This window comes from Azospirillum brasilense (genome assembly GCF_005222205.1).
Taxonomy (GTDB): domain Bacteria; phylum Pseudomonadota; class Alphaproteobacteria; order Azospirillales; family Azospirillaceae; genus Azospirillum; species Azospirillum brasilense_G.
Window position 1 is genome coordinate 340,406 of sequence record NZ_CP032345.1, and the last position, 55,830, is coordinate 396,235.

Here is a 55,830-nt window from a genome sequence, read left to right on the forward strand (position 1 = left end):
CGCCCTCGTCGCGGGCAACCAGCAGTTCGCCGTCCAGCACGGCATCGAAGGTCATGTGGTCCGCGATGTCCGGAAAGGCGCCGGACACGTCGTCACCGGTGCGGCTGTAGATTCGCCGCTCGCCACCGCGGGCCGCCAACTGCACGCGGATGCCGTCCCATTTCCACTCCGCGGCGTAGTCGGCCGGATCGAGCCCGGCCATGTCCTCCTCCTCCAGCGGATGGGAGAGCATCAGCGGGCGGAAGCCGGCGCCCTTCCCCGCCGCCGGCCGGTCGGACTTCCCCTCCAGCCAGGCGAAGAGATCGGCGTAGGGCGGGGTCAGCCCGTGCCAGCACTCCTCCAGGTCGCCGAGATCGACCTTGCCCCACTCCGCCAGCGCCGTCTTGGCCAGCCGCGCCGACACGCCCACCCGCAGGCTGCCGGTGATGAGCTTGAGCAGGGCGAAGCGGCCCGATGAATCCAGCGTGTCGAGCCAACCCTCCACCAGCCCCATCACCTGCCCGCGCTTGGCCGCGCGCAGAGTCTCCACCACCTCGGTCATGGAAGCCGGCAAGCTGTTCGCCCGCTCCGGACGCTCCGGCCAGATCAGCGCCACCGTCTCGGCGAGATCACCCACATAGTCGTAGGACAGGGCGAACAGCTCCGGATCGACGCGGGTGGCGACAAGCTGCCGGATGGCCGCCGGCTTGGCCTCGTGGAAGACCAGCGATTCCGTCAGGGCCGCCAGCGCCCAGCCGCGGTCGGGGTCGGGCGTGGTGGCGAAGAAGTCGGCCAGCAGGCGGATCTTGCCGTTGCGCGCCGGCATGAAGACCAGCCCGTCGATCAGCGCGGAGAAATTCTTCACGCCCCCTCCTCCTCGAAGCCGACCAGGGCCAGGGCGCGGGCGCGGATGCCGCGCTGGGTGGCGTGGTGGACCAGCGCCTCCTCCCGGCCGTGGGTCACCCAGACCTCGGGGGCGGCGACCTCGTCGAGCGTTTGGACCAGCTCGTCCCAATCGGCGTGGTCGGAGATGACCAGGGGCAGTTCCACGCCGCGCTGGCGCGCCCGCTGGCGCACCCGCATCCAGCCGGAGGCCATGGCCACCACCGGGTCGGTCAACCGCCGCGCCCAACGGTCGGCCACCGCGCCGGGCGGGGCCAGCACCAGGGCGCCCTTCAGCTCCTCCTTGGCCGCGACGGTGGCCGGGCGAAGCTCGCCCAGCGGCACGCCGAAGCCCTCGTAGAGTTTGCAGATCGGCTCCAGCGCGCCGTGCAGGTAGATCGGCCGGTCGTAGCCGGCGGCGCGCAGCAGGGAGATCACCCGCTGGCATTTGCCCAGCGCGTAGGCCCCGACGACATGGCTGCGCTCCGGAAAGATCGACAGCGAGTGCAGCAGCTTGTCGATCTCCCCCAGGTCGGGCGGGTGGCGGAAGACCGGCAGGCCGAAGGTCGCCTCGGTGATGAAGACGTCGCAGGGCACCGGCTCGAACGGAGCGCAGGTGCGGTCGAAGCGCCGTTTGTAGTCGCCGGACACCACCACCCGCGTTCCGGCATGCTCCAGCACCACCTGCGCGCTGCCCAGCACATGGCCGGCGGGGACCAGACGCACCGTCACGTCGCCGATGCGGATCGCCTCGCCATAGTCGAGCGTCTGCGTCGCCGCCCCCGCCCCCTCGCCCAGCCGTTGCCGCATGATGGCGAGGGTCCCGGCGGTGGCGAGCACATGGGCGTGGCCGGGTCGGGCGTGGTCGGAATGGCCGTGGGTCACCACGGCGCGGTCCACCGGACGCAGCGGGTCCACATAGAAGCCGCCGGGCTCGACGTAGAGTCCTTCGGGGCAGACCTTCATCCAACGTTCGGCGGGGGGACGGGAGGGGCTTTGCGCAGGCATGTCCTGCAATATAGGCCGTCCTCGCGAAAGGACAAAATTCCGATTCCTGCGGTTGCGCCGGCGCGGAGCACAGCGCAGGATGCGGGAGAACGAGGGAGACTCCGACCATGCACGACCGCCTGTCCCCGACGCCCGAGGTCGCCGCCGCCCTGGCCGAGGGCCGGCCCGTCGTGGCGCTGGAATCCACCGTCATCTCGCACGGCATGCCCTACCCGAAGAATCTGGAGACGGCGACGGCGCTGGAGGACGCAGTGCGGGCCGAGGGGGCGGTGCCCGCCACCGTCGCCGTTCTCGACGGGCGCATCCGCGTCGGGCTGGACAGCGAGGCTCTGGAGCGGCTCGCCAAGGGCGGCACCGGCGTCATGAAGCTGAGCCGCCGCGACCTGCCCGTCGCTCTGGCGACCGGAGCGCTGGGCGCCACCACCGTGGCCGCGACCATGATCGCCGCGAGGCTGGCCGGGATCGCCGTCTTCGCCACCGGCGGCTTGGGTGGTGTGCACCGCGGCGCCGAAACCAGTTTCGACGTGTCGGCGGACCTCGACGAGCTGGCCCGCACCAGCGTCTGCGTCGTCTGCGCGGGCGCGAAATCGATTCTCGACCTGCCGAAGACGCTGGAGGTGCTGGAGACCCGCGGCGTCCCCGTCCTGGGGCTGGGCACGGACGAGTTTCCGGCCTTCTACAGCCGCAACTCTGGTCTGCCCGTCTCTCATCGCTGTGACAACGTGCACGAGGTCGCGGCGATCCTGCGGGCCAAATGGGAGCTTGGGCTGGAGGGTGGCGTGGTCCTCGCCAACCCCATCCCGGAGGCCGACGCGCTCGACGGCGCCGCCATGGAGCGGGCCATCGCGCAGGCGCTCAAGGATGCGGAACATCATGGAATCACGGGAAAATCCGTCACGCCCTTTCTTCTTGCCGCGCTGGAGCGGATCACCGGCGGGCGCAGCCTGACCGCGAACATGGCGCTGATCCGCCACAACGCCGTCACCGCGGCGCGGCTGGCGGCGGCTTACGCGGCGCTGACGGAATGACTGGTCATAGATCATTACGCATAAGAGGTAAGCCATCCGTGACGTCCGGATTTAAGTCCCCGTTAACCGAAGCCGGGTGAATCTGCGCTCGTTCTTCACGGAGGTCTCTATGCGTGCGCCCAGCCCGTCGAACCTGGTTTCCCGGATGATCGCCATGGCCGCCCAGCCCGACGAGGGCATCGGCGAAACCGACAACCGCCCGGCTGCGCGGGTCAAGAAGATCGTCTGGGCCTCCCAGGCGGCGAAACTGCGGGGCTCCCTCTCGTCCCGCCTCGTCCACGAGATCGAGTGCGCGGTGTCCGCCGACCTCGATAGCATGGAACTGCCGGAAGTGTTCTTCACCTCCGTCGAGTTCGCCGGCCGCGTCATCACCTGCGACCTGGACGCCTCGGGCACCGCCTCGATCTTCGGCCTGATCGACATCAGCGATTATGACGAGCTGGTGGAAGAAGCCGGCGACGACGCGCTGTTCGGCGTCGATTGGGACGGCGTCTACGTCACCCCGGCGCGCACCCGCCACTGAGGCTATCCGCCCGATCCCTTTCCAAGCGATCCAAGGAAAAAGCCGCGGGACCCGGACGCACGCCGGGTCCCGCGGCTTTTTGCGTTGGCGTCCTCAGCCCAGCGCGCGGGCGAGGATGATGTCGAGATTCTTCAGCATCTCCGGGTCGCGCTTGTCCGGCGCGGTCATGATCGCGTGGTCGAGCGCGGTGTGGCAGCCCTGGGCGCACAACCCGTCACGCACCTGGAGCTTCGGCGCGAGAGTCTTGACCAGCGACCGCGCCTTGCCGGCGTTGGCGACCACCACGCGGATGACGGCGTCGACGGTGACGTGGTCATGGTCCGGATGCCAGCAGTCGAAGTCGGTGACCATGGCGACGGTCGCGTAGCACATCTCCGCCTCGCGGGCGAGCTTGGCCTCCGGCATGTTGGTCATGCCAATCACGTCGCAGCCCCAGCTCCGGTACAGCTCGGACTCGGCCTTGGTCGAGAATTGCGGGCCTTCCATGACCATGTAGGTGCCGCGGCGCTGGTGCGGCACCTTCAGTTCCACCAGCGCCTCCTCGATCAGGTCGCCCAGCCGCCCGCAGACCGGATGGCCCAGCGCCACATGCGCCACCAGACCGGTGCCGAAGAAGCTCTTGTTGCGGGCGAAGGTGCGGTCGATGAACTGGTCGATCACCACGAAGGTGCCGGGCGGCAGATGCTCCTTCAGGGAGCCGACGGCGGAGACCGACAGGATCTCGGTCACGCCCAGCGCCTTCAGCGCGTAGATGTTGGCGCGGAAGTTCAGCTCGGACGGCGGGATGCGGTGACCACGACCATGGCGCGGCAGGAAAACCAGCTTCTGGCCGTTCAGCTCGCCCGTCAGCAGCTCGTCCGACGGGTCTCCGAACGGTGTTTCCACCTTCACCCAGCGTTGGTTCTCCAAGCCGTCGATGTCGTAGACGCCGCTGCCGCCGATCACGCCGAGCACCGGCGCCGACCCGGTTTCCGCCATAGTCACATGCCTCCGTCAATGGGAGGGCGCAGTATTCCGCCCCGGCCCGGCAAAGGCAACGGTCACGGCAGGGATGGTCACAGGGTGCGCAGCAGAACCACGACCAGCGTCAGATAGACGGCAGCCTTCGCCGCGGTGCTGAGGCGGGCGACGCTCCACAGCGCCACGCCGGGACGGCGGAACAGGGCAACCAGCGCCATCCCCGCGCCGAACCCGCCGAGATGGGCCGCCCAGGCCACGTCGCCCAGGCTGGACTCCGGAGCCGGCGGCATCAGCGTCATCGCCACGTTGATCGCCAGGAAACTGCCCACCACGAAGGAGGCCGGAACGCGCGGCCCAGGCGTCACGCCGAGCGTCGCCTGCGGGTGCAGCAGCAGGAAGGCGCCCATCACCCCGCAGATCGCCCCGCTCGCCCCGACCAGCGGTGCCATCGGGTCCACGGCCAACGCCCCCTCCACCCCAGCCCCCGCCGCGGCGCAGAGCAGGAAAAACAGCAGATAGCGCAGGCTGCCCATCGCCAGCTCGACAGCACCACCAAAAGCCCAGAGCGCCAGCATGTTGCTGACCAGATGCACGATGTCGCTGTGGATCAGGACATGGCCGAACAGCCCGCGCCACACCGCCCAGGTCGGCAGCGGACCGGCCGTCTCCACCGTTCCAAAGACGTAGGCGGGAACGAAGGCGAGGGATTCCGGCGGCACGCCCAGCACGAAGGCCAGCGTGCAGGCCATGACGATGCCCTGGTTGACGTAGGGAATCCTTCTGGCAGCGCGCACCGCTCCCCCTTCGCCGATGACCGGAGCCTTGGCGGCGCGGCCTTCATCCTTGCTCGATATGGGGGCTCTTGCGCCGATGACCAGCGCCCGAAAGCAGCCTCCGGCCCGGAGCAAGGCTGGGACGGGTCAGTAGTTCCACTCCCACTTGACGCCGACACGGGTGTCGGAATCGGCGCCGACGTCCGCCTGCGCCTTGATGTTCTTGGTGATGTCGACCTCGACCGTGGCGCGGCTCTGGTTCGCGCCGATGCCCTGCTCCACCCCGACATAGACGCGGTCGCTGACGTAGCGCCCGGCCTCCACCGCCCCGCCCTTGCCATCGGCCCCGCCGGTGAATTCCAGCCGGTCAATGCCGAGGCCGCGGCGCAGGTTGCCGATCAGGCCGGGGCCGCCACCGCCGAAGCCGGCCAGGGTCGCCGCGGACTGGGCGAGCTGGACCGCCTCCACCGCGTTCAGGCTGCCGACCGACTTCCCGAACAGCACCGCGGACAGCACCTCGTCCTGCGGCAAACCCTGCGGGGAGGTCAGCTCCAGCTTCGGCTGTCCGGCGGTGCCGGTGACCAGAACCTGGGCGGTCACGTCGTTGGCGGTGGCCTCCGCCAGGAAATCCAGCCGCGGGTCGATGGTGGGACCGCCGTCGAACTCGATGATGCCGCGCTTGAAGACGAAGGTCTTGGCGAGAAGGTCCAGTTCGCCCTTCAGCATGTTCAGCCGCCCGCTGACCAGCGGCTGGCTGGAGGTGCCGGTGACGGCAAGCTGGCCGGCGAACTCCGCCTCCAGACCGCGGCCCCGGACGAAGATCTGGTTCTGCGCGCTGATCGTCAGATCGAGGATCATCGCAAAGGCCGGCTCCGGCGCCGCCGGCCCGTTTCCAGCCTGCCCGTTCTTCAGGCTGACCGGCTGCGCCTTGCGGCCCTTCCCGACCTCGACGACCTTCAGGTCCACCACGTTGGGCGGGGTCTGGTTGGGGATCTGGATCTCCGCACGCTCGATCCGCACGGGACCGGCCAGCCGCGGATTCAGGAAGCTGCCGGTCAGCGTCAGGTTGGTGCCGATGGTGACCGCGGCCAGATCGTTCTGCACCAGCCGCGCCCGGTCGGCCTGGATGGCGAGGTCGAGCTGCTGCTGCGGGTCCGTGGCGGCGGGGCGGATCACACCGCGGGCGCTGATCTCGCCGCCGTTGGTGGTCCGCCCGCGGAAGCTCTGGATGGTGAAGACGTCGCCGTCGCCGACGATCCGGGCGTCGATGTTGCTGATGATGGCGCCGCTCGCCCGGTTCTCATAGCGCCCGTTGGCCAGAGTCACCGTGCCACCCAGCCGGGGCGCCGCCACCGTGCCGTCGACGCTGACGTCCAGCCGCAGCGTGCCACGCGCCCTGTCACCGGTCGCTGCCAGCAAATCGTTGGCGAGCGAGGCGTCGATGGCGCCGCGCAGCGCCGCCTCCAGCCGGCCGCGCTCCGGGACCGAAAAGGCCAGCGTGTCCGGGTTCATCGCCAGCGGTGCGGCGGCGGTCAGGGTCACCCGGCCCGCGTTGTTGCTGGTGGCGACGTCGCCGTCCACCGACAGGCGGGCCTCCCTCCAGCGGGCGTTGACGGTGGCGTTCAGGCCCGGCACGCCGGCCTGGGTGGTCTGCTGCGCCTTCAGGTTGGCGACGCGCAGCGTGGCGTCGGCCTGCGGGCGGCGGACGGTGCCGCCGAGCGTCGCCTGGGCGTTCAGCGTGCCGTCCAGCCGGAGAGTCGGGTTCGCCAGACGGGCCAGCGCCATCGGCACGCGGTCCAGCCGCAGCTCGCCCGACAGCCGTTCCCCATTCAGGCCGAGATCGGCGGCGAGCTGGGCGTTGCCGCTGACCAGCCGCAGGCCGGACACCTCGTAGCGCCGCTCGCCCAGGGCGATGGCGGCCGGCTGGGTCAGCCGGAAGGACTCGCCGCTGTAGCGGCCCTGGAGGCGATCCAGCCGGATGCGGTTCAGCGCACCGCTCTGCGTGAACTCCCCGGCCAGGTCCAGCCCCAGAGGATCGCGCCCGGCCCCCACCGCCTCCGCCCGGAAGGCCGCCTTGGCGAGCGAGCCGTCCACGCTGGCCGTCACGCGGGACAGGTCGTTGCCGGCGGCGGCCCCATCTTGAAGCTCCACGCGCGCCTTGCCGCTGGCGCTGCCCAGCGCGTCGGCGACGTCCGCGTTGGCGGTCAGGCGACGCGCGGCGAACAGTGGCCCGCCCTCGCCTTCCACACGGAGGTTGGTGGCGTTGGCGGTCAGGTTGGCCGCCTGCTTGCCGTTCGGCGCGTCGAGCGCGACGGTGAAGCCCGCCGCTCCGGTCAGTGGCACGCCGGCCAGCTCCGACAGCGCCTGAAGCTGCGGCAGGGTGCCGTCGAGCTTGCCGGTCGCCGTCATGACGTCGAGCGCCACGCGCACCGCCCCGGTGATCCGGTTCGGCCCGTTCGCCAGCGCGAGGTCGCTGATGCGCAGCGCCTGCCCCTCCAGTGCATAGGCGGCGTCCGCCGTCAGCCCGGCGCCGGCCAGTTCGGTGCGGGCCGACACACGCCCCTGAGGGGCGCCCGGCAGATTCTGCGCGGTGGCGTTCAGCCGCGTGTCGCCGAAGCGGCGCCCTTGCACGGCGAGGTTCCGGGCGTGCAACGCCGCCTCCGCCACCAGCTTGTCCAATGGCCCTTTTGCCGTCGCGTCGAGCGTCAGGCCGCCGGCCATCTCCGTGCCGGCGGCGGAGCCCACCGGGCCGAGGTCGGCGATTTCCAGCCGGGTCTTCGCGTCCACGGTCCCATCCACCAGGGCCGCATCACCCGTCAGCCGCCCGTTGCGGCCATCCACCGTCAGGTCGGTGAGGCGCATGGCACCGCCCGGATCCATCACCGCCTGAACGCCCAGGCTGACGTCGCGGCCGAGCACGCCGTCGGCGGGCGTTCCGGTCTCCAGTCCGCGCAGGGCGCCGCTGAGGCCGGCGGTCAGCGTGCCGTCCTCCTGTCGGCGCACCGGACCGGCCAGGGCCAGCGACCCGGCCAGCGGCTGTCCGGCGAGCGTGGAGAGACGCGACAGGTCATCGGCGTTCAGCGACACCGTCACGTCGGCGGTCTGGCCCCAGCCGGTCACATTGCCCTGCGCCCCGGCGCTGGCCGCCGCGGTGGTCAGGGTCACCCCGTCGATTCCCACCGCCCCGGTGTCGGCGTTGATCCGCGCCCGCCCGTCCAGCCGCACCTCCGGCCCGGCGACCGAGGCCAGGGCGGGATCGTCGGCCGCGAGGTCGCGGATCAGCCCCTCGACCACCACGGTCAACGCGTCCAGCGTGCCCTGGGCGGTGCCCGACACGGTGCCCTCCCTCCAGGCGATGCCGGGGGCGAAGCCGTGCAGGGTGGAATCCGGTCCGGCCTGCACCTCGTAGCGCAGGTCGAGACTGCGGCGGTCGGCGCCGACGCGGCCCGAGAGGTTGGCCATGGCGGCGGCGGTCTCGACGGCCACCGGCTGCAGAGTCAGGGCACCGTCCGGAGCGACCACCACGGTGCCCTTCAGCACCGGCTGCGGCCCGGCCAGCGGCGCGATGTCGGGGCCGAGCAGGGACGCCACGTCGCCGGTCGCCGCGAGGGTGACGGCGTGCCCTTCCGGCACCGCCTTGATCGTGGCGTCGGCGGCCAGCCGGGCGGCGTTCTCCGCCGCCGCGGTGAAGGTGCCCTTCCAGTCGTCCAGCGAGCCCTGCCCGTCCAGCGAGGCGCTGACCGGCGGCGCGCCGGGAATGTTCAGTGCGGTGGCGATCAGCCCGCCCGCCGGCTCCGACGCCTTGAGGTTCAGGTCGAGCCGCTTGTCGTCGGGGTTGAAGGCGACGTCGAGCGCCACCGTGCCCGGCTGCTCGCCGAGACGGTCCACGTTCAGATGCGCTTCCAGCGACGACCCGCCCGACGCGAGGTCGAGCGACCCGTCGATCTTCAGCCGCGCTTCCTGCCCGATCAGCGGTTCCGCCAGGACCAGCTCGGCGATGGCCAGCTTGTCCACGGCGACGCCCACCGGCAGGCTGGGCAGCAGCGAGGTCGGCCCCTGGTCGGGCGGCGGCTCCGGCCCCTCGGCGGGCAGCGGCGCGCGCTCCACGACGACGCGCTGCGCCTCGATGGCGTCCGCCTTGGCCCGTCCGGTCAGCAGCGCGGTCGGGGCGAGGTTGACGCGCAGATCCTCCAGCCGCAGCCACACGCCCTCGCGGTCGGCGACGGTGACGTCCGAGATCGTGAAGTTCACGGGAACCGCGCCGCCGATGGTGCCGATCCGGACCTGGAGGTCGGGGCCGTTCACCGCCTTCTCGATGGTCTGGGCGATCCAGCGCCGAACCGCGTTGGCCGGCCCCCAGCCGCCCCCTTCGCTGTCGGCCGCGCGCGCGGCCTCCGTCAGGACCGCCCCGGTCAGGACGGCGATGGCCAGAAGAAGGACGATCAGACGACGCAGACCCGACACCACGCACCCCGTTGCGGCATTCCCCGAATGGTATAACGGGAAAGAGCAAGGGCGATCCCGATCCAAGTGGCAAAAATGCGACCCGGTCCGGCATCACCGGTTGAAAGGACGAATCAGAAGGCCTGACCCAGACTGAGATAGAGCTGCCACTTCGCATCGCCGGAATCGGCGTTCAGCGGGAAGGCGACGTCCGCGCGCAGCGGTCCGAAGTCGGTGTAGTAGCGGGCGCCGATGCCGGCACCGACCTTCAGCGGCTCCTTGAAGTCCGGGAAGGCGCTGTCGAAGACGGTGCCGGCGTCGACGAAGGGCACGATGCCGATGGTCTCCGTCACCTTGACGCGCAGTTCCAGCCCGGCCTCGAACAGCGACCGCCCGCCGGTCGGATCGCCGTAGATATCGCGTGGTCCGGCCTTCTGGAAGCCGTAGCCGCGCACCGACCCGCCGCCGCCCGCATAGAAGCGGTGATCCGGCGGAACCTGGTCCAGCGACGCTCCCACCGTGCTGCCGACGCCGATGCGCGCCGCCGCGACGTAGCGCCCGTCGTCGGACAGATCGCGGTAGGCCGACGCGTTGATCTGGAAGCTGGTGAACATCGAATCGCTGTCCCCGGTGAAGGGGAACCAGGGGGTGGCGAGCAGCGAGGCGCGGTAGCCCTTGGACGGGTTCAGCAGATTGTCCGAGCCGTCCCAGGCGATGCCCAGCGGCACGCCGATGAAGCCGGTCTGATACTCCCGCAGATTGGAACGCACCCGCCCGCGCTCCCCCGACACGCCGTAGGAGACCTTGAGCTGGTCGGTCACCTGCCGCTCCAGCGAGGCGGAGCCGATGGTGGCGACCCGGTCGTAAGCCGGCGGCTGCTCCGACGCGACCTGGAAATCCAGGATCAGGGACTGCCGCGGCGCCAGGAAGTCGGGCTTGCGGAAGTTGGCGGACAGCCGGATGTCCGGCAGGTCCAGGCTGCCGCGCGGCCCCTGAGCGGCGCCGTTGTCGCCGCCGATTCGCCCGACTTCGACGCCCAGCCGCAGCCGCTCCGCCCCGCCGAACAGGTTGCGGTGGCCCCAGTAGGCCGAACCGCCCACCCCGTCCTCCGACGAATAGAAGGCGCTGGCCCCGATGAAGCGGTGCAGCTTCTCGGCCAGAGTCACGTCCACCGGCGTGACGCCGCCCGGTCCCGGCTCCTCGGCCAGCCGCACCCGCACCGTGTCGAACACGTCGAGCTGGGCGATCTGCTGGCGCGCCCGGTCGACCTTGGCCGGGCTGTAGATGTCGCCCTGCTTCCAGGGCAGGCGCCCGCGGATCAGCCCCTCGTCGACGCTGGCCAGCCCGTCGATCTTGGTGTCGCCGAACATCACCAGCGGGCCGGGGTCGACCGAAAAGGTGACGTCCATGCTGTGGTCGTCGTGGTCGACCACCACCCGCCGCTCGGCGACGGTGGCGAAGGGGTGGCCGCGGTCGGTCATCCGGCGCAGCAGCGCGGACTGGGCGTCCACCACCTGCGGCGCCCGCGCCCGCTCCCCCACCGGCAGTCCGATGTCGCCGGGCGTCACGTCGCCGCCCGGCAGCGGCGCGCCGTCGGTGGAGGCGATGGTGATGGTCTTGAAGCGGTAGGGGGTGCCCGGCGTCACCGCGACGGTCACCTTGGCCGGAGTCCGGGCCGCGTCCACCCGGATGTCGAGCACGGCGTCGTAGAATCCGGCGGAGCGCAGCGCGGTCTGCAGGCGGTCCCGGTCGTTGTCGGCCCGCCGCTCCAGCCCCAACACCGACGGCGGCGGATCGTCCTTCAGGCTGACCAGCGAGGAGCTGTCGCGCAGCAGGGTGCGCAGGTCGTCGTCGTCCAGCCCGGTGAACTCCACCTCGTAGGGGATCTGCGGGCCGGGGGCGTCGGGGGTGGGGTCATCCTGCCCGGAATTGTCCTGCTCCGCGGGAGGCGGCGCGGCGTCCGGCGCGGGGTCCTGCGCGCGCGACGGGTCGCCCGGCACGGCGACGAGCGCGCTGGACAGGAGGATGATGGCGAGGCGGGAAGCGGAAACGCGGCGGGTCATCAACCGACCATGTGGGATTCCTTGTTCCAGACGCCAATGATTCGGTCGCCGTGACGCAAGGAAATTCCGCATAGGCGCTTTGGGCGAGTTTCCCCCACCACGCCGCTTGCGTTATGAACCCGGATCATTATATTGCGTCGCAACAGTTTCCCCGGCAGAGCCCCCCGATCGATCTCGGAGGGTTTTTTTGTTGTGCGCGGTCAACGAGCCGCGGTGTCGGGGCGGCATTGCGCAACGGAAGCCCCAGAGCGGATTTAAGAGTCCCCGACACATGAATCTTCGTAACGTCGCCATCATCGCGCACGTCGACCACGGCAAGACGACCCTGGTCGATCAGCTCCTCAAGCAGGCCGGTTCGTTCCGCGAGAACCAGCAGGTCGCCGAACGCGCCATGGACTCCAACGACCTGGAGCGCGAGCGCGGCATCACCATCCTGGCCAAGTGCACGTCGGTCCTGTGGAACGACCTGCGCATCAACATCGTGGACACCCCCGGCCACGCCGATTTCGGCGGCGAGGTCGAGCGCATCCTCTCCATGGTGGACGGCGTGGTCCTGCTCTGCGACGCCGCCGAAGGGCCGCTGCCGCAGACCAAGTTCGTGCTGGGCAAGGCGCTGAAGCTGGGCCTGCGCCCGATCGTCGTCATTAATAAGGTGGACCGTCCCGACGGCCGTCCGCACGAGGTGCATGACGAGGTGTTCGACCTCTTCGCCTCGCTCGACGCCTCGAACGAGCAGCTCGACTTCCCCACCCTGTTCGCCTCGGGCCGCAATGGCTGGGCGACCACGGACCTGGAGAACGGCGCCCGCGAGACGCTGACCCCGCTGTTCGAGCTGATCCGCGACCACGTCCCGCCGCCCAAGGTGGAAGAGGACCTGCCCTTCGCCATGCTGGCGACCACGCTGGAGGCGAACCCCTATCTGGGCCGCATCCTGACCGGCCGCATCCAGACCGGCAGCGTCAAGGTCAACATGGCCATCAAGTCGCTGAGCCGCGACGGCAAGCTGATCGAGAACGCCCGCATCAGCAAGGTGCTGGCCTTCCGCGGCCTTGAGCGCGTTCCGGTGGACGAGGCGCACGCCGGCGACATCGTCGCCCTGGCCGGCCTGACCACCACCACCGTGGCCGACACCATCTGCGCGCCGGATGTGGCCGAGCCGCTGGCCGCCCAGCCGATCGACCCGCCCACCCTGGCGATGACCTTCTCGGTCAACGACAGCCCGCTGGCCGGCCGCGAGGGCGACAAGGTCACCAGCCGCATGATCCGCGACCGCCTGATGCGCGAGGCCGAAGGCAACGTCGCCCTGCGCGTCAGCGACACCGAGGGCGGCGACGCCTTCGAGGTGGCCGGCCGCGGCGAACTGCAGCTCGGCATCCTCATCGAGACGATGCGCCGTGAGGGCTACGAGCTCGCCATCAGCCGTCCGCGCGTGCTGTTCAAGACCGACCCGCTGAACGGCCAGCGCCTGGAGCCGATCGAGGAAGTCGTCGTCGACGTGGACGAGGAGTTCTCCGGCACCGTCGTGCAGAAGATGGCGGAGCGCAAGGCCGACCTCATCGAGATGCGCCCGTCGGGCGGCAACAAGACCCGCATCGTCTTCCACGCCCCGTCGCGCGGCCTGATCGGTTACCAGGGTGAGTTCCTGACCGACACCCGCGGCACCGGCATCATGAACCGGCTGTTCCACGGCTACGCGCCCTACAAGGGCACGATCGCCGGCCGGCGCACCGGCGTGCTGATCTCCAACGCCGACGGCACCGCGGTCGCCTACGCGCTGTGGAACCTGGAGGATCGCGGCCCGATGCTGATCGATCCGGGCGTTCCGGTCTATCAGGGCATGATCATCGGTGAGCACACCCGCGGCAACGACCTCGAGGTCAACGTCATCAAGGGCAAGCAGCTCACCAACATCCGCACCACCAGCAAGGACGAGGCGGTCCGCCTGACCCCGCCGATCCAGATGACGCTGGAGCGCGCCCTGTCCTACATCGGTGACGACGAGCTGGTGGAGGTGACGCCGAAGTCCATCCGCCTGCGCAAGCGCTACCTCGACCCGAACGAGCGCAAGCGCCACGCCCGTGCGGCGGAAGCCAGCTGAGGCTGACAAGCAAGGCAGCGTTGAGATCGCGAGAGGGCTTCGGCCCTCCCGCTTTTTTTATGGCCGGTTTTCCTTGCAGCGGCGGTGGCTGCGGTTACCCTCCCGAACATGCATGAGGAGGGACCGATGTCAGGGCGCGAACACCAGTACGGCACGACGGTCACCTGGACCGGGAACCAGGGAAGCGGCACCTCGGGCTACAAGGCCTACAGCCGCGATCTCGAGATCGCCGCCCCCGGCAAGCCGCCGATCCCCGGATCGTCCGACCCGGCCTTCCGCGGCGATCCCGCCCGCTACAACCCCGAGGACATGCTCGTGGCCTCGCTCTCGGCTTGCCACATGCTGTGGTACCTGCATCTGTGCGCGGTCAACGGCGTCACCGTGACCGCCTACACGGACGGCGCAACCGGCACGATGGCCGAGGAAGCCCACGGTGGCGGGCGCTTCACCGACGTCGTCCTGCGCCCCCAGGTCACGCTCGCACCCGGCAGCGATTCCGCCAAGGCCCTGTCCCTGCACCACGAGGCCCACGAGAAATGTTTCATTGCCAATTCGGTGAATTTCCCGGTGCGGGTCGAGGCTCGGATCGCCGCCGAATGACGGAGAAAAGTTGAATGACAAAGAAAAACCCCCTTCCGGATGGAAGGGGGCGATTCCTAGTCCCTCAAGCTCTTCTTCTTGATGTCAGGCTTCTCGCCCAATTCGTCGAACTTTTCCTGGACCGGCTTGTCCGGGTTGCCCGAGGCCTGCCCGGTTTCCTCGATGAGCTTGTCCTCGATCCGCTGGGCGGCGTCGGACGGGGCATCGTCCTTGCGATGCCCCCGCTCCTCCGTGCCCATCACTTGTCGCCTTTGAGGATGTCCTTCACCTTGCCGACGACCTTGTCCAGCTTGCCCTCGGCCTTGTCGGCGCGGCCCTCGTCCTTCAGATCCCGGTTGCCGGTCAGGTCGCCGGCCTGCTTCTTGACTTCGCCCTTCAGCTCCTTGCCGGCACCGGTGATGCGATCGGTGTTCATGGTGCCCTCTCCTTTGATCGGTGAATGTTTCAGGGAGCATGAACAAGGCAGCATGCAAAACGTCACGCCTTGGCTTGGCCGCAAATGGAGAGGGGGTCGTCGCGTCCGGCTTCGCCGCGCCTCACTTTTGGCCCAACTCCTCGCCGATCTTTCGGATAAGGCTGTCCCGCTCCTCCGGGCTGTAGCGCTCCGCGAAGCCCGACCCCCACACCGGCCCCGGCCACGCCGGGTCCTTCTTGGAGCGGGCGATGACGTGGATATGAAGCTGCGGGACCAGATTGCCCAAGGCCCCGACGTTGATCTTGTCCGGAGCGAACAGAGTCTCCAGCGTGCGCGAGGCCAGGGCGATCTCGTCCATCAGACGGTGCTGGTCCTCTCGGGACAGCTGGTGGATCTCCGTCAGGCCATGCCGGGCAGGAACCAGGATCAGCCACGGCCACACCCGGTTGTCCATCAGCAGGACGCGGCACAGCGGCCATTCGGCGATCAGGGCGGTATCGGCCTGCAAACGGTCGTGCAGATGGAACATCGTCGTGGGGTCCCGTGTCTTCCCTTCGGCCCGTAAGGTTTTCCTTGCGGTGTTCAGGGAAGAAAACGCCCATCCGGTGCGTTCGTCCAGTGGGGATTGCCGCCGCTGCAGGCCCGGGCACCGGCGCGTTGGAGTGGGACTGGTTGCGGGACTAGGAAAAATGTATAAACTGCCGCACGATCTTTATTCGGTCCGATGATGTTCCGGTCGGTGGCGTTCGGTCTTCCGGCTTATGCGGATCGCGCGGCGGATTGAGACGTGTCCTGCAACCAGGGTGGTGGGTCCGGGTGTTCGGTCCGAAGGCGGTGTCGGGGCGGCGAGTCCCCCTGTGTGCCGATCCGGTTGAACCCCTTCGCTGAATTGAAAGATGCCCGGCCGGGGCGGACAAAGCCAGGACGGCCGGCAGATGTTTGGGACAAAGAAAGACGGTCATGCGCAAGTCGGCGATCGCGGCTCTTCTTCTCGTGATCCTGGGCAACATCGGAGTCTGGGCGCTGTGGAACCGCCCGGTCGCCGAACGGTCCTGGGGCGGCGCCATCAGCGGCGTCGGCTATACGCCCTTCCACCCGGACAAGAGCCCGTCGAAGGGCGACAAAGCCTCGGCGGAGGACATCGAGAAGGACATGAAGGCCCTGGAGGGGTCGGTCAAGGGCGTGCGCATCTACTCCACCACCGACGGGTCGGAGCAGACGGCACCCATCGCCCGCAAGTACGGGATTCCGATCACCGCGGGCGCCTGGATCGCCGGCAAGCCGGAAATCGACGAGCCGGAGATCAACGGCCTGATCAAGCTGGCGCGCGACAACAACAACGTCCGCCGCGTCCTGGTCGGCAACGAGGCGATCCTGCGCGCCGACGTCACCGTCCCGCAGGCCATCGAATACATCAAGCGCGTGAAGAAGAAGGTCAACGTCCCGGTCTCCACCGCGGAGCCGTGGCACGTCTGGCTGGAGCATCCGGAACTGGCCGACGCGGTGGACTTCCTGGCCGTCCACCTGCTGCCCTACTGGGAAGGCGTGCCCGCCGACCAGTCGGTCGACTACGCCATGTTCCGCTACAACGAGTTGAAGACCAAGTTCCCGAACAAGCACATCCTGATCTCGGAGATCGGCTGGCCGGCGGACGGCCCGTGGCGCCGCGGCGCCGAGGCGAGCCAGGTCAACCAAGCCAAGTTCATCCGCACCTTCCTGAACGTCGCGGCACAGAACAAGCTCGACTACTTCATCATGGAGGCCTTCGACCAGCCCTGGAAGCGGGAGATCGAAGGCACCGCCGGCACCAGCTGGGGCCTGTGGGACGCGTGGCGCAAGCCGAAGTTCCCGATGATCGGCGAGGTGACGGAGCTGCGGAACTGGCCGCTGCTCTGCGGCATCTCCATCGCGGTGGGCTTCCTGCCGCTCGTCTTCTTCCTGTGGCGCCGCGGCGGCGACCTGAAGTTCGGCGGGCAGGTCTTCTACGGCGCGATGATCCAGGGCGTGTCGTCGGTGCTGGTCTTCACCTTCACCGCGGCCAGCGTCGCCGGCCTCGCCACCACCACGGAAATCGCCTGGGGCATCCTGGTCTTCTGCCAGCTCGTCCTGCTCGCCGTCATGCTGATCGACGGGCTTGAGCTGACCGAGGTCGTCTGGCAGGACCGCTTCAAGCGCAAATTCCAGCCCTGCTCGGCCGCCCCCCTGCCCAACGCGCCGAAGGTGTCCATCCATGTGCCCTGCTACAACGAGCCGCCGCACATGGTCATGGAGACGCTGGACGCGCTGGCCCGGCTGGACTACCCGAACTACGAGGTCCTGCTGCTCGACAACAACACCAAGGACCCGGCGGTATGGCGCCCGGTCGAGGAGTACTGTCGCAAGCTCGGGCCGAAGTTCCGCTTCTTCCACCTGGACAACTGGCCGGGCTTCAAGGCCGGCGCGCTGAACTTCGGCCTCGCCCAGACGGCGCCGGACGCCCAGCACATCGCCGTCATCGACAGCGACTATCAGGTCCATCCCGACTGGCTGAAGGCGACCATCCCCCATTTCGACCGGCCGGAGGTCGGCTTCGTCCAGTCGCCGCAGGACTACCGGGACTGGAGCCACGACCTGTTCCAGCGGATGATCAACTGGGAGTACGCCGGCTTCTTCCACATCGGCATGATCCAGCGCAATGAGCGCAACGCGATCATCCAGCACGGCACGATGACCATCATCCGCAAGTCGGCGCTGGAAGAGGTCGGCCGCTGGGGCGAGTGGTGCATCACCGAGGACGCCGACCTCGGCCTGCGCCTGTTCGAGCACAAGTACGAGGCCGTCTACATGCCGGAGAGCTACGGCAAGGGACTCGTCCCCGACAGCTTCTCCGCCTACAAGACGCAGCGCTTCCGCTGGGCCTACGGCGCCGTGCAGATCCTCAAGCACCACTGGCGCGACCTGCTGCCGGGCGGTCCGCGCCTGACCGCCGGGCAGAAGTACCACTTCATCACCGGCTGGCTGCCCTGGTTCGCCGACGCCGCCCACATGATCTTCGGCATCGCCGGCATCATCTGGTCGCTCGGCCTGCTCGCCTTCCCGAAATATTTCGAGTTCCCGCCCAGCGTCTTCATGATCCCGACGCTCAGCGTCTTCGCCTTCAAGGTCGGCGCCTCGCTCTGGCTGTACGAGGCGCGGGTGAAGTGCGGCTTCTGGGACAAGGTAGGCGCGGCCATCGCCGGCATGGCGCTGACCCACACGGTGGGCCGCGCCATGTGGCTGGGCATGTTCACCTCCGGCCGCCCCTTCGTGCGCACGCCGAAATGCGAGAACCAGCCGGCGCTGATGCAGGCCTTCCTGATGGCGCGGGAGGAGATCGCGCTGCTGCTGGGCCTGTGGGGCGCCGCCCTGGCCATCGTGCTGGTGTTCGGTCACGAGAACCGCGACGCCTTCATGTGGTCGGGCCTGCTGGTCGTGCAGTCCCTGCCCTACCTGTCGGCCTTCATCACCGCGCTGATCAACGCCTTCCCGAACATCGGGCTGGGCAAGCAGCGCCCGCAGCCCACGGAAACCGCCGGGGCCGGGGCGGACTGACCGCTCCCGTTCCTCGGATCGCACAGGATGAGAGCCCCGTCGCCGTGACGGGGCTCTTGTTTTTCAACCCGCCGAGGCCGAGCGGCTGCTCAGTCCTGGGAACCGCCGTCGGCCAACTGCCCAACTCCGGCATGTGCCGACGCGGGATGGGCGGCGTTCACCTGGATCATCAGGCGCTCGACGATCTGCAATGCCAAACGATGCAGATTGGGGTCCTCGACATTGGGGTCGCGATTCTGATGGGCGGCGGCGGCGTCCTCAAGCGCGGCATGCGCTTCCTCGAGCCGTAGAACCCCGCGCTCCACCAGTGCGAGCATAAGGGATTCACAAATCGAGAGGGCAGCCAGTCCCGCCGCATCCCGCTCCGCCGCCATGCCGCCCCCCGCGCTCATCTGTTACCACCGACGGCCGTTCAAAACCCCATACGGCCAATGCCACCAACAGTTTTGTATATGATCCCTCACCTGTCCGGTCGAGAAAATCTAACCCCCATTAACCTATGTTATAGATGGTTTTATCGTTTGGCTTAATCGTTCGAGGCCGCCCGGAATTGGGCTGGCAGTGGCACTCGCTTCGGGGCCATAACAATTGGACGATCAAAGGCTGGAACAGAAATGACCCGCGCCCAGGCCAACATACCGTCATCTCCACTGGGGCGCAAGATAACGAGTTACATGAGCTTGACAGATGAGGAGAAGAACTTCCTCAACGAATTGGAGCGCAATGTTACCCGGCACGGCTCGCGATCCGATCTTCTGCAGCAGGGCGAACGCTACGGTTGCGTGCGCGTGATGCGCAAAGGCTGGGCGATCCGTCACAAGGCGCTTCCCGATGGGCGCCGGCAGGTCGTGAATTTTGTCCTGCCAGGAGACATCATCGGCTTTTACTGCAACCTGTTCGAGACGGCGGACCATGGTGTCACCACCCTGACCCCGGCGGAGGTCGCCAACTTCCAGCCGGAACGCATCATCGAACTGTTCAAGCTCTTCCCCCGTCTGGCCGCCGCCCTTGCCTGGTCGGGCGCCAAGGAGGAAGCGATCATCGCCGAACGCCTGCTCAGCGTCGGGCGCCGCACAGCGCTGGAGCGCACCGCCCATCTGATCGTGGAACTGCTGCGGCGGCTGAGCATCGTCGGGCTGGTCGAGGAGGGGCGCTTCACCCTGCCGGTCACCCAGGAGATTCTGGCCGACGCGCTGGGGCTCAGCATCGTCCACATCAACCGGACACTCCGCCGGCTGCGCGACATCGGGCTGATCGACTTGGCCGGCCAGCAGATCACCGTGCACGACGTGAAGCAGCTCGCCTCCGTCGGCCAGTTCGACGAGCTGTACCTGCACCTGATCCAGGCGCCCAAACAGCTGGAGCACGCGCTGGACGCCAAGTCCGACCGCAAGCGCGCGGGGGACTGACCGGGTCGTCGCGCCCCAACGATATCCTCTTCCGATTAACCTATGACAATGCAGTGGTGCGCTGTTCGATATAGAATCTAAATTACCTGCTCAGATAACTGAGTGGACCGATCAGCGAGCGGACAGCGGCCACCCCAAGACGGCTTTTCCGAACAGGCCGAACGAAGGGTGTCGGGCAGCCGGCATCGCCGTCCTGTTGTTCATTGGTCCTCCGCTGTTCATTTGGATACCGCATGACCGACGCCCCCCTCGCCGGCCGTTCCACAAGCTCCGGCACACTGACGGTCGCCCTCATGGAGGACGACATGGTGCTGTGCCTGTGCATGGAAACCCTGTTCGAGGATTGGGGCATGCTGCTGGTCAGCGCTCCGACCCCCGCCGCTCTCCTTGACGCGCTGAACGGCGGGGCACTCCCCGACATCCTGGTCGCCGACTATCATCTCGGGCGGCACGGCAAGGCTCCGGAATCGGTGCGGACGGTGCTCACGGACCTTGGCCCCGACCTTCCCGTCATCATCACCACCGGTGACGAATCCGCGGCCACCAAGGCGGAGATCCGCGATGCCGGCTGGCATTTCCTCCCCAAGCCCTACGATCCCGAATCGCTGCGCGCCCTGATCCTCACCGTCCTGGGCCGGACCAACTGAGTCGCCGCTTCCCCACGACGCCCCATCAGACGCCGGCCCGGACATCCTCCACCAGGGCCTCCAGCCGGTGCAGGTCACGGACGACCAGGGCGTCGGCCCGCCGTTCCACCAGCCCATCGCGGGCGAGGTCGTTCAGCACCCGGGCGACCGTCTCGCGGGCGGTGCTGACCCGGCTGGCGATGTCGGCATGGACGGGGATCGGCGAGATCACCGCCCTCAGCCCGTCCACCTGCCCCCGCTTGGCGAGCCGCAGCAACTCGGCGTGGACACGGTTGTTGGCGCCCAGCGTGGACAGTTCCATCACCCGGTCGGTGGCGATGCGGACGACCCGGCACAGCCGCCTCATCACCGCCATGGCCAGGTCCGGATGGCCGGACACCAGATCCTGGAAAGGCCGGGGCGCCAGAAAGGCGATCATGGTCCCGTCCTCCAGCGCCACCGCGGAGGCCGAGCGGGGAAGCCCGTCGATGGCGGCCATCTCCCCGAGGAAACCGCCGGCCTCGATGTCGTCGAAGCTGATCTCCCTCCCCGCCGGGGAATGGCTCAGCACCCGCACCCGTCCCTCGACCACCAGCACGACGTCCCGCGAATCCCCCTGATGGTCGATGATCTGCTCACCCGCGTGGAAGCGGCGCCAGCGGCACTGGCGCGCCACGGCGGCGCGCTCCTCCGCGGACAGCGGGCTCAGCAGCGTGATTCCATCCAGCCGGGACGGTCCAGCGTCGGCGGGCACGATGTCTCCTTCGTTGGTCGCGGCGGCCTCAGACGACAGGCGGCAGCATAGCCGGGCCTGCGCAAAGGTGGAACCTACTCCCTCCAACGGGTGCCGCTAACGTCCCGTTAACCCTGAAAGCGGCAGAACGGACGAGACGCGCCCACCGGAATTGAGAGAGCCATGTCGTTCCAACTGCCCTCCGGCCCCGTTCCCCGCAGCCTGATCCCCTACGCCGGCCGCGTGGATTCGCAGCGCCTGCTGTCGGTCGTCGCCATCCCCTTCGCCGCCGCCATCGCCATGGCGACCGCCGTGGCGGCGATGGGCGGCGTGACCGACCCCATCGCCGAGGCCGGTGGGCCGATGTATTTCGTCCTGAACTTCGTGAAGTTCTGCTATCTGGCGGTGTCGATGGCCCATCTCTCCGGCGCCCTGGCGGAGCGCGCCAACGGCGGCCTGCCCGCCGGCCTGTGGCTGGACGAGATGGACCGCGAGGAGCCGGAGTCCCGCGAATCTTTCTGGCACGCCTTCCCCAACCACCTCGACGGGGCGGCCATCGCCGGCTGCGTCACGATGCTGTGCTTCCTGCTGACCTGAGCGCGCGCCGTCCGGACAGCGCGCCGTCCTCGACACGGATGCGGTGCAGGGTCAGCGGCACGTTCAGCAGCGTGGCCAGCACCGCGATCCACCACGCCCCGAAGACCAGGGGCAGCACGGCCAGTTCCCCCGCCACGACCAGATAGTTGGGATGGCGGACCCAGCGGAACGGCCCGCGCCGCACCAGCGGCGCTCCGGGCAAGGTGACGATGCGGGTGGTCCAGAATCGCCCCAGCGTGGCGATCACCCAGGCCCGCCCGGCCTGCAGCAGCACGAACAGCGCGAGCAGCCAGCCGTTGATCGGCGCGTCCGCCGGCACGACGGCGAACAGCAGCGCCAGCCAGCCCGCGTGCAGCCCGACGAACAACGGGTAATGAGCGGCCCCGACCTCCTGCGCGCCCTCGGCCAGCAGGCGGCGCGTGTTGCGTTGGGCGACGACGAGTTCGCCCAGACGCTGGGCCGCGACCAGCAGCAGAATGACGTGGGGCCAGCCCAACGGCAGCGTCTCCATTCCAAGCGCTCCTAAAGGTCGACCTGGGCCAGCGCGGCGGTGAAGCCGGGGCCGAGCGCGCTCATCAGATGAGGGCCGCGGGCGCCCGAGGCGAGGCGCCGCTCCAGGACGAACAGCACGCTGGCCGCCGACATGTTGCCGCAGCGGCGCAGCACCGCCCAGGCGTCGTCCAGCCCGGCGGACACCGGTGCGCAGACCTCCTCCAGCGCGTGCAGCACCTTGGCGCCGCCGGGGTGGACGATCAGCCCGGCAAGGTCGCCGCGGGCCAGCCGCCGCCGCTCCAGGAACCCGTCGAGCACCGGTTCCAGCCGATTGCGGATCAGGGTCGGGATGCTCTGGCTGAAGATCACGCCGAGCCCGTCATCCTCGACACGCCAGCCCATCACGTCCTGCGTTCCCGGCCAGGTGTGCTCCGCCCCGTCGACGAGGCGCGGTCCTTCCCCGTCATCATCGGCGCGCAGCAGCACCGCGGCGGCGCCGTCGGCGAACAGGGCGCTGGCGACGACGTTGGTCGGCGTCGCCTCGGCCGAGCGGAAGGCCAGCGTGCAAAGCTCCACCACCAGGAACAGCACCGTCCGCCCCGCCATCGCCTGGGCGATCTGCCCGGCGCGGGTCAGCCCCAGCACCCCGCCGGCGCAGCCCAGCCCGAACAACGGCAGCCGCACCGTGTCGGGACGGAAGCCCATGCGCTCCAGCAGCAGCGCCTCCAGGCTGGGCGTGGCGATGCCGGTGGTCGAGGCGCAGACGATGGCGTCCACATCCTGCGGCCTCAGGCCGGCATGGGTCAGCGCCTGCCCCGCCGCCTCTTCCAGCAAGGCCAGTGCGCCGTCGCGGAAGGCGGCGGTGCGCTCCGACCAACCGCGCGACTCCATGTACCAGCCGACCGGCATGACGGCGTGGCGTGTCTCGATGCCGGTGTTGGCGAAGACCGGCACCAGCCGTTCGAAGTCGCGCATCCGCGGTCCGAAGACCGCCCGCGCGACGCCGAGCGCCTCCTCCTGGCTGAGGCAGTGGGGCGGCAGGGCCGTGGCGAGGGAGAGGATGCGGGGGGGATGGATCATCCTCAGCGATGTGATGCGCGCGGGGGTGGCGGACCAGCCCCCCGGAGGGAGTTCCTTCGCTTTCTCCCCCACGACTCTTTCCCGTCCTCCGCTACGTCGATGTGGATTGAGCAGGAGCCATGTCCTGTATCACTATATCGAGCGTCGGATTTTCGGGGGTGGGGCGGTGGATCGGAACGAGCAGGACAGCCAGAGCGCGGCGGACGAGAGCACGTCCCACCGGCCCGCCGGCATCGGCCTGATGGGGCGGCTGCGCGCCTATTTCCTGGCGGGCGTTCTGGTGACGGCGCCGATCGCGGTCACGGTCTATCTTGGCTGGTGGCTGCTGGCCTTCATCGACGGCCATGTGCGCCCGCTGATCCCCTCCGCCTACAACCCGGAAAACTACCTGCCCTTCTCGATCCCCGGCATCGGGGTGCTGACGCTGATCATCGTGCTGACCCTGATCGGCGCCTTCGCCGCCGGCTATGTCGGGCGGCTGGTGGTGCGCATCGGTGAAGGCGTGGTGGAGCGCATGCCGGTCGTCCGCTCCGTCTACGGGGCGGTGAAGCAGATCGTCGAGACGGTGCTCGCCAAGAAGTCCAAGGCCTTCCGCGAGGTGGTCCTGGTGGAGTTCCCGCGCCACGGCATCTGGTCGCTGGGCTTCATCACCGGCGCCGCCCATCCGGAGATCCAGAAGATCTCCGAGGAGGAGATGGTGCACGTCTTCATCCCCTGCGCCCCGCCGACCGCCGGCTATCTGGCGATCCTGCCGCGGCGCGAGGTGACCGTTCTGGACATGACGGTGGAGGATGGGCTGAAGCTGGTGATGTCCGGCGGTATCGTCACCCCGCCCGATCGCAAGCTCCGCGAGGTGAAGGCCGCGCTTCTGGACGAGCGGAAGCGGGCGTAAGAGCGTTCTGACGGACGTTCCTCACCCGGACCGCAACGTCTTCGCCGCGGCATCCCGCTCGAACAGATACAGCAAAGTGCGCAGCGCCTGACCGCGCTCGCCGGCGAGGTCCGGGTCGCGGTCCACGATCAGCTTCGCGTCGTCGCGGGCGGCCGCCAGCAGGTCGCCGTGCACCGCCAGATCGGCCATGCGGAACTCGGGCAGGCCCGACTGCCGGGTGCCCAGCACCTCGCCCGCGCCACGCAGCCGCAAGTCCTCCTCCGCGATGACGAAGCCGTCCTCGGTGTCCCGCATCGTCTTCAGGCGGGCGCGGGCCGTCTCCGTCAGTTGCGGATCGAACATCAGCAGGCAGGACGACGGCTTCTCGCCACGCCCCACCCGGCCGCGGAGCTGGTGAAGCTGGGCGAGGCCGAAGCGCTCGGCGTGCTCGATCACCATGACGGTGGCCTCGGGCACGTTCACACCGACCTCGATGACCGTGGTGGCGACCAGGACGTCCAGATTGCCGGCCTGGAAGGCGGCCATCACCGCGTCCTTGTCCGGCCCGCGCATCTTGCCGTGGACCAGCCCCACCCGGTCACCGAAGGTGGCGCGCAGGAAGGCGTGGCGCTCCGTCGCGGCGGCAAGGTCGGTCTGCTCCGATTCGTCGACCAGCGGGCAGACCCAATAGACCCGCGCGCCCTCCTGCACCTTGCGGTGGATGCCGTGCACCACCTCCTCCAGCCGGTCGAGCGCGATGGTCACGGTCTGGATCGGCTTGCGCCCCGCCGGCTTCTCGGTCAGGCGCGACACGTCCATGTCGCCGTAGGCGGTCAGGGTCAGCGTGCGCGGGATCGGCGTCGCCGTCATCACCAGCACGTCCACCGCCCGCCCCTTGGCCGAGAGCTGGAGCCGCTGATGGACGCCGAAGCGGTGCTGCTCGTCGATCACCGCCAGGGCGAGGTCCTTGAAGGCGACGTCCTCCTGGAACAGCGCGTGGGTACCGACCAGCAGCGGCAGCTCGCCCGAGGCCAGACGGTCCAGCACCGCCTGCCGCGCCTTGCCCTTGTCGCGCCCGGTCAGCAGGGCGAGGTCCACCCCCGCCGCCTTGCACAGCGGGGCGAGGCTTTCGGCGTGCTGGCGGGCCAGGATCTCGGTCGGCGCCATCAGGGCGGCCTGATGACCGGCCTCCACCGCGTTCAGCATCGCCATCAGCGCGACCACCGTCTTGCCGCTGCCGACGTCGCCCTGGAGCAGGCGCAGCATCCGCCGCTCCGCCGCCATGTCCTCGTAGATTTCCTCCAGCGAGCCGGCTTGGGACTTGGTCAGCGAGAAGGGCAGCGCCGCGGCCACCTTGGCGCGCAGCCGCCCGTCGCCCTGGATGACGCGGCCCGACAGGCGGCGCTGCTGGATGCGGACCAGCGTCAGGGCGAGTTGGTTCGACAGCAGCTCGTCATAGGCCAGCCTGCAGCGGATCGGGTTGGTCGGGGCGAGGTCGGCCTCGTCCTCCGGCGTGTGGGCGCGGCGGATCGACTCGTGCCACGTCGGCCAGCCGTTGCGGGAACGCCACGCCGCGTCCTGCCACTCCGGCAGTTCCGGCACGTCGGTCAGCATGGCGCGCACGGCCTTGCGCAGCGTCTTGGCCGGCAGCCCGGCGGTCATCGGATAGACCGGCTCCACCGCCTCGATCTCGTCCTTCGACTCCAGCGGGACCACGGCGTCGGGGTGGGTGATCTGCGGCGTGTCATGGAACCATTCGACCTTGCCGGACACCACCACCGTCTTGCCGACCGGCATCTGCCGTTCCAGCCAGTCGCCCTTCACATGGAAATAGATCAGCTCCAGCACGCCGGTTTCGTCGGTGCAGCGGACCTTGTAGGGATGGCGGGAGTTGTGCGGGGCGGCGTGCGAATCGATGCGCACCGTCATGGTGGCGATCCGCCCGTTCGGCGCCTCGGCGATCTTCGGGGCGTAGCGGCGGTCGATGACGCCGCACGGCAGGTGCCAGAGCAGGTCCACGACCTGCGGACCGGCCAGCTTTTCGACAAGCTTGCCCAGCCGGGGACCGAGGCCGGGGAGCGCCGTCACCGGGCGGAACAGGGGGAAGAGAACGACGGGACGCACGGGAATGGAGTCTCGGCAGCGGGGACACGGGGCCTGTGGCACCCATTCAAGCCCGCCGAGGGGGCTCCGCGTCAAGCGCGTCGGTTTCCGAAGATGGCCGGGAGGGGAAAAGAAGACGGCGGTGTGCAAGGGGTTGGGGGGAAGCCTGGGCGGGGGACGCCGATCCAAGGCAAAAACCCAATGCACACCGCCGCAAGAAACGATCCGAGGGTATGCGGGAACATTCCGGATCGTGTGTGGCCGGCGGCGGGAACCGCCGGTGGATGACTCGCCAGTAATCAAACGTCGTCAATGACTGTATTTCTAGCGCCCCCCGCCTGACCCCAGCGTTGCGGGATCATGAAATCCGTTTCATGAAGCCCCTGCTCACCGCGCCGCGGCCAGCAGGGCGTCGACATCCACATGCTCCTCCAGCCGGGCGGCGATGCGGTCGAGCGCCTCTTCGACCGTCGCGGCGTAGGATTGGCCAGATGCCGCACCCCCCAGCCCCGTCAGGAAGGCGGCGCGGAAGCCGTCCGCCCCGAACAGGCCGTGCAGGTAGCAGCCCATCACCCGCCCATCGGCGGACACCGCACCATCGGTCTGCCCGCCCGCCAGGGTCAGCATCGGGCGGGCGCGGTCCGGCCCCTCCGTGCGCCCCATGTGCATTTCGTAGCCGGCAACGGAGGCCCCCGTGGCGGTTTCCACCCCGCTCGCCTCCTCCAGCACCTTCGGCCCCTTCAGGACGGTGTCCACCTCCAGCAGCCCCAGCCCCTCGGCCTCGCCCGGCGGACCCTCGATGCCGTCCGGGTCGGCGATGCGGCGGCCGAGCATCTGGTAGCCGCCGCAGATGCCCAGCACCCGCCCGCCGCGGCGGCGATGGGCGGCGAGATCGACGTCCCAGCCCTGGGCGCGCAGCACCGCCAGATCGGCGATGGTCGCCTTGCTGCCCGGCAGGATGACCAGATCGGCATCGCCCGGCAGGGGCTGGCCGCGCGGCACCATGGACAGGGCCACGTCCGGCTCCTGGGCCAGCGGGTCGAAATCGTCGAAGTTGGCGATGCGCGACAGCATCGGCACGGCGACGCGCAGCCGCCCCCCGGAACGGGTCTTCCAGGTGTCCAGCGCCACCGCGTCCTCGGCCGGAAGCAGGGAGGCGTCGGCCAGCCAGGGCACGACGCCGAAGCTGGGCCAGCCCGTGCGCTCGGCGATGACCGACAGTCCGCCGTCGAACAGCCGCACGTCGCCGCGGAACTTGTTGATGAGGAAACCGGCGACCAGCGCCCGCTCCTCCGGCGGGATCAGGGCGTGGGTGCCGACGAGGCTGGCGATCACCCCGCCGCGGTCGATGTCGCCCACCAGCACCACCGGCACGCCCGCCGCGGTGGCGAAGCCCATGTTGGCGATGTCGCCGGCCCTGAGGTTGACCTCCGCCGGGCTGCCCGCCCCCTCGACCACCACCACGTCCGCCTCGGCCTTCAGCCGCTCGAAGCTGTCGAGCACGGTGGGGAGAAGCTGCCCCTTGCGCGACTGGTAATCGCCGGCCCGTGCCGTGCCCGCCACGACGCCGCGCACCACCACCTGGGAGCCGACGTCCGACTGCGGTTTCAGCAGAACCGGGTTCATGTGGACGGACGGTGCCACCCCGCAGGCCCGCGCCTGGAGCGCCTGGGCGCGCCCGATCTCGCCACCGTCGGCGGTGACCGCGGCGTTGTTGGACATGTTCTGCGGCTTGAAGGGCCGCACGGTCAGGCCGCGGCGTACCAGCGCCCGGCACAGCCCGGCCACCAGCAGCGACTTGCCGACGTCGGAGCCGGTGCCCTGCAACATGATCGCGCGCGGCATGGCTCAGAACTCGATGCCCGGCTGGGCCTTGATGCCCGCCTGGAAGGGATGCTTGACCAGGGTCATCTCGGTCACGAGGTCGGCGGCCTCGATCAGCTCCGGCTTGGCGGTGCGGCCGGTGACCAGCACGTGCAGGCCCTCGCGCCGCCCGGTCAGCACGGGAAGCACCTCCTCCACCGGCAGATACCCCATGCGCAGGACGATGTTCAGCTCGTCCAGCACGACGAGGCTGTACCGGGGGTCGGCCATCAGTTCCTGCGCCTTGGCCCAGGCGGCCTTGGCGGCGGCGATGTCGCGCTCGCGGTCCTGGGTCTCCCAGGTGAAGCCCTCACCCATCGTGAAGAAGTCCACGAGGTCGTCGAAGCGCTCCAGCGCCACCGTCTCGCCGGTGGACCAGGCGCCCTTGACGAACTGCACCACGCCCACCCGCATGCCGTGCCCGGCGGCGCGCAGGATCAGGCCGAAGGCGGCGGTGGACTTGCCCTTGCCGTTGCCGGTGTTGACCATCAGCAGGCCCTTCTCCTGCGTCTTGCTGGCCATCACCCGGTCGTGCAGCGCCTTGCGCCGCTTCATCTTCTCGGCGTGGCGGGCATTCTGGTCGGCATAGGTCTGGTCGGCGTCTTCGGTCATGGCGTCTCTCCCTTCAGCAGCAGCGGCAGCCCGGCGGCGACGAAGGCCACCCGCTGGGCCACGGCGGCGATGTCCTGATGCAGCCGCCCCGCATGGTCGCGGAATCGGCGGGCCAGCGCGTTGTCCGGCACGATGCCCAGCCCCACCTCGTTGGAGACCAGCACCACCCGTCCCTCCACCGCCGCCAGGGCGGCCAGCAGGTCGGCGGAGCGGTCGGGCACGTCGGCGTCGGCCATCATCAGGTTGGACAGCCACAGCGTCAGGCAGTCGACCAGCACGCCCGTCCCGGCGCCGGCGTGGCGGCGCAGCGCGCCGGGCAGGTCCAGAGGCTCCTCCACCGTCGTCCAGCCGGGGCCGCGGTCCTCCTTGTGGCGGGCGACGCGGTCGGCCATCTCGGAGTCCCAGATCTGGGCCGTGGCGATGTAGACCCGCGGGCCGGGCGATGCGGTCACCAGCCCCTCGGCGTAGCGGCTCTTGCCGGAGCGGGCGCCGCCCAGGACGAGGGTGATGTCGGTGCTCATGACGGTCGGGCCACCTTGACGCTTGCGAGATGGGCGCTTGCGCGGAACCGGATGGTTAGCGCAGTTGGCGCCCCGGCGCAAACCGCCATGCCGGTTGTCCTCCCCCGCCCCCTCCCGTACCATCCGCCCGCCACTTTTTCTCCCGAACGACCCCGGAGCCGCCGACCGTGACCGATACCGCCCGGCCCCGCCCGGCCCTGGCCCGCGCCGCCGCGTTCCTCCGCCGCCTCATCGGCAAGCTGTTCCGCCGCGGCGCGCCCGTCCCGCCGCCCCCGCCGAGACCGGTGCCGGTGACGGAGCCGATGGACTCCGGGGTCTTCACCGGCGACTCCGGCTCGCTCGCCTATCGGCTGTTCGTGCCGAAGGGGACGACGGGACCGCGCCCGCTGCTGGTCATGCTGCACGGCTGCACCCAGTCGCCGGAGGACTTCGCCGTCGGCACCCGCATGAACCGGCTGGCCGAGGAGGCCGGCTGCCTCGTCCTCTACCCGGAGCAGACCCCGGCGGCGAACGACAAGAAGTGCTGGAACTGGTTCAACCCCGACCACCAGCGCCGTGACCGCGGCGAACCGGCGCTGATCGCCGGAGCCACCCGGCAGGTCCTGGCGGAACAGGGGGCCGATCCGCAGCGCGTCTACGTCGCCGGAATTTCGGCGGGCGGCTCCGCCGCGATGGTTCTGGCGACGACCCATCCCGACCTGTTCGCCGCGGTGGGCGTCCATTCCGGCCTGCCCTACGGCTCGGCCAGCGGCGTTCCGTCCGCCCTGCTGGCCATGAAGGCCGGCTCCTCGCCCGGCCCGCGTCCGGCGGCCGGGGCTCCGGTGGTGCCGGCCATCGTCTTCCACGGCGACGCGGACAAGGTCGTGCACCCGCGCAACGGCGATCATGTGATGGCCCAGGTCACCGCCAACGCGGAGGGGCTGACCGCGACGACCGAGGACGGGCAGGCCCCCGGCGGGCGCGGCTTCACCCGCACCGTCCACAAGGACCGCGACGGAACGACGCTGTTCGAGCAGTGGACCGTCCACGGCAGCGGCCACGCCTGGTCCGGCGGCAGCCCGGACGGCACCTACACCGACCCGCAGGGGCCGGACGCCGCGCGGGAGATGCTGCGCTTCTTCCTGTCCCATCGGCGCGCCGAGTCCGCGACAAGCGCGTGAGCCCCGCTGTTACCACTTTTGCACAGCCGAATTCGCGCCGCCCGTGCCATAAACTTCTCCAGCACCCACCAATCCACCGATCCGGCCATGCGCGTCACCGCTCCCCGCTTCGCTGCCCTCGGCGCCCTCGCGCTGTGCCTGTCGGTGTCGCCGACGGCCCGGGCCGCCAACGTCTCCGCCGGGCAGGCCGAGGCGAAGGAGGCCGCGAAGTCGCTGGGCAACTGCACGCCCGCCAAGGTGGAGGTGATGAGCTACGTCACCGGCCGCTCCGGCCAGACCGTGTTCAAGGTGGGATGCACGGAGGACAAGGACACCTTCGTGCTGGTGCAGTGCCGGTCGCGAATCTGCACGCTGCTGCGCTGATTCACGGCTTTTTAATGAGGTGTGCCTGGAATCGGACTTGAACACGGGACGGGGTGCAAGGGGAATGAGGCTCGCTCAGTCAATCGCGATGGTGGCGCTGGCGGCCCTTCCGCTCGGCGCCTGCGGCGGGCCGATGATGGTCGCCAGCATCGGCGCCGATCTCGCCTCCGTCACCAGCACCAAGAAGACGCTCGGCGATCATGTGGTGTCCGCGGCGACCGGGCGCGACTGCTCGTCCGTGTCCTTCTCGGAAACCGGACAATATTGCCCGGAGAAGGTCTACGTCGACCGCTCCCGCGTCTATTGCTACAAGACGCTGGCCGACGTGGATTGCCACCACATCCCCGACCCGCACCGCAACGGCCACACCGCCCTGGCGAGCCCGCCGCCGGACATTCGCCCGGAACCGCGGCAGCCGGGCTGGATCGAACGGATGATGACCGCGGCGGAGCAATAAGCCCGGCGGAGCAAACCCCGGCGCCAAGCCTCAGCGCATCTTCTTCGCCACGAAGGCCTTGGCGAGGGTCATCATCGCTTTTTCATGGGTGACGCCGCCCTGCCCGCCCTTGCCGGCGGGCACCACCATGGTGGCGGACTTGACCGGAGCGGGTGAGCCGGCGCGACCGCGCGGCGCCGGTGCGTCCTCCCCGGGGTCGCGGCCGAGGCGGCTCAGCACGTCGGCCAGCGCCTCCTTGCTCAGCGCCGAATCCACGGAACCGCGGGACCGGCCCGGCTGCGCGGGGGCGGAGCGGCTGGGCGCCGACGGGCGGACGCCCCGCTCGATCGCCGCGGCGGCGATGGCCTTCAGGAAAGGCTGCGAAATGCCCAGCAGGAGCTGCGGGTCCTCGGCCGCCCAGGCCATCAGAAGCTTCTGCGCGGTCGCCCGGCTCCCCTTGGCCGCCACCAGCGCGTCGCGCACCTTGCCGTCCACATAGGAATTCGCCATCGCCACACGCCTCCGACCGCCGCGGACGCTTATCCGCGCAACAGGGCGACTCTCCGGCGGCAAGGGTTAACAAAGGGTTGCGGAAGCGGTTGCCCGGACGCGGCAGGACGCCCCACAGGCAGGGCGGTTGCGCGGCGGGGCGGGAATGGGGGATAGTAGGCCTATGCTGATCGAAACCTACGCCGACCTGATCTGCCCCTGGTGCTACATCGGAAAGCGGCGGCTTGCCCGCGCGCTGGCCGACCGGCCGCGTGTCCAGGTGGAACTGCGCTGGCAGCCCTTCCAGCTCAACCCGGACATGGCGCCGGGCGGCATGGAGCGCAGCGCCTATCTGGCGGCCAAGTTCGGCGGCACGGAGCGGGCGCGGCAGATCCATCTGGTGGTCGAGGAAACAGCGGAGCGCGACGGCCTGCCGCTGCGGCTGGACCGCATCCGGCGCACGCCCAACAGCTTCGATGGGCACCGGCTGATCCGCATCGCCGCCCGCCACGGGCTGGGCGACCGGATGGCCGACGCGCTGTTCCACGCCTATTTCGTGGACGGGCTGGACATCGGCGACCGCGACACGCTGGCCGCGACCGCCGCCGGTCTGGGCTTCGATTTCGCGGACATCAAGACCCTGCTGAACGGCGACGCGGAGACGTCGGCGGTCTTCAACGCCGACGCCACGGCGCGCCAGCTCGGCCTTCAGGCGGTGCCCTGCTATATCTTCAACCGGCGCTACGCGCTGTCCGGCGCGCAGGAGCCTGCCAGCTTCCTCCCGCTTCTCGACCTCGGGGTGGAGGAGCAGGAAGGCGTGACGGCGGCGGCCGATTGATGATCCGCGTAACCCCACGCATCAGCCTGGACGAGAGCGAGCTTCAGGAGAGCTTCATCCGCGCCTCCGGCCCCGGCGGCCAGCACGTCAACAAGACGGACAGCGCGGTGCAATTGCGCTTCGACGTGGCGGCCTCGCCGAACATCCCCGACGACGTGAAGGCCCGGCTGGTCCGGCTGGCCGGTTCGCGCATGACGGCGGCGGGCGTGCTGATCATCGTCGGCGACACCTACCGCAGCCAGCTTCGCAACCGCGAGGACGTTCGGGAGCGGTTGATCGACCTGATCCGCGACGCGACGGTGGTGCCGAAGAGCCGCCGCCCGACCAAGCCGACCCTCGGCTCCAAGAAGCGTCGCCTGGAGGCCAAGGGTCAGCGGTCCGACATCAAGCGTCTGCGCTCCGGCAAGCCGGAGGACTGACTCCGCTCAGTGCGGGGTCTTCTGGCGGCTGAGCGAGATCATGTTCCCGCCATACTGGAACTCCGGCAGGTTGGCGAACTGATCCTTGGTAAGCTGGGTCGCCACGAGGGCGTCCTGCTGCTGGTTGTAGCGGACGTTGTCGATGTCCAGCGCCACATTGCGGCCGCCGATGCCCATGATGCCGCCGGTGGAGACCACGAGCTGGCTTGGCCGGTTGCTGCGGTTGAACAGCACGTCCTCGACCTGCCCCACCTTCTGCCCATCATAGGCGACGACCGACTTGCCCAACATGGCCTGCGGCTCGATCCGCGAGGCGGTCTGGAGCGACTGCTCGGACATCGGGCGGGATGCCTGCTCGCTTCCCCCACCGAACCAGCTCGACGTCTCGGCGCAGCCCCCCAAAGCCAAAAGCGCGACCGCCGACAGGACCGGAACAGCAACCTTACGCATAGCCCCCTCCTTCTGACGAGATAACCACGCGGGTTTAAACAGGCCGTCGACCGCAATCGTCACGGTGTCTTGCGGCGATCGCGCCCAACGCGCCGGAACGCGCCGCGTCCAGCCGTGTTCTGCACTCTCTCAACTCTCCCCCGAGGCTCCGCAGATCATGGCCGAAGACACCGCCCGCCGGTTGCAGGCCCGCCCCATTCCGGTGCCGAAGGCCGCCCCGCCCGCCTCCACCCAGACGACCCTGCTGGTCATCGCGCTGGTGGTGGCGACCCTGTATCTGGGAAGCGACATCCTGGTCCCCATCGCGCTGGCGGTGCTGCTGACCTTCGTCCTGGCGCCCATCGTCAGCCGGCTGGAGCGGCTCCGTCTGGGCCGGGTGCCGTCGGTGCTGGCGGTGGTGGTGCTGGTCTTCGCGGGCATCGCCGGCTTCGGCATGGTGGTCGGCGGGCAGATAGCCGACCTTGCCAACAACCTGCCCAGCTACCAGCGCAACGTCCACGCCAAGCTGGATTCGCTGCGCTCCAGCGCGTCGTCGGCGGGCAGCGGCGGGGTGGTCCAGCAGGCGACCGAAGCCTTCCGCGACCTGAAGCAGGGGCTGGAGCAGGTGACCGGGGAAAACCCGCCCGCCGCCACGGCTCCGGCCAGCGCCCTGCCCGCCCCCGGCGCCGCGCGGGAGCCGGTGCCGGTGCGGATCGAGCAGGACGGCTCCGACGCCCTGACCATCATCAGCGACGTGCTGGGGCCGGCCATGGCCCCGGTCGCCACGGCGGGCATGGTGCTGGTCTTCACCATCTTCATGTTGCTGCAGCGCGAGGACCTGCGCGACCGGCTGATCCGGCTGGCCGGGTCCGGCGACCTCAGCCGCACGACGGAGGCGATGAACGACGCGGGCGAACGGGTCAGCCGCTACCTGCTGATGCAGTGCGTGGTCAACGTCACCTACGGCCTGCCCATCGGGATCGGGCTGTGGCTGCTCGGCGTGCCGAACCCGCTCTTGTGGGGGATGCTGGCGACGGTGCTGCGCTTCATCCCCTTCCTGGGACCGGCGATCGCCGCGGCCTTCCCGATCCTGCTGTCCTTCGCGGTCGATGCGGGATGGACCCTGCCGCTGCTTTGCATCGCCCTGTTCGTGGCGGTCGAGCTGTTCTCCAACAACGTGGTGGAGCCCTGGCTCTACGGCTCCGCCACCGGCCTGTCGTCGCTGGCGATCATCGTGGCGGCGGTGTTCTGGACCACGCTGTGGGGGCCGGTCGGGCTGCTGCTGGCGACTCCGCTGACCGTCTGCCTCGTCGTGTTGGGCCGGCACGTTCCACAGCTTCATTTCCTGGAGGTGATGCTGGGCGACCGTCCAGTCCTGCCCGACGAGGCCAAGCTGTACCAGCGCCTGCTCGCCCGCGACCCCATCGAGGCCATGGAGATCGCCGAGGAGAAGATGAGCAAGGGCGGGCTGGTCGAGGCCGGGCACGGCCTGCTCATCCCCGCCCTGTCGCTGGCCGAACAGGACCGCCAGCGCAACCGCCTGAACCCGGAGGGACGGCAGGCGGTGGCCGAGGGCATGGTCGCCCTGCTGGACGAGATGATGGAAGCCTCGCCGCCCGCCGCGGAGGACACGCCGCTGGTGCTGTGCATCGGCGCCCGCAATGACCTGGACGAGGCGGCGGCGGCGCTGCTCGGCCATCTGCTGCGCCCGCGCGGGCTGCGCGCCGACGTGCTCCCCTGCGAGAAGGTGTCCGTCCGCTCCATCGCCGCGCTGGCGCCGACCGGGGTGTCGGCGGTGGTCCTGTCCTACCTGAACCCGTCCGCCCTGTCGCACGCCCGCCGGTTGGTGCGCCGGTTGCGCCTGCATTTCGGGCCCAACGTGCCGATCCTGCTCTGCCTGTGGAGCGCCCACCCCGAGGCCGACGCACCAGAGCACGCCGTCGCCCAGACCTCGGCCGACCGCGTCGCCACCAGCCTGACCGGCGCCGTCACGCAGCTGGAGGAACTGAACGTGCTCGCCGCCGTCGAGGCGGAAAAGGCCCCGCAGGCGTGACGGTCAGGAGGAGGCCATGACGGTGCAGACGCGCTTCAGCGCGTCGGCCGCGCGCTCCACGTCCTCATCGCGCACCAGCACGTAATCGGTGTCGTAGGTGGACATGGCGAAGATCGGCACCCGCGCCTGGGCCAGCGGCACGGCGATGCGCGCCAGCACCCCGAACAACGAAAAGTCCAGCGGCCCTTCCACCTTGAAGGCGCGCCATCCCCGCTCCGCCGTCACGCCGTCCGGCACGCGGGACTCGCGGCAGAGGATCGACAGCTCCTCCCCCGTGCGGGTGGCGCTGACCAGCGGGTCGGTCCAGTCGAGCCAGCCGGGCATCCCGTCCCCCGGCGCCAGCCGCGCCACCGCCAGACGGTCGGGCAGGAGCGACAGGGTGAGCGGCTTGGTCTCCGGCAGCAGGGCGGCGTCCAACGTTGCGCGGTCCACCTCGAAGGGCTTGAGGATGCGCTTGGCTCTCGCCGCCAGCGACGGAATGCGGGAGCGCATGGCCCGGCCCAGCATGTCCGCCGCGACCGGGCGAAGCTCCGGATCGTCCGCCGCCAGATCGACCATGGCCTGAAGCGCGGCGCTCTGCACGATCCGGCTGGCCCGGTTCTCGAACCAGTCTTCCAGAAGCGCCACGGCGCGCCCGCGCTGCTCCTCCGTCAGGGTCAGGCGCGGCAGGACCGCCGCCAAGTGCCAGCGCACCTCCGCCTGCTCGATGGCCGCGGCGTCGGTCAGCAGCCGTTCCGCGAAGGCGTCCAGCGGACGGGCATCGCCGCGCGACACCCGCTCCAGCGCGTCGGCGGCGCGCATCCGCACCCCGGCGTCGCCGTCGAACAGGCAGGCGACCAGTTCCGGCAGCCGGGCGGGATCGGCGGCCACCGCCTCCGCCACCGTCGGAATGTCGCCGAAGGCCCGCCGGTCACCGCCAAGCGCCAGGGCCTTCGCCAGGCCCCCGTCCTTGGACCCGCTAACCTTGGGCCCATTATCCGTGCTCATCGCCTCAGCGCCGCCCGAAGGGACGCGAGGGGATGTTCCGCCCGAACTTCGATCCGGCCTTCAGCGCGCTGGGCCGCGGCGGCGGAGGGGGCGGCGGAGGCGGTGGCGCCTCGCCCTTCGGCACGGCGCCGCCACCGGCCATCTGGGCGAGATCGCTCATCAGCCGGTTGACGCCGCGCACCCGCTGGGCCTCGTCGGCCCATTCGCGGGTGTAGACCAGCTTGTGGTCGGGCCGCAGCTTCATCAGGCTCATCTGCTGGCTGATGTAGGTCAGCAGCTTGGCCGGCTCGGCGTAGCTGTTGTTGCGGAAGGTCAGCACGGCGCCCTTCGGCCCGGCGTCCACCCGCTCCACCCCCGCCTGACGGCAGAGCTGCTTGATGGTCACCACGTCGAGCAGGTTCTCCACCTCGCCCGGCAGCTTGCCGAAACGGTCGATCAGCTCCGCCGCGAAACCGTCGATCTCCGCCCGGTCCACCAGCTCGGCGATGCGACGGTAGAGCGACAGGCGCACCGTCAGGTCGGGAACATACTCCTCCGGGATCAGCACCGGGGTGCCGAGGTTGATCTGCGGGGTCCAGGGCTGGTCCTCCGCCCCGCTCGGCACCTGCCCGTCCATGTTGGCGCGGGCGTTGGCGACGGCTTCCTCCAGCATGTGCTGGTACAGCTCGACGCCGACCTCCTTGACGTGGCCCGACTGCTCCTCGCCCAGCAGGTTGCCGGCGCCGCGGATGTCCATGTCATGGCTGGCCAGCTGGAAGCCGGCGCCCAGGCTGTCCAGCGTCTCGATGACGTGCAGCCGCTGCTGCGCCGTGCCGGTCAGCGGCTTGTTCGGCGCGTAGGTGAGGTAGGCGTAGCCGCGCACCTTCGACCGGCCGACGCGCCCGCGGATCTGGTAGAGCTGGGCCAGACCGAACATGTCCGCCCGATGCACGATCAGCGTGTTGGCGTTGGGGATGTCGATGCCGCTCTCGATGATGTTGGTGGCGAGCAGCACCTCGAACTTGCCCTCGTCGAAGGCGGTCATCACCTCTTCCAGCTCGCTGGCCGGCATCTGGCCGTGGGCGGTGACGATCTTGACCTCGGGCACCAGTTCGCGCACCCGCTCGGCGACCTTGGGCAGGTCTTCGACGCGGGGGCAGACGTAGAAGGTCTGGCCGCCCCGGTAATGCTCGCGCAGGATGGCCTCGCGCACCACCACCGGGTCGTAGGGCAGCACGAAGGTGCGCACCGCCAGACGGTCCACCGGCGGGGTGGCGATCAGCGACAGCTCGCGCACGCCGGACAGCGCCATCTGGAGCGTGCGCGGGATTGGTGTGGCGGTCAGCGTCAGGACGTGCACGTCGGCGCGCAGCTCTTTCAGCCGCTCCTTCTGCTTCACGCCGAAATGCTGCTCCTCGTCGACGATGACCATGCCGAGCTGCTTGAACTGCACGCCCTTGCCGAGCAGCGCGTGGGTGCCGATCACGATGTCGGCGGTGCCCTCCGTCAACTCCTGCTTGACCTTGGTCTGCTCCTTGGCGGTGACCATGCGGGAGAGCTGGACGATGCGCAGCGGCAGCCCGGCGAAGCGGGTGGTGAAGGTCTTGAAATGCTGGCGCGCCAGCAGCGTGGTCGGCACCACCACGGCGACCTGCTGGCCGCTCATGGCGACGAGGAAGGCGGCGCGCAGCGCCACCTCCGTCTTGCCGAAACCGACGTCGCCGCAGACCAGCCGGTCCATGGGACGGCCCGAGCCGAGATCGGTGAAGACCTCCTCGATGGCCTTCAGCTGGTCGTCGGTCTCCGGATAGGGGAAGCGGGCGGCGAACTCCTGATAGACGCCCTCCGGCGTGTAGACCGGGTCGGCCTTCTTCAGCATGCGCTCGGCGGCGATCTTCAGCAGCGCCTCGGCCATGTCCTTCAGGCGCTTCTTGACGCGGGCCTTGCGGCCCTGCCAGCCGGCCCCGCCCAGCTTGTCGAGCTGCGCGTGCGCGTCCTCAGACCCGTAGCGGGTCAGCACCTCGATGTTCTCGACGGGGACGTAGAGCTTGTCGCCGCCCTCGTAGACCAGCCGCAGGCAGTCGTGGGGGGCGCCCGACACCTCCAGCGTCTCCAGCCCGTCGTAGCGCCCGATGCCGTGGTCCATGTGCACCACGAGGTCGCCGGAGGCCAGCGCCGTGTATTCGGCGATGAAGTTGGCGGCCTTGCGCTTCTTCTTCGCCGCCGGGCGGACGAGGCGGTCGCCGAGGATGTCCTGCTCGGTGATGACGGCCATGTCAGCGGAGGTGAAGCCGTGCTCCATTCCCAGCACGATCATGCCGATGATGTTGCGGTCGAAGCGGCGGACGTCCTCGATGCTCTCCGCCGGCTCGAGCCCCGGAATGCCGTGGTCGCCCAGCACCGTCATCAGACGGTCACGGGAACCCGCGGAATAGCCGGCCACCAGCACGCGCCGCCCGTCGGCCCGCAGGGCGCGGATGTGGTCCTTCACCGCCTCGAAGACGTTGACGTCGGGCCGCGCCCGCTCCTCGGCGAAGTCGTGGCCGCGGCGCCCACCGGCGTCCAGCGTGCCCTTGATGCCCGGCGGCGTGCCGAAGGGCTGGAGCTGCGCCACGGCGTGGGCGGCGAACAGGTCGTCCCAGGCCTGGGCGTCGAGGAACATCATGCCGACCGGCACCGGCTTGTAGACCGGCGAGCCCGTCCGCTTCTCGATGACGATCATGCTCTCGCGAGAGGCGTGGAAGTCCACCACCTGGGCGATGCGCGAATCGCGCGCCTCCGTCGCCTGATGGTCCAGCGAGAGGATGGCCTTGGGCATGTAGGCCAGCAGCGATTCCATCGTCTCGTGGAACAGCGGCAGCCAGTGTTCCATGCCGCCGTACTTGCGCCCGGCGCTGATCGCCTCGTAGAGCGGATCGTCGTCGGTGACCGCGCCGAACAGCTCCCGATAGCCGGAGCGGAAGCGGGCGATGCCGGCCTCGTCGAGGAAGACCTCCGACATCGGCTTAAGGTCGACGCCGTCGCGCTTGTCGGTGGTGCGCTGCGACATGGGGTCGAAGCTGCGCACGGCCTCCAACTCGTCGCCGAACAGGTCGAGGCGCAGCGGCTCGTCGGTGCCCGGCGGGAACAGGTCTATGATGCCGCCGCGCACGGCGAACTCGCCCGGCTCGCGCACCGTCTGGGCGCGGGTGTAGCCGTTGCCGGCCAGATAGCGTTGCAGCTTCTCCAGATCGATCCGGTCGCGCAAGCGTGCCGAGAACACCGCGTCGCGGAAGGCGGCGCGGGGCGGCACCTTCTGCACCATGGCATTGACGGTGGTCAGCACGACCAGCGGCGGCGCGTCCGCCTTGCGCGCCAGAAGGCGGGTCAGCGTGTCGATGCGCTTCGCCACGATGCCGCCGTTGGGCGACACCCGGTCGTAGGGCAGGCAGTCCCAGGCCGGGAACACCTGAACCTCCAGCGCCGGCGCGAAGAAGGCCAGCGCCTCCGCCAGCTGGGCGGCGCGGGTGTCGTCGAGCGCGACGTGGAGGAGTCCGGCGCTCCCCGCCCGCTTGGCGAGGTCGGCGAGGACGCGGGCGTCATGACCGGCGGGGGCGCCGCCGACCAGAAGGCGGCCGGAGCGTCCCGGCTGCAACTGTTCGAAGCTGGGCAAGGATCGGGCCTCAGGACCCCTGACGGGGCGTGTAGCGGAACTTGGTCAACAGCTGCATGACGTCGGTGTCATGCTCGGCGGGCAGCGGCTCGCGCCCGGCGTACCAGTTGTAGAGGTCGGGGTCGCTGAGTTCGAGCAGCGCCTCGTAACGGTCGAGCTGCGCGTGGTCGAAGTCCGGGACATGGGCGTCGGCGAAGCTGCCGATCAGCAGGTCCATCTCGCGCATGCCGCGGTGCCACGACCGGAAGCGCAGCCGCTTGCGCCGGTTTTCCAGGGATTCGCCGCTCTCGGACAGGGTGTTCTCGTCGCTCATGCCATCCACGCCAAAAAGCCCCGGCCCCGGAAGATAGGGGGCGGAGCGGTCCACATCCACCCCCGCATCCTGCACACCGGCACGCCCCCGCGCAAACCGAAATGCCGGACGGTCCCCCGGAAGGAGCTTGATTCAACGCGCCAGCCACGCCTCCAGCCCGTCGCGCAGGTCGGCCCCCGGCGCCAGCCGGGCGAAGCGCTCGGTCTCCACCGCCAGCCCCTCGCCGATGGTCATGTTCAGCCCGCGGGTCACCGCCCCCAGGATGCCGGACACCGCGGCCGGGGAATGCTGGACGATCCGCCCGGCCAGTTCGAAGGCGGCGGGCATCAGCGCCTCGTGGGGCACCACCTGATTGACCAGCCCCACCGCCAGAGCCGTCGCGGGCGGGAAGGTGTCGCCGGTCAGCAGCCATTCCAGCGCCCGCTTGCGCCCGGCGTTGCGGGGAAGCCGCTGCGTCCCGCCGAAGGTCGGCATCATGCCGAGCCTGATCTCCGCCTTGGAGAAGGTCGCCCGCTCGCTGGCGACGGCGAGGTGTGACGCCTCCAGAATCTCGCAGCCGCCGCCGTAGCAGATGCCGTTGACCGCGGCGATGATGGGCTTGGGGAAGGACTCGATCCGCGCGCACAGCGTCTGTCCGGGCCGGAAGGCGCGCACCGCCGCCTCCGGTCCCCGGCGGACGGCCGGAGTGAATTCCGCGATGTCGGCCCCGGCGGAGAAGGCCCGCTCCCCGGCGCCGGTGACGATGATCGCCCGCACCGCCGCGTCGGCCTCCAGCGCATCCAGCGTGTCGAGCATGGCGGCGGCCAGCGCCGTGCTGATGGCGTTCAGCTTGGCGGGGCGGTTCAGGGTGAGGGTGACGATTCCTCCGGCGGTGACGCACAGCACGGGGTTGGCGGGGTCGGCGTGTTTGGTCGTCAGGGGCATGGCACGGTCCTTTTGTCCTGCGTTTGGGATGCCCCACTGTCGAGCCCGAGCCACGCCCCTGACAAACGAGTACGCCGCGTTTTCGGGTGAGCAACGCTCACCTGAAAAGGGGACTCCGCCGCACGCCAAAGCGTCACCTTGACAGAATCGCGACAGTTGGTACACTGAACAGTCCCAGCCACTTTCGGTGGAGGTCGCCATGACCGACGGATCGATCGGACGCCCGGAACCCCTGGTCCGTTCGGCCGGCGTGGTGGAGCGCACCGGCGGCGCGACCGACCGCAGAAAACGGCGGCAAAATCGGCAGGACCTGCAACAGCAGGAGCGCGAGCAGCAGGAGCGCCGCGACCAGGACGAGGCCAACCACAAGCGGCGGCGCCTTTACGACCTGCTGTTCGACGAGATCGACGAGCTGGACACGCTGAACGCCGGCCAGCGGGCGCGCATCAAGCAGAATCTGCGCGCGCAGCTCGCGAACCGCCGTCCGCCGCCCCACCTCGCCCCCAACCTCGCCCAGCCGCCGCCGGCGGATGAGGACATCGAACGCATCGCGGCGGCGCTCCTTGAGAAGGCCGTCGCGGCCCATTCGGTCGATCACGACCACATCGTCGCCATGGCGGCGCCGACGCACCCGGCGCTTCCGCCGGGACAGACGGCGGAAAATGTGGCGCTCGCCAACCAGCTCCGCGATTGCCTGGAACAGCGGACGACGACATCGCGGCGCGTTGCCGTGTATCTGCGCCTTCTTCTGACGCTTGAGGGCGCCTTCCGCCCGCATCTTGTGGTGGACGCCTGACCACAGCCCATCGCGGCTGTGATGCGCGAATTCGGAGAAAGCCCCCTCCGATGCGCCACCCAGGATGGTTGGACCATGCGGCACAATGGCCCTGTTGTTTCTCCGGCGGAGTCCGGGCGCGTTCCCGCGCCGTTCCCGTCGCGGAAAACCCGCTCCCGCAGGGAGGTTCCCCCGTGCCCGACACCCATCTCGCCACGCACGCCCAGCCGTCCGGCGACGCCCTCCGCCAAACTCTCTCCACCCGTTTCCAGAAGGTCCGCGCCCGCACCGCCGAACTGGCGGCCCCCTTGTCGCCCGAGGATCTGATGGTCCAGTCGGTGGCCGACGGCGCCCCGGCCAAATGGCACCTCGCCCACACCACATGGCTGTTCGAAACCACCGTCCTGGTGCCCTGCAACCCCGGCTACCGTCCTTTCGACCCGGCTTTCCTGACGCTGTTCGCCGCGCGCGACGACCGCTTCGGCAGCCACCAGCTTCCCTCGCCCACCCTGCGCCTGCTCTCCCGGCCCAACGCGGCGGAGGTGATGCGCTACCGCGACCATGTGAACGCCGCGGTTCTGCACCTGCTGAACCAGGCCGACGAGGCGGAACTGCCGGAGATCGCCGACCGGGTGATCGTCGGCATCACGCACGAGCGGCGCCACCAGGAACGGCTGCTGACCCACATCAAGCACGCCTTCTGGAGCAACCCGCTGCGCCCCGCCTACGACCAGCCGCCGCAGAGCGTACCGGCTCCGCCGCAGCCCGAACGCTGGATCGAGCATGAGGGAGGCCTCGTCGAGATCGGGCGGACGGAGGCCTGGGCCGGATTCGACCATGAGGGGCCGCGCCACCGCGTCCATCTGGAGCCCTTCCGTCTCGCCGCCCTGCCGGTGTCCTGCGGTGCCTTCCGCGCGTTCATCGAGGACGGCGGATACGCCAAACGCTCGCTCTGGCTCGCCGACGGCTGGGAGGCGGTGCAGACCGAGGGATGGCAGGCCCCGCTCTATTGGGAATGGCGCGACGGCGCGTGGCAGATCTTCACGCTCTACGGCATGCGCCCGCTCGATCCCGCCGAGCCGGTCTGCCATGTCAGCTGGTTCGAGGCCGACGCCTTCGCCCGCTGGGCCGGCAAGCGCCTGCCCGAAGAGGCCGAATGGGAGGCCGTGGCGTCGCGCTGCGACAGCATGGGAAACCTGCTGGGCACCGGCCACCGCCATCCGCGCCCCAGCACCTGCCACGGCGACGGCCCCTGGCAATTGTTCGGCGACGTGTGGGAATGGACGCGCAGCCCCTTCACCCCCTACCCCGGCTACCGCCTGCCGGACGGGGTGGACGAGGCCGTCCACGGCCGGTTCATGATCAACCGCATGGTGCTGCGGGGCGGCAGCTGCGTCACCCCCTTCGACCACGCCAACCCCACCGCCCGGCATTACCTGCGGCCGGACTCCCGCCTGTCCTTCACCGGCCTGCGGCTGGCCGAGGATAGCTGAGATATTGGAATCGTTTTAAACGGTGGCGCTGCACCGCAGCAAGCTCTATAACCATAATTAAATTATGGCCTATGGAGCCCTTCATGTCCCTCGACCTGCCCCCGGTGTTCCGCCACCACGTCTTCTGTTGCTCCCAGCAGCGCCCGCCCGGCCACCCGCGCGGGAGCTGCGCGGCGAAGAACGCCCACCCGCTGTGGGAGCAGCTCGGCCAGCGCATCCAGGCCAAGGGGCTGCTGGACGTCGGCATGGCCTGGACCGGCTGCCTCGGCTTCTGCTCCGCCGGGCCACTGATGGTGGTCTATCCGGAGGGCCTGTGGTACCGCCCGGAAACGCCCGCCGACATCGACGAGATCGTCGACTCGCACCTCGTCAACAACACGCCGGTCGAACGGCTAGTGATGGTGCTGACTCGCTGAACACAAAAGCTGAACGCAGAAGCCCCTCCGCGGCGCGGCCGGCGGAGGGGCGTTCTTCGTGCGGACCGACGATGCTACTTGCGGAACAGGAACTCGCGGCCGACCTTCACGCGCTTCTCGCCGTCGTACTCGATGATGTCGGCGGTGGCGTAGGTCTCGGTCCAGCGCTCGGGCAGATAGCTGCCGGTGCCGATGATGTCGACGGGGGCGTTGGCCTCCGCCATCAGGCGGCACTTCGCCGGGCCGAAGCCGGAGCTGGCGACGATCTTCACCGCCGGGAATCCGGCCTCGTCCAGCTTCTCGCGCATGAAATGGATCGCCGCGGCCGACACGCCGGTGCCGATCAGGTAGCGGAGCTGCGTCTCGTCGCGGTAGCCGCGGATGGAATGGGGCGCGTGCCGCTCCAGCACGGCGTAGGAGCCCGGCGGGTCCAGCCCCTCCAGGAAGCGCCCGCCCGGCGTGTCGAGCCGCACCGCCAGCTTGCCTTGGGCGGCGAGGCCGGGGAAGCGGCGGCAGACCTCCAGCGCGTCGGTCACCTCGCGCCCGAAGTAATCGACCAGGACGGTCAGCGGCAGCTCGGGGAAGGTCTCGTGGAACATCTCTGCCGCCCGCACGGTCGAACCGGCATAGCCGATCAGCGCGTGCGGCATCGTCCCCATGCCCTTCTTCTGGCCGAAGAAATGGGCGGTGGCGTCGGTGGCGTTGCCGATGAAGCCCTTGGCGCCAACCTTGCGCTTCGCCCGGTCCGACCCGACCGAGGCGGCGTAGGCCATCATCTCCTCCATCTCCGTGCCGGCGCAGTGGCGCGCCTCCATGGCGAGGAAGGCGGTCTTCGGCAGGTCGGCGCACATGGTGAAGGCGTTGTAGGCGCCGACGCAGGCGGGGCCGAGCTTCTGCAGGATGATCGTCTCGGTGTCGACCAGATGGTAGAAGGAGCCGGTGATGTAGAGGATCGGCTCGCCCGCACCGACCCACTTTCCTTCCGGATAGTTCAGGACGATGTCGAGGTCGAACCCGCGCTCCCGCGCCACCGCCTCCAGCCATTCGATGGCGAGTCGCGGCGCGCAGACCACCGGGCGGCGCATGAAGATGGCGTAGGTGACCTTCTTGTCACCGAATTTCCCGACCGCCTCCTTGGTCCGCTTGAAATAGGTGTCGGTCCATTCGGTGATGGCCGACGCGGGCGGATGGTTGGCGGGCGCGTGACTGGCCGGCGGCTGGTTCCTGGTCTCGTCCATGGCGATGTCCTTGTCTTCCCGCTCTTGCCCTTCGCGACGGTCACGTCCGGAGGCCGCCCCCACCGCGGGAACGGCAATCCGATAGAGAAACCAGCATTATACGCCCCGGCCCTCCGGTGGAAGAGGCTTCATCCGCGACGGTCCACCGCCGCAAGCAACGGTGATTTACCGAAAATACGCTATGAAATCCGGCGCGTTTCAAACGCAAAGAAGATGAGAAGAAATGCGCAGTTCCTCGCTGTAATGCTCCGTCACCAAAAAGTATAAAATACCTGTATTTGACGCCTTCCCTTTATCCATCCACCATGCAGTCAAGAACAGGCGCCACACCCCTTCGGCGCCGGAAAAAGCGACGAGGTCGGCATGAGCCGGACAATCCGCCAGAACGCGCCGAACATTGCAGCGGCCCCCTCGACGCTGGATCGCCTGGGCCGCCGGGTGGTGGTCGGGCTTCTCTGCACCATGGCCGGGCTGGCCGCCGCGGGCACCGGCGGGGCCTTCCTGCTGAAGCCCGGCACGGCGCAGGCCGGGCGTGTGGTCGGGGACACGCTGCGCACCGCCGCCAACTACGCGCGGCTGCCGGCGATGATCTTCACGCTGAGCGACGGCGACCGGCTGCGTGAGCTGCGCGTCCGCGTGGTGCTCGACATGGAGCCGACCGCCCCGGTCAAGACGGTTGAAAGCTACGGGCCGCGCATCGCCAGCGCCATGACCAACGTGATGCTGGACACCGACCCCGGCGAACTGCGCGGGCGCAACGGCGCCTTCTACGTCAAGGACGCGGTGATGCGCACCGCCAGCAAGGAACTCGGCGCGATGAAGATCCGGCAGGTGCTGGTCCAGGAACTCGTCATGCGCTGACGGAAGGCCAGCCCGCCGCCCCGATCCGGCGCCTCGGCCAACGCTCGACAGGCGTGCCGGAATGGGGAACACTCCTGTCCCGTTCGGATCTTGGGATTGCAAGGAGACGGCCGTGGCCGAGTTCGATTTCGACCTGTTCACCATCGGTGCCGGCTCCGGCGGCGTCGCGGCCAGCCGGCGGGCCGCGTCCATGGGGGCCAAGGTCGCCATCTGCGAAGGCAGCCGGGTCGGCGGCACCTGCGTCATCCGCGGCTGCGTGCCGAAGAAGCTGCTGGTCTACGCCGCCCAGTTCCGCGACGCCTTCGAGGATTCCAGCGCCTATGGCTGGTCCACCACCATGCCGGCCTTCGACTGGGCGACGCTGATCGGGCGCAAGGACGCCGAGATCGACCGGCTGAACGGCATCTACATCAAGATGCTGGAGAACTCCGGCGTCACCCTGCACACCGGCTTCGGGCGGCTGATCGACCGCCACACGGTGGAGGTGGCGAACAAGCGCTACACCGCCAAGAACATCCTGGTCGCCACCGGCGGCTGGCCGGCCCTCCCCAAGATTCCGGGCATCGAGCACGCCGTCACCTCCAACGAGGCGCTGCAGCTCGGCACCCTGCCCCACTCCGTCATCATCCTGGGCGGCGGCTACATCGCCGTCGAGTTCGCCGGGATCTTCCGGGGCCTGGGCGCCGAGGTCACGATCATGATCCGCGGCGAGGAGCTGCTGAACGGCTTCGACGACGACATCCGCGTCGCGCTGGCCCAGGAGATGCGCAAGCGCGGCATCACCATCCTCACCCGCACCCAGCCGGTGAAGGTGGAGGAAGGCCCCGGCGGCTTCACCGTCACCGACCAGTTGGGGCGGGAGCATTCCGCCGGCCTCGTCATGGCGGCGACCGGGCGCCGGCCGAACACGCGCGACCTCGGGCTGGAGGCCGCCGGCGTCGCGCTGGACGACGCCGGGGCGATCCGGGTGGACGAGTATTCGCGCACCAGCGTGGACAACATCTTCGCCGTCGGCGACGTGACCGACCGCATGGCCCTGACCCCCGTCGCCATCGCCGAGGGGCGCGCCTTCGTGGAGACGCTGTTCAACGACAACCCGACCAGCATCAGCTACGCCAACATCCCGACCGCCGTCTTCTCCATCCCGCCGCTCGGCACCGTCGGCCTGACCGAGGCGGAGGCGCGGGCGAAATTCGCAACGGTGGACATCTACAAGGCCGGCTTCCGCCCGATGAAGCACACCATGTCGGGCCGCGACGAGCGCGTCCTGATGAAGCTGGTCGTGGACGGCGAGAGCCAGCGCGTGCTCGGCTGCCACATGATGGGCATGGACGCGCCGGAGATCGTCCAGGGGCTGGGCATCGCCCTGAACTGCGGCGCCACAAAGAGAGATTTCGACCGCACCATCGCCCTCCATCCGTCTACCGCGGAGGAGTTCGTCCTGATGCGCGAGAAGGTGTCCTGACGATCGGACATAAAACCAAAGGTCAGGAGCCCGATTTCCTGGAACGCTTCTAATAAGCCTGTGTTGAGGGCACACGACGATGGCGGCGGTGATAGGGGGTGCTCCAGCACCCCCGCGGAACCCGCCGCCTTCCATCCTTCATCAAGGCTCCCGGAGGGCTCCTACGCATGTTCATGCACAACAAGAACCTGATGTACACCGTCCGCGTCGCCGAACCGGACCCGAAGCTGGCCAGCCTGATGCTGGAACAGTTCGGCGGACCCCAGGGCGAGTTGGCGGCGGCCCTGCGCTACTTCACGCAGGGGCTGGCCGACGAGGACCCGGGCCGCAAGGACATGCTGATCGACATCGCGACCGAGGAACTGAGCCATCTGGAGATCATCGGCAGCATCGTCGCCATGCTGACCAAGGGCGTGAAGGGCAAGCTGGCCGAGGGCGCCGAGGAAGTCACCGACCTCTACGCCGACATTGCCAAGGGCAACGGCAGCCACACGCTGGCCCTGCTCTACGGCGGCGGCCCGGCGCTGACCAACTCCGCGGGGCAGCTCTGGAACGCCGGCTACATCGACAGCATCGGCGAGCCGACCGCCGACCTGCGCTCCAACATCGCCGCGGAATCGCGGGCCAAGATCATCTACGAGCGCCTCATCAACATCACCCCGGACCCGGGCGTCAAGGACGCGCTGACCTTCCTGATGACTCGTGAGGTGGCGCACCAGAAGATGTTCGAGAAGGCGCTCTACTCGATCGACAACAACTTCCCGCCGGGCAAGCTGCCGGGCAACCCCGAATACACCGACAAGTACTACAACATGAGCCAGGGCGACGGCGAAATGCGCGGCCCGTGGAACCAGGGCGAGCAGTGGGAGTTCGTGAATGTCACCCCCGACCAGGGCCCGGTCAGCGGCGGCGACGGCAACCCCTCGGTCCGGCTGGCGGCCGAAGAGATGAAGGCCGTCAACGAGGCCGCCAAGCGCACCATGTCGCGCACCGACGTGAACCCGGTGACGGGTGCCGACCTCGGCGCCGGCCCCGGTTCCGGCAAGATGACCCCGGTGAAGTAACGTACCGATCCCCCCTCTCCCCCCTGGGGAGAGGGCTGGGGTGAGGGGGCGCCCGCCAGGGCGTCCACGCTCTGCAATGAGACGACGTGATCGGCCTCACGGCCGCCCCCTCATCCTGACCTTCTCCCCGGGGGGAGAAGGAATCAGGCCTTCACCACCGCCTCGTCCCGCCTTGGCCGCGTCATCAGCCAAAGCAGAACCAGCAGCCCGGGCACCGCCCCGCCGGTGGACAGCAGGAAGAAGCTGCTCCAGTCCATCCGCTCGGCCAGCCAGCCCGACGAGGCACCGAACAGGTCCCCGCCCAGCTTGTAGAAGCTGCTGAGCAGCGCGTATTGCGTGGCCGTGTAGGCTGTGTTGCACAGGCTGGACAGATAGGCGACGAAGGCCGCCGTCGCGATGCCGCCGCAGACATTCTCCAGCGCCACCGTCACCGCCAGCGCCGACACGTCGTGCCCGACCTGCGCCAGCATGACGTAGCCGAGGTTGGACAGCATCTGCATCAGCCCGCCGACCAGCAGACCGCGCAGCACGCCAACACGCCCGACGAGCACGCCGCCGATCAGCCCGCCGATGATCGTCGCCCACAGGCCGAACAGCTTGGTGACGTTGGCGATCTCCGTCTTTTCGAAGCCGAGATCGACGTAGAAGGGCGCCGACATCACCCCCGCCAGCACGTCCCCCAGCTTGTAGCAGGCGATGAACAGCAGGACCGCCGCCCAGGCCGGGCGCGTCATGAACTCCACGAAGGGCGCCACGACGGCGCCGTACACCCAGGCCAGCAGGTCCGCCTTCCAGCCGGTCAGATGCGGGCGCGCGGCCAGCCAGTCGGCCACATGCTGCTCCCGCGCCTTCGACTCCGCGGTGTCCGCGACCTTCGGCTCGCGGTTCAGCAGGATTGTCACCATGCCGACCGCGACCAGCCCGGCCATGACGTAGTAGGCGATGTGCCAGCCGAAGAACTCCGCGAGGTACAGCGCCCCCGCCCCCGCCGCCAGCATGCCGAAGCGGTAGCCGAGCACGAGGATGGCCGCACCGGCGGCCTGCTGGTGCTCCTCCAGCACCTCGACGCGGTAGGCGTCGACCACGATGTCCTGGCTGGCCGAGAAGAAGGCCACCACCACGGCCAGCATGGCGGTCCACCACAGGTCGGTGACCGGGTTGGTGCTGCCCAGCCCGATCAGGGCCGCCATCAGCCCGGCCTGCGCCACCAGGGCCCAGCCGCGCCGCCGCCCGAACAGCCGCGTCATCACCGGCAGGCGCAGCCGGTCGATCAGCGGCGCCCAGACGAACTTCAGCGCGTAGGGCATGGTGACCAGCGCGAACAGGCCGATGGCCGTCTTGCTGATGCCGCCCTCGCGCAGCCAGACCGACAGGGTGGACCCGGTCAGCGCCAGCGGCAGCCCTTCGGAAAAGCCGAGGAACAGAATGGCCAGAACGCGCCGGTCAAGATAGACGGAGGCCGCCTGACCCCAGGAGGATGGTTTCACCCGCTCAACCCTTCCGCACACCTGCGTAACCGTCTGTATAGGCCCAGGCCGGACGCCCCGGCCAGCGCGCTTTTTCGGGCGCCGCGCCGCATCATCCATTGCGGAAGTTGCGGTCGAAACTATGGAAAAATTTCCCGGCGAACGCTATACAGAGTACCCCTCCGGCCGTCATCCGGCCGGCTGGAGGAACCCTTAGCACAAGGAAAGAGCGGGCGTCATGGTTGAGCGTTGGTCCCCCGACAGTTGGAGGTCGAAGCCGGCGAAGCAGCTTCCGACCTATCCGGACCCGTCCAAGGTCGAAGCGGTGGAGCAGCGCCTGTCCTCCTATCCCCCGCTCGTCTTCGCCGGCGAGGCGCGCCGGCTGAAGGACAGCCTTGCCGCCGCCGCCGCCGGCAACGCCTTCCTGCTGCAGGGCGGCGACTGCGCGGAGAGTTTCGCGGAGTTCCACCCGAACAACATCCGCGACACCTTCCGCGTCCTGCTGCAGATGGCCGTCGTGCTGACCTTCGGCGCCGCCATCCCGGTGGTCAAGGTGGGCCGCATGGCCGGGCAGTTCGCCAAGCCGCGCTCCGCCGACACCGAGGTGCTGGAGGGGGTCGAGCTTCCGTCCTACCGTGGCGACATCATCAACGGCTTCGACTTCACGCCGGACGCCCGCGTTCCCGACCCGGAGCGCATGATGCAGGCCTACACCCAGGCCGCCGCCACGCTGAACCTGCTGCGCGCCTTCTCACAGGGCGGCTACGCCGACTTGCACAAGGTGCACCAGTGGACGCTGGGCTTCGTCGAGCGCTCCCCCGCCGGTGAGCAGTTCCGCGAGATCGCCAACCGGCTGGACGAGACGCTGGGCTTCATGGCGGCCTGCGGCATCACCGCCCAGACCACTCCGCAGATCCGCGAGACCGAGTTCTTCACCAGCCACGAGGCGCTCCTGCTGCCGTTCGAGCAGGCGATGACCCGCGTCGACAGCACCACCGGCGACTGGTACGACGTGTCGGCCCACATGCTGTGGATCGGCGACCGCACCCGCCAGCCGGACGGCGCCCACGTCGAGTTCCTGCGCGGCGTGAAAAACCCGATCGGCCTGAAGTGCGGCCCGACGACCGACCCGGACGAGCTGATCCGCCTGATCGACCTGCTCAACCCGACCAACGAGCCGGGCCGCCTGACCCTGATCGTCCGCATGGGCGCCGACAAGGTGGCGGAGAAGTTCCCGCCCCTGCTGCGCAAGGTGCAGCGCGAGGGCCGCGTCGTCGTCTGGTCCAGCGACCCGATGCACGGCAACACCGTCAAGTCCTCCAGCGGCTACAAGACCCGCCCGGTGGAGAAGGTGCTGTCGGAGGCGCGCGACTTCTTCGCGGTGCACGAGGCCGAGGGCACCCACGCCGGCGGCGTCCATTTCGAGCTGACCGGCCAGGACGTGACGGAGTGCACGGGCGGCGCCCAGGCGATCACCGACCACAAGCTGGCGCTGCGCTACCACACCGCCTGCGACCCGCGGCTGAACGCCAGCCAGGCGCTGGAGCTGGCCTTCCTGCTGGCCGAAGAGCTGAAGCGCGCCCGCCTGAAGCGCGACGCCGACCGCCGCGCGGCGGCGGAGTAAGGCGTTTTCCTGGGGACACTGCTGCCCCCACCCCGGCCCTCCCCCGCTTTCGCAGGGGAGGGTGCCTTCTGCGAAGCGGCGTCCGTTCCCTCCCCTGCGAAGCGGGGGAGGGTTAGGGAGGGGGCAAGCGGTTCGAGCGCTTAGCGCACCACCATCCGCTCCAGGAGCACCTCGCGCACGCGGATGGCCTGCGCCTCGCGCTTCATCACGCTCGCCACGGTGCTTTTGATCAGGTTGGCGCCTTCGGCCCCGCTCAACTGGGCTGGCTCGATCTGGCGCAGCCGGTCGGCCATCTGGTCGGCGATGCGCGGGACGAAGGGCGTGGCCGGGTTCGGATCCCCGGTGGGCTCGATCTCCAGCAGCACGCGGATGTCCACCAGACGCGCGTCGCTGCCGCCCAGCGTGAAGGTCATCGTCGGCAGGGACGCGTAGGTCTTCTGCGCCTTGCGGTCGCCACCGGCGCTGCGGGCGCCCGATTTGCCGGACACCACGGTCCAGGTGCCCAGGGCGGCGAGCAGGACCAGGGCCACCGCGATGAGGATGGGCATCAACGACACCGATTCCCCATCGGAACGCCGCAGCAGGAACCGCACCGGGCTGCCTTTCCCCCATCATTCCCCTGATGGGGGCATGGGTAAATTTAACGATGATTTATACTAGATAAAAAAGCGGGACCGGTCAAAGCGCGTCGCGCGACCGGCCCCGCTTTTTTACTTGAAATCAGCGACTGAAGCTCAGCCGCCGATACCGCCCATGCACAAATACTTGATTTCCAAGTAATCCTCGATGCCGTACTTGGAGCCCTCGCGGCCGATGCCGCTTTCCTTCATGCCGCCGAAGGGGGCGACCTCGGTGGAGATGATGCCCTCGTTGATGCCGACGATGCCGTATTCCAGCGCCTCCGCCACCCGCCAGACACGGCCGATGTCGCGGCTGTAGAAGTAGGCGGCCAGACCGAACTCGGTGTCGTTGGCCATGCGCACGGCCTCCTCCTCCGTCTCGAAGCGGAACAGCGGGGCGACCGGGCCGAAGGTCTCCTCACGGGCCACCTTCATCGCCGGAGTCACGTCGGCGAGGATGGTCGGCTCGAAGAAGCTGCCGCCCAGCTCATGCCGCTTGCCGCCCAGCACCACGCGGGCGCCCTTCTCCGTGGCGTCGCGGATGTGGTCCTCGACCTTCTCCACCGCGGCCATGTCGATCAGCGGGCCCTGCTGCGCCCCCTCCGTGGTCAGGCCCGGCCCCACCTTCAGAGCCTTCACCGCCTCGGCCAGCTTGGCCGCGAAGGCGTCGTAGACGCCGGCCTGGACCAGCAGCCGGTTGGCGCAGACGCAGGTCTGGCCGGTGTTGCGGTACTTGGACGCGATGGCGCCCTTCACCGCCTCGTCGAGGTCGGCATCGTCGAAGACCAGGAAGGGCGCGTTGCCGCCCAGCTCCAGCGAGATCTTCTTCACCGTGCCGGCGCATTGGGCCATCAGCTCCTTGCCGATCTCGGTGGAGCCGGTGAAGGTCAGCTTGCGCACCGTCGGGTTGCCGGTCATCTCGCCGCCGATGGAGCGGGCGGAGCCGGTGACGACGGCGAGGATGCCCGCCGGAATGCCCGCCCGCTCCGCCAGCACCGCCATGGCCAGCGCGGTCAGCGGGGTGGCGGTCGCCGGCTTGATGACCATCGGGCAGCCGGCGGCCAGCGCCGGGCCGGCCTTGCGGGTGATCATCGCCGCCGGGAAGTTCCACGGCGTGATGGCCGCGGTGACGCCGATCGGTTCCTTGGTCACGACGATGCGGCGGCCCGGCAGATGCTGCGGGATGGTGTCGCCGTAGACGCGCTTGCCCTCCTCGGCGAACCATTCGATGAAGGACGCGGCGTAGGCCACCTCGCCCCGCGCCTCGGCCAGCGGCTTGCCCTGCTCCGCCGTCATGATGCGGGCGAGGTCCTCCTGGTTCGCCATCATCAGGTCGAACCATGTCCGCAGGGTCTTCGCACGCTCCTTGGCGGTCAGGGCGCGCCAGGCCGGCCAGGCGCGCTCGGCGGCGTCGATGGCCCGGCGCGTCTCGTCCGCGCCCATCATCGGCACGCTGCCCAGGACGCTGCCGTCGGCGGGGTTGGTCACCTCCACGGTCTTGCCGCTGTCGGCGTCGATCCACCGGCCATCGACGAAGCCCTGGAATCGCAGCAGCTCGGCGTCCTTCAACCCAAGACGGCGGGCGGTGTCCACGGAATCATACGGCATGGTGCCTTCCTTCCCTTGGTTCTTGCGCGCAACAGCGCGGTCGCCAGAGAGTATAGGACACCACGCCCGCTCTGCGATCCTTCGCGTGGCTGGGGCAGGCGTGCGGAGCGGGGATGGAACGCCGGCGGTTACGCCGGAAGGACCGGCACGTTGTCGATCAGGCGCGCCTTGCCCATCCAGGCGGCGGCCAGCAGGCGCGCCGGACGCTCCGCCCGGGTCACCGGTTCCAGCGTGTCGGCGTCGCGCAGCTCGACATAGTCGATGGAGCCGAAACCGGCGGCGGTGATGCGCGCCCGCACCGTCTCCAGCACCGCGGCGGCCTCCGCGCCATCGGCCAGCGCCGAGGCGGCGTCGCGAAGCGCGCGGTTCAGTTCCGGCGCACGGGCGCGCTCGTCGGCGGACAGGTAGGCGTTGCGGGAGGACATGGCGAGCCCGTCGGCCTCCCGCACCGTCGGCAGCCCCTCCACCCGCACCGGGATGTCGAGGTCGCGGGCGAAGCGGCGGATGACCATGAGCTGCTGGTAATCCTTCTCCCCGAACACCGCGACGTCGGGCTGGGCCTGGAGGAACAGCTTCGTCACGACCAGCGCGACGCCGCCGAACATGTGGGGCCGGAAGGTGCCGCACAGCCCCTCGGCCGGGCCGCCGACCGAGATGGCCGTGGCGAAGCCCTCCGGATACATGGCGCGCACCGTGGGGGCGTAGAGCAGGTGGCAGCCCGCCGAGGCGAGCTTGCGCGAATCCCCGGCCTCGTCGCGCGGGTAGCGGTCGAAGTCCTCGTGCGGGGCGAATTGGGTGGGGTTGACGAAAACGCTGGAGACCACCCGGTCGGCCAGTTCCCGCGCCCGGCGCACCAGGGCGAGATGGCCGTCGTGCAGCGCTCCCATGGTCGGCACCAGGGCCACCGTCTTGCCGTCGCGGTGCCAGGCGGCGACCTGGGCGCGGAGATCGTCCACGTTGCGGACGACCGGCAGGGGCTGTTCCGTCTCCGGCAGGCGGGCGGCGGCGAGGGAGGTCATGGCGGGTGCTCCACAGGCGTCATAAACGGCGCTGGGATAAACCGCCCGCCCGGCGCTGTCCAGTCATGAAATTAACCAGCAGCGCCCGATTTTGAAATTTTTCCATCCAGCGGGCGGGTGGGGCCGCGAAGCCCGCCCCGCCCGCGGGCAGGGTCAACGCATCAGCGTGACGGCGACCAGATAGGTCAGGTTCACCCAGGCGCCGAGCGTGGCCAGGAGGACCAGGGTGGCCGGAGACAGCACCACCGAACCGAGGATCACGACGAGCGCCACGACCAGCAGGCCGAGGGCGAGAAGGGTCACGCGCGTATCTTCCATGTCACTGCTTCCAGATGATTGAGCAAATCGGATGTTGGAAGCGATAGACGAAAACCCCACGCGCTGTAGCTGATCTGAATCAACTGCGGCGGCGTTCGTCTCAAAAAGGCACGCGCGATTGAGCAGGGAATTTTTGTGGTATTCACGCAGCAGAACATGGCAGCGTGTCCGGAGCGGCGGCTCGCTTCTGGCGAAGTCCAACAATGTCTTGGGGAGGAAGCGGTGTTTGGGATGGTGGGCGCAGTAGGGATTGAACCTACGACCCCACCCGTGTGAAGGGTGTGCTCTCCCGCTGAGCTATGCGCCCATCCCAAAGAAACAACCGCTGACGCACCACAGAGACGACGACGCGAGGCCCGACGGACCCCGATCTTGACCGGCCCTTGTGGTGGAGGGGATGGTACCATCCGCAAAGCCCAGGAACCACCGGACTTTGGGATGGTGGGCGCAGTAGGGATTGAACCTACGACCCCACCCGTGTGAAGGGTGTGCTCTCCCGCTGAGCTATGCGCCCATCCCAGTAAAACCGCGTCGGCATCAGGCTCGTTTCGCTGTCGCGTCGTTGCCGCCGC

General features: G+C 69.3%; 51 protein-coding genes and 2 tRNA genes (1 of these 53 running past the window's edge). 22 read left to right on the forward strand and 31 right to left on the reverse strand.

All coding sequences use genetic code 11. The features are described from left to right. On the reverse strand, positions 1-844 hold the 5' portion of the coding sequence (locus D3869_RS01820) for a cisplatin damage response ATP-dependent DNA ligase (protein ID WP_137138715.1). It extends 734 nt beyond the left edge of the window; 844 of the gene's 1,578 nt are visible here — the first part of the coding sequence; the start codon lies at positions 842-844; its stop codon lies off the left edge, out of view. Beyond that, positions 841-1,827 carry a ligase-associated DNA damage response exonuclease gene (locus tag D3869_RS01825; protein ID WP_119508245.1) on the reverse strand — a complete coding sequence of 329 codons (987 nt, stop codon included), beginning with the start codon at positions 1,825-1,827 and terminating at the stop codon, positions 841-843. Before D3869_RS01825 ends, D3869_RS01820 begins: the two co-directional genes overlap by 4 nt. 149 nt (positions 1,828-1,976) lie before the next feature. Between D3869_RS01825 and D3869_RS01830 the strand changes: the two genes are divergently transcribed. Continuing rightward, positions 1,977-2,897 carry a pseudouridine-5'-phosphate glycosidase gene (locus D3869_RS01830; RefSeq protein ID WP_137138716.1) on the forward strand — a complete coding sequence of 307 codons (921 nt, stop codon included), beginning with the start codon at positions 1,977-1,979 and terminating at the stop codon, positions 2,895-2,897. A gap of 109 nt (positions 2,898-3,006) precedes the next feature. Further along, on the forward strand, positions 3,007-3,420 hold the full coding sequence (locus D3869_RS01835) for a hypothetical protein (protein ID WP_035674528.1): 414 nt from the start codon (positions 3,007-3,009) through the stop codon (positions 3,418-3,420). 93 nt (positions 3,421-3,513) lie between these two features. Here the strand turns inward: D3869_RS01835 and D3869_RS01840 are convergent, their stop codons facing one another. The 4 genes from D3869_RS01840 to D3869_RS01855 all read right to left on the reverse strand — a co-directional run bounded on the left by D3869_RS01840 (position 3,514) and on the right by D3869_RS01855 (position 11,659). After that, complete coding sequence (locus D3869_RS01840; RefSeq protein WP_137138717.1) at positions 3,514-4,398, reverse strand: S-methyl-5'-thioadenosine phosphorylase; 885 nt, start codon at positions 4,396-4,398, stop codon at positions 3,514-3,516. 77 nt (positions 4,399-4,475) lie between these two features. Further along, entirely contained in the window at positions 4,476-5,174 is a 699-nt protein-coding gene (locus tag D3869_RS01845) for a rhomboid family intramembrane serine protease (RefSeq protein WP_137138718.1), read from the reverse strand. Between the two features lie 126 nt (positions 5,175-5,300). Beyond that, positions 5,301-9,617, reverse strand: a complete 4,317-nt coding sequence (locus tag D3869_RS01850; RefSeq protein ID WP_137138719.1) for a translocation/assembly module TamB domain-containing protein — start codon at positions 9,615-9,617, stop codon at positions 5,301-5,303. Positions 9,618-9,730: 113 nt separating this feature from the next. Then, positions 9,731-11,659, reverse strand: coding sequence for an autotransporter assembly complex protein TamA (locus tag D3869_RS01855; RefSeq protein ID WP_247895685.1), 1,929 nt, complete (start codon positions 11,657-11,659; stop codon positions 9,731-9,733). Positions 11,660-11,930: 271 nt separating this feature from the next. Between D3869_RS01855 and typA the strand changes: the two genes are divergently transcribed. Together typA and D3869_RS01865 are read left to right on the forward strand one after the other, a co-directional pair. Beyond that, positions 11,931-13,757, forward strand: coding sequence for a translational GTPase TypA (gene typA, locus D3869_RS01860; protein WP_137138720.1), 1,827 nt, complete (start codon positions 11,931-11,933; stop codon positions 13,755-13,757). A gap of 126 nt (positions 13,758-13,883) precedes the next feature. Next, the gene (locus D3869_RS01865) at positions 13,884-14,357 is read left to right on the forward strand and encodes an OsmC family protein (protein ID WP_137138721.1); all 474 of its coding nucleotides are present in this window, start codon (positions 13,884-13,886) and stop codon (positions 14,355-14,357) included. Between the two features lie 56 nt (positions 14,358-14,413). On the opposite strand, the gene D3869_RS01870 is transcribed toward D3869_RS01865, so the two are convergent. The 3 genes from D3869_RS01870 to D3869_RS01880 all read right to left on the reverse strand — a co-directional run bounded on the left by D3869_RS01870 (position 14,414) and on the right by D3869_RS01880 (position 15,301). Next, a complete protein-coding gene (locus D3869_RS01870) occupies positions 14,414-14,596 on the reverse strand; it encodes a hypothetical protein (RefSeq protein ID WP_035674501.1) in 183 nt (60 codons plus the stop codon). Continuing rightward, entirely contained in the window at positions 14,596-14,772 is a 177-nt protein-coding gene (locus D3869_RS01875; RefSeq protein WP_014240705.1) for a CsbD family protein, read from the reverse strand. The genes D3869_RS01870 and D3869_RS01875 overlap by 1 nt, the downstream gene beginning before the upstream one ends. Before the next feature lie 121 nt (positions 14,773-14,893). Further along, complete coding sequence (locus tag D3869_RS01880; protein WP_137138722.1) at positions 14,894-15,301, reverse strand: HIT family protein; 408 nt, start codon at positions 15,299-15,301, stop codon at positions 14,894-14,896. 431 nt (positions 15,302-15,732) lie between these two features. Between D3869_RS01880 and D3869_RS01885 the strand changes: the two genes are divergently transcribed. Beyond that, the gene (locus D3869_RS01885) at positions 15,733-18,342 is read left to right on the forward strand and encodes a glycosyltransferase family 2 protein (RefSeq protein WP_109068250.1); all 2,610 of its coding nucleotides are present in this window, start codon (positions 15,733-15,735) and stop codon (positions 18,340-18,342) included. 89 nt (positions 18,343-18,431) lie between these two features. Here the strand turns inward: D3869_RS01885 and D3869_RS01890 are convergent, their stop codons facing one another. Further along, the gene (locus D3869_RS01890) at positions 18,432-18,734 is read right to left on the reverse strand and encodes a hypothetical protein (RefSeq protein WP_137138723.1); all 303 of its coding nucleotides are present in this window, start codon (positions 18,732-18,734) and stop codon (positions 18,432-18,434) included. Positions 18,735-19,016: 282 nt separating this feature from the next. On the opposite strand from D3869_RS01890, the gene D3869_RS01895 reads away from it, so the two are divergent. Both D3869_RS01895 and D3869_RS01900 read left to right on the forward strand, forming a co-directional pair. Then, positions 19,017-19,751 (forward strand): Crp/Fnr family transcriptional regulator, encoded by a 735-nt coding sequence (locus D3869_RS01895; protein WP_247876923.1) that lies wholly within the window; start codon positions 19,017-19,019, stop codon positions 19,749-19,751. Between the two features lie 233 nt (positions 19,752-19,984). Beyond that, positions 19,985-20,398, forward strand: a complete 414-nt coding sequence (locus D3869_RS01900; protein WP_137138724.1) for a response regulator — start codon at positions 19,985-19,987, stop codon at positions 20,396-20,398. Positions 20,399-20,423: 25 nt separating this feature from the next. On the opposite strand, the gene D3869_RS01905 is transcribed toward D3869_RS01900, so the two are convergent. Continuing rightward, positions 20,424-21,131, reverse strand: coding sequence for a Crp/Fnr family transcriptional regulator (locus tag D3869_RS01905; RefSeq protein ID WP_137138725.1), 708 nt, complete (start codon positions 21,129-21,131; stop codon positions 20,424-20,426). 162 nt (positions 21,132-21,293) lie between these two features. Between D3869_RS01905 and D3869_RS01910 the strand changes: the two genes are divergently transcribed. After that, positions 21,294-21,707, forward strand: coding sequence for a hypothetical protein (locus D3869_RS01910; RefSeq protein ID WP_014240695.1), 414 nt, complete (start codon positions 21,294-21,296; stop codon positions 21,705-21,707). Here D3869_RS01910 and D3869_RS01915 read toward each other — a convergent pair. Together D3869_RS01915 and D3869_RS01920 are read right to left on the reverse strand one after the other, a co-directional pair. Next, positions 21,679-22,218 carry an isoprenylcysteine carboxyl methyltransferase family protein gene (locus tag D3869_RS01915; protein ID WP_137138726.1) on the reverse strand — a complete coding sequence of 180 codons (540 nt, stop codon included), beginning with the start codon at positions 22,216-22,218 and terminating at the stop codon, positions 21,679-21,681. The genes D3869_RS01910 and D3869_RS01915 overlap by 29 nt on opposite strands. An 11-nt stretch (positions 22,219-22,229) precedes the next feature. After that, positions 22,230-23,279 carry a type III polyketide synthase gene (locus D3869_RS01920; protein ID WP_137138727.1) on the reverse strand — a complete coding sequence of 350 codons (1,050 nt, stop codon included), beginning with the start codon at positions 23,277-23,279 and terminating at the stop codon, positions 22,230-22,232. 166 nt (positions 23,280-23,445) lie between these two features. Here D3869_RS01920 and D3869_RS01925 point away from each other — a divergent pair, with 166 nt between their 5' ends. Next, complete coding sequence (locus D3869_RS01925) at positions 23,446-24,171, forward strand: DUF502 domain-containing protein (RefSeq protein ID WP_137138728.1); 726 nt, start codon at positions 23,446-23,448, stop codon at positions 24,169-24,171. Between the two features lie 21 nt (positions 24,172-24,192). Here D3869_RS01925 and recG read toward each other — a convergent pair whose 3' ends face one another. The 4 genes from recG to cobU all read right to left on the reverse strand — a co-directional run bounded on the left by recG (position 24,193) and on the right by cobU (position 29,249). Beyond that, on the reverse strand, positions 24,193-26,274 hold the full coding sequence (gene recG, locus D3869_RS01930; protein ID WP_137138729.1) for an ATP-dependent DNA helicase RecG: 2,082 nt from the start codon (positions 26,272-26,274) through the stop codon (positions 24,193-24,195). A 366-nt stretch (positions 26,275-26,640) separates the two neighbouring features. After that, entirely contained in the window at positions 26,641-28,098 is a 1,458-nt protein-coding gene (locus tag D3869_RS01935; protein ID WP_137138730.1) for a cobyric acid synthase, read from the reverse strand. A 3-nt stretch (positions 28,099-28,101) separates the two neighbouring features. Then, positions 28,102-28,728: a cob(I)yrinic acid a,c-diamide adenosyltransferase gene (gene cobO / locus D3869_RS01940; protein WP_137138731.1), complete on the reverse strand. Its 627-nt coding sequence runs from the start codon at positions 28,726-28,728 to the stop codon at positions 28,102-28,104. Beyond that, complete coding sequence (gene cobU / locus D3869_RS01945; RefSeq protein WP_137138732.1) at positions 28,725-29,249, reverse strand: bifunctional adenosylcobinamide kinase/adenosylcobinamide-phosphate guanylyltransferase; 525 nt, start codon at positions 29,247-29,249, stop codon at positions 28,725-28,727. The genes cobO and cobU overlap by 4 nt, the downstream gene beginning before the upstream one ends. Before the next feature lie 167 nt (positions 29,250-29,416). On the opposite strand from cobU, the gene D3869_RS01950 reads away from it, so the two are divergent. From D3869_RS01950 to D3869_RS01960, 3 genes are all read left to right on the forward strand, one after another. Further along, positions 29,417-30,409: an extracellular catalytic domain type 1 short-chain-length polyhydroxyalkanoate depolymerase gene (locus D3869_RS01950; RefSeq protein ID WP_247895686.1), complete on the forward strand. Its 993-nt coding sequence runs from the start codon at positions 29,417-29,419 to the stop codon at positions 30,407-30,409. Positions 30,410-30,496: 87 nt separating this feature from the next. Beyond that, positions 30,497-30,772, forward strand: coding sequence for a hypothetical protein (locus D3869_RS01955; RefSeq protein ID WP_137138733.1), 276 nt, complete (start codon positions 30,497-30,499; stop codon positions 30,770-30,772). Between the two features lie 64 nt (positions 30,773-30,836). Beyond that, positions 30,837-31,229, forward strand: a complete 393-nt coding sequence (locus D3869_RS01960) for a hypothetical protein (protein ID WP_137138734.1) — start codon at positions 30,837-30,839, stop codon at positions 31,227-31,229. A 30-nt stretch (positions 31,230-31,259) separates the two neighbouring features. On the opposite strand, the gene D3869_RS01965 is transcribed toward D3869_RS01960, so the two are convergent. Then, entirely contained in the window at positions 31,260-31,718 is a 459-nt protein-coding gene (locus tag D3869_RS01965; RefSeq protein ID WP_137138735.1) for a hypothetical protein, read from the reverse strand. Between the two features lie 163 nt (positions 31,719-31,881). On the opposite strand from D3869_RS01965, the gene D3869_RS01970 reads away from it, so the two are divergent. Further along, positions 31,882-32,535: a DsbA family oxidoreductase gene (locus tag D3869_RS01970; protein WP_137138736.1), complete on the forward strand. Its 654-nt coding sequence runs from the start codon at positions 31,882-31,884 to the stop codon at positions 32,533-32,535. Beyond that, positions 32,535-32,954 (forward strand): alternative ribosome rescue aminoacyl-tRNA hydrolase ArfB, encoded by a 420-nt coding sequence (gene arfB / locus D3869_RS01975; protein ID WP_014240675.1) that lies wholly within the window; start codon positions 32,535-32,537, stop codon positions 32,952-32,954. Before D3869_RS01970 ends, arfB begins: the two co-directional genes overlap by 1 nt. A 6-nt stretch (positions 32,955-32,960) precedes the next feature. Here the strand turns inward: arfB and D3869_RS01980 are convergent, their stop codons facing one another. Further along, positions 32,961-33,404, reverse strand: a complete 444-nt coding sequence (locus D3869_RS01980; RefSeq protein ID WP_137114605.1) for a PRC-barrel domain-containing protein — start codon at positions 33,402-33,404, stop codon at positions 32,961-32,963. 157 nt (positions 33,405-33,561) lie between these two features. On the opposite strand from D3869_RS01980, the gene D3869_RS01985 reads away from it, so the two are divergent. Beyond that, on the forward strand, positions 33,562-35,436 hold the full coding sequence (locus tag D3869_RS01985) for an AI-2E family transporter (protein WP_137138737.1): 1,875 nt from the start codon (positions 33,562-33,564) through the stop codon (positions 35,434-35,436). Positions 35,437-35,439: 3 nt separating this feature from the next. On the opposite strand, the gene D3869_RS33405 is transcribed toward D3869_RS01985, so the two are convergent. The 4 genes from D3869_RS33405 to D3869_RS02005 form a co-directional block, all read right to left on the reverse strand. Continuing rightward, the gene (locus tag D3869_RS33405) at positions 35,440-36,423 is read right to left on the reverse strand and encodes an ACT domain-containing protein (RefSeq protein ID WP_137138738.1); all 984 of its coding nucleotides are present in this window, start codon (positions 36,421-36,423) and stop codon (positions 35,440-35,442) included. Between the two features lie 4 nt (positions 36,424-36,427). Next, positions 36,428-40,054, reverse strand: coding sequence for a transcription-repair coupling factor (gene mfd, locus D3869_RS01995; RefSeq protein WP_137138739.1), 3,627 nt, complete (start codon positions 40,052-40,054; stop codon positions 36,428-36,430). Between the two features lie 10 nt (positions 40,055-40,064). Continuing rightward, positions 40,065-40,367: a succinate dehydrogenase assembly factor 2 gene (locus D3869_RS02000; protein WP_038530795.1), complete on the reverse strand. Its 303-nt coding sequence runs from the start codon at positions 40,365-40,367 to the stop codon at positions 40,065-40,067. Between the two features lie 132 nt (positions 40,368-40,499). Beyond that, positions 40,500-41,291, reverse strand: coding sequence for a crotonase/enoyl-CoA hydratase family protein (locus tag D3869_RS02005; RefSeq protein WP_137138740.1), 792 nt, complete (start codon positions 41,289-41,291; stop codon positions 40,500-40,502). Between the two features lie 199 nt (positions 41,292-41,490). Here D3869_RS02005 and D3869_RS02010 point away from each other — a divergent pair, with 199 nt between their 5' ends. The 3 genes from D3869_RS02010 (at position 41,491) to D3869_RS02020 (ending at position 43,975) form a co-directional block, all read left to right on the forward strand. Beyond that, positions 41,491-42,087, forward strand: coding sequence for a hypothetical protein (locus tag D3869_RS02010; RefSeq protein WP_137138741.1), 597 nt, complete (start codon positions 41,491-41,493; stop codon positions 42,085-42,087). Positions 42,088-42,260: 173 nt separating this feature from the next. Then, positions 42,261-43,559 (forward strand): ergothioneine biosynthesis protein EgtB, encoded by a 1,299-nt coding sequence (gene egtB / locus D3869_RS02015; RefSeq protein ID WP_137138742.1) that lies wholly within the window; start codon positions 42,261-42,263, stop codon positions 43,557-43,559. A gap of 83 nt (positions 43,560-43,642) precedes the next feature. Continuing rightward, positions 43,643-43,975: a (2Fe-2S) ferredoxin domain-containing protein gene (locus tag D3869_RS02020; RefSeq protein WP_137138743.1), complete on the forward strand. Its 333-nt coding sequence runs from the start codon at positions 43,643-43,645 to the stop codon at positions 43,973-43,975. 74 nt (positions 43,976-44,049) lie between these two features. Here D3869_RS02020 and D3869_RS02025 read toward each other — a convergent pair whose 3' ends face one another. Continuing rightward, positions 44,050-45,213 (reverse strand): nicotinate phosphoribosyltransferase, encoded by a 1,164-nt coding sequence (locus D3869_RS02025; RefSeq protein WP_137138744.1) that lies wholly within the window; start codon positions 45,211-45,213, stop codon positions 44,050-44,052. Positions 45,214-45,576: 363 nt separating this feature from the next. Here D3869_RS02025 and D3869_RS02030 point away from each other — a divergent pair, with 363 nt between their 5' ends. The 3 genes from D3869_RS02030 to D3869_RS02040 all read left to right on the forward strand — a co-directional run bounded on the left by D3869_RS02030 (position 45,577) and on the right by D3869_RS02040 (position 48,603). Then, on the forward strand, positions 45,577-46,074 hold the full coding sequence (locus tag D3869_RS02030) for a flagellar basal body-associated FliL family protein (protein WP_137138745.1): 498 nt from the start codon (positions 45,577-45,579) through the stop codon (positions 46,072-46,074). 112 nt (positions 46,075-46,186) lie between these two features. Next, positions 46,187-47,539: a glutathione-disulfide reductase gene (gor, locus tag D3869_RS02035; RefSeq protein WP_137138746.1), complete on the forward strand. Its 1,353-nt coding sequence runs from the start codon at positions 46,187-46,189 to the stop codon at positions 47,537-47,539. A gap of 167 nt (positions 47,540-47,706) precedes the next feature. Beyond that, on the forward strand, positions 47,707-48,603 hold the full coding sequence (locus tag D3869_RS02040) for a manganese catalase family protein (protein WP_137138747.1): 897 nt from the start codon (positions 47,707-47,709) through the stop codon (positions 48,601-48,603). A gap of 143 nt (positions 48,604-48,746) precedes the next feature. On the opposite strand, the gene D3869_RS02045 is transcribed toward D3869_RS02040, so the two are convergent. Further along, positions 48,747-50,090, reverse strand: a complete 1,344-nt coding sequence (locus D3869_RS02045) for an AmpG family muropeptide MFS transporter (RefSeq protein ID WP_137138748.1) — start codon at positions 50,088-50,090, stop codon at positions 48,747-48,749. Positions 50,091-50,307: 217 nt separating this feature from the next. On the opposite strand from D3869_RS02045, the gene D3869_RS02050 reads away from it, so the two are divergent. Then, positions 50,308-51,693, forward strand: a complete 1,386-nt coding sequence (locus D3869_RS02050; RefSeq protein WP_137138749.1) for a class II 3-deoxy-7-phosphoheptulonate synthase — start codon at positions 50,308-50,310, stop codon at positions 51,691-51,693. A gap of 140 nt (positions 51,694-51,833) precedes the next feature. On the opposite strand, the gene D3869_RS02055 is transcribed toward D3869_RS02050, so the two are convergent. From D3869_RS02055 to D3869_RS02080, 6 genes are all read right to left on the reverse strand, one after another. Then, positions 51,834-52,241, reverse strand: coding sequence for a flagellar basal body-associated FliL family protein (locus D3869_RS02055; protein WP_247895687.1), 408 nt, complete (start codon positions 52,239-52,241; stop codon positions 51,834-51,836). A gap of 186 nt (positions 52,242-52,427) precedes the next feature. Next, positions 52,428-53,921, reverse strand: a complete 1,494-nt coding sequence (gene gabD / locus D3869_RS02060) for an NADP-dependent succinate-semialdehyde dehydrogenase (RefSeq protein WP_137138751.1) — start codon at positions 53,919-53,921, stop codon at positions 52,428-52,430. 128 nt (positions 53,922-54,049) lie between these two features. Next, positions 54,050-54,940 (reverse strand): pantoate--beta-alanine ligase, encoded by an 891-nt coding sequence (gene panC / locus D3869_RS02065; RefSeq protein WP_137138752.1) that lies wholly within the window; start codon positions 54,938-54,940, stop codon positions 54,050-54,052. Positions 54,941-55,093: 153 nt separating this feature from the next. Continuing rightward, on the reverse strand, positions 55,094-55,258 hold the full coding sequence (locus D3869_RS02070) for a sugar tyrosine-protein kinase (RefSeq protein ID WP_109068284.1): 165 nt from the start codon (positions 55,256-55,258) through the stop codon (positions 55,094-55,096). 232 nt (positions 55,259-55,490) lie between these two features. Then, positions 55,491-55,565, reverse strand: a tRNA-Val gene (locus D3869_RS02075). Between the two features lie 132 nt (positions 55,566-55,697). Further along, a tRNA-Val gene (locus D3869_RS02080) sits at positions 55,698-55,772 on the reverse strand. Positions 55,773-55,830 lie beyond the last annotated feature (58 nt).

Coding starts and splice junctions, on each gene's coding strand:
- D3869_RS01825 (WP_119508245.1), bottom strand. CDS start 1,827: ATGAAGGTCTGCCCCGAAGGACTCTACGTCGAGCCCGGCGGCTTCTAT.
- D3869_RS01830 (WP_137138716.1), top strand. CDS start 1,977: ATGCACGACCGCCTGTCCCCGACGCCCGAGGTCGCCGCCGCCCTGGCC.
- D3869_RS01835 (WP_035674528.1), top strand. CDS start 3,007: ATGCGTGCGCCCAGCCCGTCGAACCTGGTTTCCCGGATGATCGCCATG.
- D3869_RS01840 (WP_137138717.1), bottom strand. CDS start 4,398: ATGGCGGAAACCGGGTCGGCGCCGGTGCTCGGCGTGATCGGCGGCAGC.
- D3869_RS01855 (WP_247895685.1), bottom strand. CDS start 11,659: ATGACCCGCCGCGTTTCCGCTTCCCGCCTCGCCATCATCCTCCTGTCC.
- typA (WP_137138720.1), top strand. CDS start 11,931: ATGAATCTTCGTAACGTCGCCATCATCGCGCACGTCGACCACGGCAAG.
- D3869_RS01865 (WP_137138721.1), top strand. CDS start 13,884: ATGTCAGGGCGCGAACACCAGTACGGCACGACGGTCACCTGGACCGGG.
- D3869_RS01870 (WP_035674501.1), bottom strand. CDS start 14,596: ATGGGCACGGAGGAGCGGGGGCATCGCAAGGACGATGCCCCGTCCGAC.
- D3869_RS01875 (WP_014240705.1), bottom strand. CDS start 14,772: ATGAACACCGATCGCATCACCGGTGCCGGCAAGGAGCTGAAGGGCGAA.
- D3869_RS01880 (WP_137138722.1), bottom strand. CDS start 15,301: ATGTTCCATCTGCACGACCGTTTGCAGGCCGATACCGCCCTGATCGCC.
- D3869_RS01885 (WP_109068250.1), top strand. CDS start 15,733: ATGCGCAAGTCGGCGATCGCGGCTCTTCTTCTCGTGATCCTGGGCAAC.
- D3869_RS01890 (WP_137138723.1), bottom strand. CDS start 18,734: ATGAGCGCGGGGGGCGGCATGGCGGCGGAGCGGGATGCGGCGGGACTG.
- D3869_RS01895 (WP_247876923.1), top strand. CDS start 19,017: ATGAGCTTGACAGATGAGGAGAAGAACTTCCTCAACGAATTGGAGCGC.
- D3869_RS01900 (WP_137138724.1), top strand. CDS start 19,985: ATGACCGACGCCCCCCTCGCCGGCCGTTCCACAAGCTCCGGCACACTG.
- D3869_RS01910 (WP_014240695.1), top strand. CDS start 21,294: ATGTCGTTCCAACTGCCCTCCGGCCCCGTTCCCCGCAGCCTGATCCCC.
- D3869_RS01915 (WP_137138726.1), bottom strand. CDS start 22,218: ATGGAGACGCTGCCGTTGGGCTGGCCCCACGTCATTCTGCTGCTGGTC.
- D3869_RS01920 (WP_137138727.1), bottom strand. CDS start 23,279: ATGATCCATCCCCCCCGCATCCTCTCCCTCGCCACGGCCCTGCCGCCC.
- D3869_RS01935 (WP_137138730.1), bottom strand. CDS start 28,098: ATGCCGCGCGCGATCATGTTGCAGGGCACCGGCTCCGACGTCGGCAAG.
- cobO (WP_137138731.1), bottom strand. CDS start 28,728: ATGACCGAAGACGCCGACCAGACCTATGCCGACCAGAATGCCCGCCAC.
- cobU (WP_137138732.1), bottom strand. CDS start 29,249: ATGAGCACCGACATCACCCTCGTCCTGGGCGGCGCCCGCTCCGGCAAG.
- D3869_RS01955 (WP_137138733.1), top strand. CDS start 30,497: ATGCGCGTCACCGCTCCCCGCTTCGCTGCCCTCGGCGCCCTCGCGCTG.
- D3869_RS01960 (WP_137138734.1), top strand. CDS start 30,837: ATGAGGCTCGCTCAGTCAATCGCGATGGTGGCGCTGGCGGCCCTTCCG.
- D3869_RS01965 (WP_137138735.1), bottom strand. CDS start 31,718: ATGGCGAATTCCTATGTGGACGGCAAGGTGCGCGACGCGCTGGTGGCG.
- D3869_RS01970 (WP_137138736.1), top strand. CDS start 31,882: ATGCTGATCGAAACCTACGCCGACCTGATCTGCCCCTGGTGCTACATC.
- arfB (WP_014240675.1), top strand. CDS start 32,535: ATGATCCGCGTAACCCCACGCATCAGCCTGGACGAGAGCGAGCTTCAG.
- D3869_RS01980 (WP_137114605.1), bottom strand. CDS start 33,404: ATGCGTAAGGTTGCTGTTCCGGTCCTGTCGGCGGTCGCGCTTTTGGCT.
- D3869_RS01985 (WP_137138737.1), top strand. CDS start 33,562: ATGGCCGAAGACACCGCCCGCCGGTTGCAGGCCCGCCCCATTCCGGTG.
- D3869_RS33405 (WP_137138738.1), bottom strand. CDS start 36,423: ATGAGCACGGATAATGGGCCCAAGGTTAGCGGGTCCAAGGACGGGGGC.
- D3869_RS02000 (WP_038530795.1), bottom strand. CDS start 40,367: ATGAGCGACGAGAACACCCTGTCCGAGAGCGGCGAATCCCTGGAAAAC.
- D3869_RS02005 (WP_137138740.1), bottom strand. CDS start 41,291: ATGCCCCTGACGACCAAACACGCCGACCCCGCCAACCCCGTGCTGTGC.
- D3869_RS02010 (WP_137138741.1), top strand. CDS start 41,491: ATGACCGACGGATCGATCGGACGCCCGGAACCCCTGGTCCGTTCGGCC.
- D3869_RS02020 (WP_137138743.1), top strand. CDS start 43,643: ATGTCCCTCGACCTGCCCCCGGTGTTCCGCCACCACGTCTTCTGTTGC.
- D3869_RS02025 (WP_137138744.1), bottom strand. CDS start 45,213: ATGGACGAGACCAGGAACCAGCCGCCGGCCAGTCACGCGCCCGCCAAC.
- D3869_RS02030 (WP_137138745.1), top strand. CDS start 45,577: ATGAGCCGGACAATCCGCCAGAACGCGCCGAACATTGCAGCGGCCCCC.
- D3869_RS02040 (WP_137138747.1), top strand. CDS start 47,707: ATGTTCATGCACAACAAGAACCTGATGTACACCGTCCGCGTCGCCGAA.
- D3869_RS02050 (WP_137138749.1), top strand. CDS start 50,308: ATGGTTGAGCGTTGGTCCCCCGACAGTTGGAGGTCGAAGCCGGCGAAG.
- D3869_RS02055 (WP_247895687.1), bottom strand. CDS start 52,241: ATGCCCATCCTCATCGCGGTGGCCCTGGTCCTGCTCGCCGCCCTGGGC.
- gabD (WP_137138751.1), bottom strand. CDS start 53,921: ATGCCGTATGATTCCGTGGACACCGCCCGCCGTCTTGGGTTGAAGGAC.
- panC (WP_137138752.1), bottom strand. CDS start 54,940: ATGACCTCCCTCGCCGCCGCCCGCCTGCCGGAGACGGAACAGCCCCTG.
- D3869_RS02070 (WP_109068284.1), bottom strand. CDS start 55,258: ATGGAAGATACGCGCGTGACCCTTCTCGCCCTCGGCCTGCTGGTCGTG.